Source organism: Gordonia sihwensis NBRC 108236 (assembly GCF_000333035.1).
In the GTDB taxonomy this organism is placed as follows: Bacteria; Actinomycetota; Actinomycetes; order Mycobacteriales; family Mycobacteriaceae; genus Gordonia; species Gordonia sihwensis.
The window spans coordinates 1-57,671 of record NZ_BANU01000016.1 but is presented as its reverse complement, the minus strand read 5'-3'; the positions used below and the strand labels follow the sequence as shown (position 1 = coordinate 57,671).

The following is a 57,671-nucleotide window of genomic DNA, read 5'->3' as shown; positions in this document are numbered from 1 at the left end:
AGGGACGCCGACAGATTCCACGGCTTCTCGGGGGCGAGCGTCTCCGCGGACCGATCGCCGGGCGAGTTCTCCAGGAGCCGGCCCTGCAGCGTGCTGCCGGTCGGGGTGAACGTCCATGTCGAGGCGTGAAGGTCCTTGTGCCAGAAGCCCGTTCGGCCATTGCTCCGGCCTTCCACCCGGAGCTCGCGCTTCTCGGGGCCAGGACCGGTGGAGATCACGGTGATCGCGGAGGTGATCTCGCCGGGAATCTTGGGCTGGCGTGTCCAGTCGGGTGCGGGGAGCTGGACCGCGGCGGTCGACCGATCGAAGGCCTCGACCGTCAGGTTGGTGGCGCTGGGCTTCCCGGTCTGCGGGTCCCAGCTGTAGCGGAAGAACACCGAATCCGATCCGGAAGAGTCGAAATCAAAAGTGCGCGTGAACATGTCGCCGTACCGGTTGACGACGAAGGTGGTGGATCCGGCGGCCGAGAGGGCCACGGACTGAAACCGGCCGCCGAGCGGGCTGCCGATCTCGTAGCTGTCGTCGTTGGGCAGCCACGGATCGGCGTAGGTGATCCGGCTGCCGTCGCCGGTGAGCGCCGGGATCATCGTCATCTTCGCCTGACCGGAGGGGTGGACGCGGCCGGCGATATCCAGGTACGCCCGGTTGTCCGACGGCGAGGTCACGCTGAGCGCCCAGCCGCCGCGGCGGTCGTCCGGCAGCTTGCGGCCGGGCCCCGTCCACAGCATGGCGCCCCACGCGGAGGTCCAGTTCCACAGCAGAGGGGACTGGGTCACGTTGTCCATGGTGTAGATCCAGCCTTCTCGATCCACGCCGACCAGTTCGTCGTCGTCCAGTGAGATCGCGACGAGCCGTCCGCGCAGGCAGGACGGCAGGGGGACCGTCCGCCAGCGGCTGTCCGCTGCTGACCGCGGGGGACGCGGCCGGGTCACCAGCGTGCCGGCGTCGGTGAGTGCGAACTCCCAGAATCGATTGAACTGAGTCTTCTCGGTCCGCAGGTCCACGCGTGACGGCGCCTGCTTGCCCGTGTACTCGGCGAAGGTCGTCAGTCCGGTGCGATCACCGGTGGACGGAACGCCCGGCGGAATCTGTGCGGTGCCGAAGGGAACACACGACGCCGGTCCGGCGTGCGCGGCCGGGGCGCCGGACAGTGGCAGAACGATCGTCATGACGATGCCGGAGAGCGCCGTCGCCAGACGGATTCGGGAGAGTCGGTTCCGGGGTCGGGTCATGAATCCGGACTATATCGGGCGCGTCCCGGGCGGTGTCCGCTTCGGCCCATCGGGCCGGCACCGATTATGCGGTGCGCGAATCCCGCCAGCGCACCAGTTCCCGGACCGCCGTCAGGTCGTAGTCGGGTCCGCCGGTGGCGACCGTGAGGAGGGTGACGCCCTCGGCCGTGATGTCGTCGGCGAACCGAAGCATGGCGCCGACGTCGCCGTCGAAGCGGACCTCCGCCGACCGCTCGATCTCGGCCGGATCGCGTCCCACGTCGGCGCAGTGCCGAGCCAGGACACCAGACTTGTGGCGATAGGACTCGACGTCGACGAACCCGTGCCAGAGATCGGCGTGTTCGGCGATGAGCCGCAGTGTCTTCTTCTCGCCGCTGCCGCCGATCAGCAGCGGAATATGGCGCGTGGGTGCGGGATTCAGCTTCGCGAGCCGTTCGGTGAGTCGCGGCAGGGAGGCACCGAGGGCGTCGAGTCGGCTGCCCTTGGTGCCGAAGTCGTATCCGTACTCGGTGTAGTCGCGCTGGAACCAGCCGCTGCCGATGCCGAGGATGAGACGACCGCCGCTGATGTGGTCGACGGTGCGCGCCATGTCGGCCAGCAGCTCCGGATTCCGGTAGCTGTTACAGGTGACGAGAGCGCCGAGCTCGACGCGGGAGGTCTGCTCGGCCCAGGCGCCGAGCATGGTCCAGCATTCGAAGTGGGCGCCGTCGGGGTCGCCCGACAGCGGGAAGAAGTGGTCCCAGTTGAAGACGATGTCGACTCCCGCGTCTTCGGCACGCATCACTGCGTCCCGGATGAGGGAGTACTCCGGTGAGTGCTGGGGCTGGAGCTGGACGCCGATTCGGATGGGGTGACTCATGGCTCCAGTGTGCCGTGCGGTCCGCCGCGGCGCCGGTTCTTGCCGCGCGCGCAAGCCGCGTCGCGGCGTGGCCGGTGATTGTGGGAGCGTCGAGGAGTGAGTGAACATCAGCACGACCACGATCAGCAGCAGGCTCCCCGTCATCCCGTCTCCGCGGCCGAGTGGGACGAACTCTACGAGTCGTCGGACCGGCTGTGGACCACCAACGTGAACCCCGCGCTCATCGCGGAAGTCGGTGATCTGCCTGCCGGTTCGGCATTCGACCTCGGGTGCGGCGAAGGCGCCGACGCCCGGTGGCTCGCCGACCACGGCTGGACGGTGGTGGGAGCAGACATCTCCACCGTGGCTCTCAAGCGTGCGGCCGCGACTGATTCACGTGAAACAATCACCTGGCTGCCGTTCGACGTCACCGCAGATCAGTTCGACCGCACGTACGACCTGGTGGCCCTGAGCTATTTCCACATCGCGAGCGACGACGTCGCGGTCCTGCAGAAGATCGCCGATGCCGTGGGGCCCGGCGGCACGCTGCTCGTGGTGATGCACGACCCCGAGGGGATGCGCGCGCACGGGCGGAGCCCGGACGGGTTCCTCTGGCCCCGCGACATGGTACGTCTGCTGGGCGAGGGCTGGGAAGTGGTGACCGACGAGGCGCGCGACCGCGGCATCCCGGCGGGCGGCGGCCATCATGTGCGGGATGTGGTCCTCCGTATGCGCCGGGTCTGAGCTTTCCGCCGGTCGGTGGTGCCGCGGCTGGGAGATGTCGGACCCCGGTGAGACCCTCGCGGTATGAGAGTGGACGCGGGCACACGCAAGCAGGCATCGATCCTGCACGCCGACCTCGACTCCTTCTACGCGTCCGTGGAGCAGCGCGACGACCCGTCACTGCGCGGCCGTCCGGTGCTGGTCGGTGGCGGGGTGGTGGTGGCGGCGAGCTACGAGGCCAAGGCGATGGGTGTCCGCTCGCCGATGGCCGGTCGTGAAGCCCGAGCGCTCTGTCCTCGCGCGGTGATGGTGCACCCTCGGTTCGAGGCGTACACCGAGGCCAGCCGCGCGGTCTTCGCTATCTTCTCCGACTTCTCGCCGTTTATCGAGGGCATCTCCGTGGACGAGGCCTTCCTCGACGTCGGCGGCATGCACGCGATCGCCGGATCGCCCGTTCAGCTCGCGGCACGGCTGCGGGAGCGGGTGCGCCGCGAGGTGGGCCTGCCCATCACTGTCGGGGTCGCGAGCACCAAGTTCGTGGCCAAGGTGGCGAGCGCGGTGGGCAAGCCGGACGGTCTGCTCGAGGTCCCCGCGGGAGGCGAACTCGACTTCCTTCACCCGTTGCCCGTGCGACGGCTGTGGGGCGTGGGCGCCAAGACCGAGCAACGCCTGGCCGAGGCCGGGATCGAGACCGTGGGCCAGATCGCGTCGCTGGGCGAGGAACGGCTGTCGATGCTCCTGGGTCGCGGCCCGGGCAGGCACCTGTACGCACTGTCGATGGCTCGCGATCCACGGCGCGTTCAGACAGGCAGACGCAGACGTTCCATCGGGGCTCAACGGGCGCTGGGTCGTCGGTGGCGGTCGGAGGCGGATATAGAAGCAACACTCGTCGCGATCGTCGACGGCCTGGGCCGCCGTCTCCGGTCGGCGCAGCGGCTCGTGCGAACGGTGGTGCTGCGTCTGCGCTTCCACGACTTCGAGCGAGTGACGCGGTCGCGGACGCTATCCGAACCGACCGACCGCACCGATATCGTTCTCGCGGTGGCGCGGGGTCTGCTCGACGAGGCGATGCCGCTGATTCGTGAGCGCGGCTGCACGCTGATCGGGCTGTCGCTGACCAACCTCGCCGATCACGGCGCCGTTCAGCTCGCGTTACCGCTCGACGGCGCCGACCACGCCGGCGACCTCGACCTGGCCATCGACTCGCTGCGGTCGAGATTCGGGAAGGGTGCGGTGACGCGGGGAGTGCTAGTGGGTCGTCCACATCTGCCCGAGAGCCCGATGCTGCCGGATTGACGGCGCCCCGGTCTGGGGGTCACGGTCTGATGGGTTCACGGAATCAAGACCACTTTGCCGCCGGCGTGCCCGGCGGCCACCAGCCGCAGCGCCTCGACCGCACGATCGAGCGGGAAGGTGCGCGCGATCGGCACCGTCAGCTCGCCGGCCGCGAGCAGATCGAGGAGTTCGCCGCGCACACCGTCCCGGAACGCCGCGCTGGCGGGGTCGGCGCCCGAGAGCGCGTCGAAGCCGTACTCGCGCGCGGCTTCGCGGTCGACGACGGTGAGGATCCGATCGCGATCGGCCACCAGTTCCAGTGACGCGGCCGTCGCCTCTGGGCCTCCGGCCGCGTCGAGCGCTGCGACCACCGGACCGGGTGCGGCGTCGCGGACGCGCCGAGCCAGTTCGGGACCGTAGGTCACCGGAATACCGCCGAACCGTGCGACCGCGTCCGACCGACCGGGACCGGCCGTGCCGACGACGGTGACCCCGGCTCGACGCGCCAATTGCAGGAAGACGGCGCCGACTGCGCCCGAGGCGCCGTGCAGGAGCACCGTCTCGCCGGACACCGCACCGGACCGCGACAGCAGCTCGGCCGCCGTGCACCCCGCGAGAAGCAGCCCCGCGGCCTGGTCGTCGGGCACCGCATCCGCCAGGACGAAGGCCTTCTCGGCGGGGATGGTGATCGCCGACGCGTAGCCGCCGTGCACGCGGAAGGCCGCGACGCGATCGCCCACCGACACCGCCCCGGACCCGGCGCGGGTCCGCGGTCCCATGGCGGTCACCACCCCCGCGATCTCGTAGCCGATCGGCAGCGGCAGGAGAGCGGGGTCGGAGGCCCTGAGCGTGTGCTTGAGGTCGGCGGGATTCACTCCGGCGGCCGTGACGCGGACGGTGAGCTGTCCGGGGCCGGGAGCTGCGGGTTCGCAGGCGACGGCCCGGAAGTCGTCGAGCCCGCCGAAGCCGTCCGCCACCCACCTGATGCCCGTCATGACGTGCAGCCTACTGCGCACATTATGGTGACCTGCATGACAAGCAATGTTGACGCGTCCAACCCCGATCTGGTCACAGTGGACGTGCCCACCCACTGGTACAACCTCGCCGCGGAGCTCGACGAGCCGATTCCGCCGCACCTGCACCCCGGAACCAAGGAACCGGTCGGGCCCGACGATCTGGCCGCGCTCTTCCCCGCCGGTCTGATCGCCCAGGAGGTCTCCACCGAGGCCTACATCGAGATCCCTGAGCCGGTTCGTGAGATCTACCAGATGTGGCGGCCGTCGCCGCTGTTCCGCGCCCGCAGATTCGAGGAGGCGCTGAACACGAAGGCGCGGATCTACGTCAAGTACGAGGGCGTCAGCCCGGTCGGCAGCCACAAGACGAACTCGGCTGTCGCGCAGGCGTATTACAACAGCATCGACGGGGTCAAGAAGCTCACCACCGAGACCGGCGCAGGTCAGTGGGGCAGCGCTCTCTCGTTCGCGGGCGCGCAGTTCGGTCTCGACGTGGAGGTGTGGCAGGTGCGGGCGTCGTACGACTCCAAGCCGTACCGGGGCTTTCTCATCCGCACCTACGGCGGCACGCTGCACCCGAGTCCCTCCGACCTCACCGAGGCCGGACGCGCGATGCTGGCGAAGGACCCCGACACCACCGGCAGCCTCGGCATGGCGGTGTCGGAGGCGGTGGAGGTGGCGGCCGCGAATGATGACACCCGCTACGCGCTCGGCAGCGTGCTGAACCACGTCGTGCTGCACCAGAGCGTGATCGGCCTCGAGGCCGTCGACCAGCTGAACGCGGTGGAGCCCGGCGGCGCCGACGTCGTCTTCGGTTGCGCGGGCGGCGGATCGAACCTCGCGGGCCTGTCCTTCCCGTTCCTGCGCGAGAAGCTGCACGGCCGTTCCGATCCGCGGATCGTCGCGGCCGAGCCGTCGGCCTGTCCGTCTCTGACTCAGGGTGAGTACCGCTACGACCACGGCGACGTCGCGGGCCTCACGCCGCTGCTGAAGATGCACACGCTCGGTATGGACTTCGTCCCGGACCCCATCCACGCCGGCGGTCTGCGCTATCACGGCATGGCGCCCGCGCTCAGCCACACGGTGGAGCTGGGTCTGGTGGAGGGCGTCGCGATCGACCAGCGCGCCGCCTTCAGCGCGGGCATCACGTTTGCGCGCACCCAGGGCATCGTGCCCGCCCCGGAGTCGACCCACGCCATCGCCGCGTGCGCCGAGCACGTGGCGAACAGCGACAAGGAGGAGGTCGTCGTGATCGGGCTCTCCGGGCACGGTCAGCTCGATCTGCCCGCCTACGCGGAGTTCTTGAACGGCTCCTTCTGACGGCTGTCGGGCCCGCCGGTTCCGGATCCGGACGGGCGGGCCCGATGCGGTCCGTGCGCGTCCCGACTCCTGCGGTTCGACGAATGCTGAGACAATCGGGACGGTAGTACTGAGAGTGGTGGAATTGCCGGGTCGCCGCACGGCGCGACCGGGAGACAGAGAAGGAACTTCATGGTCGAAACAGGACAGCGTCTGGCGCAGATCGGCGTCACCGGGCTCGCGGTGATGGGCTCCAACATCGCCCGCAACTTCGCGCGGCACGGGCACACCGTCGCGCTGCACAACCGCAGCATCGCGAAGACCGATGCGCTCATCGAGGCGCACGGCGACGAGGGCGATTTCATCCGCACGGAGACCATGGAGGAGTTCGTCGGCGCGCTCGAGCGGCCGCGCCGCGTCCTCATCATGGTCAAGGCCGGCGACCCGACCGACGCCGTGATCGAAGAACTCGCGAACCTGATGGAGCCCGGCGACATCATCATCGACGGTGGTAACTCGCTGTACACCGACACGATCCGCCGCGAGGCGGCGATGGCCGCGCGGAACCTGAACTTCGTCGGCGCGGGCATCTCCGGCGGCGAGGAGGGCGCTCTCAACGGTCCCTCGATCATGCCCGGCGGACCCGCCGAGTCGTACGAGTCGCTCGGTCCGCTGCTGGAATCGATCTCGGCGCACGTCGACGGCGTCCCGTGCTGCACGCACATCGGTCCCGACGGTTCGGGCCACTTCGTCAAGATGGTGCACAACGGCATCGAGTACGCCGACATGCAGCTCATCGGCGAGGCGTACGACCTCATGCGCAACGTGCTCGGCATGGAGGTCGCCGAGATCGCCGACGTATTCCGCGAATGGAACACCGGCACCCTCGACAGCTACCTGATCGAGATCACCGCCGAGGTGCTGTCGCAGGTGGACGCCGAGACCGGCAAGCCGCTCGTCGACGTGATCGTCGACGCCGCGGGCCAGAAGGGCACCGGCCGCTGGACGGTGAAGTCGGCACTCGACCTCGGCATCCCGACCACCGGCATCGCCGAAGCCGTCTTCGCGCGCGCCCTCTCGAGTTCGACGTCCCAGCGCGAGAGCGCGCGAGGGCTCGTCGCGGGCACCACCGGCGCGCAGGCCCCGGCCGACAAGGCGGCTTTCGTCGAAGACATCCGGAAGGCGCTGTACGCGTCGAAGGTCGTGGCGTACTCGCAGGGCTTCGACCAGATCGCGGCGGGAAGCGCCGAGTACGGCTGGAGCGTGGATCCGGGCAAGCTCGCCACCATCTGGCGTGGAGGATGCATCATCCGGGCCAAGTTCCTGGACCGCATCCGGGAGGCCTACGCCGAGAATCCGGAGCTTCCCGCGCTGCTGCTGGCTCCGTACTTCCGCGACGCGGTCGAGGACTCGGTGGAGAGCTGGCGGCGGGTCATCGTCACCGCGACTGCGATGGGTGTCCCGGTGCCGGCCTTCGCGTCGTCGCTGTCGTACTACGACGCGCTGCGGGCCGAGCGGCTGCCGGCCGCTCTGACCCAGGGGCTGCGGGATTACTTCGGTGCGCACACCTACCTGCGCGTCGACAAGCCCGGCTCGTTCCACACGCTCTGGAGCGGTGATCGCAGCGAGGTCGAGGCGTAGCGCTTCCAAGATCAGTCACTAGACGGGCCTTCGAGGGCAATGTTCCCTCGAAGGCCCGTCTGCGTCCTGAACTTGGCACAGCGGTCTCGGTATGCGTGCTGCCGGTGCGCTATGCCCACATCCCGTTCGTTGTCTCAGACCGCCCACAAGCGATCCTGCGCATCAACGGTGGACAGGTCATCGCGACAGCTTCGCCTTCCGGCGGATCACCGGGGCGCCGATCCCAGCTCGTTCTTGCGGTTTTCGAATCGCTGCGCTTGCCTCGACCACCGAAGGGGACCGGGTTGTGACTGCGGCCGAAGTACTGTTTAAGCTGGACATATGTCGAAAGTGCTGAGCTCGTTGCCGAAGGGAGAGCGCGTCGGAATCGCGTTCTCGGGTGGTCTGGACACCTCCGTCGCCGTTGCATGGATGCGCGAAAAGGGCGCTATCCCTTGCACTTACACCGCCGACCTCGGCCAGGCCGATGAGCCGGACATCGCTTCGGTGCCCGGCCGCGCGGGTCAGTACGGTGCGGAGATCTCGCGCCTGGTGGACTGCCGCGCCGCGCTCGTGGAGGAGGGCCTCGTCGCACTGCAGTGCGGTGCCTTCCACATCCGCACCTCCGGCAAGACGTACTTCAACACCACGCCGCTCGGCCGCGTGGTGACCGGAATGCTCCTGGTCCGCGCCATGAAGGAGGACGGCGTCGACATCTGGGGCGACGGCTCCACCTACAAGGGCAACGACATCGAGCGGTTCTACCGCTACGGACTGATGGCGAACCCGAACCTGCGGATCTACAAGCCGTGGCTCGACACCCAGTTCGTGGAGGAGCTCGGCGGCCGCCACGAGATGAGCCAGTGGCTGACCGAACGCGATCTGCCGTACCGCGACTCCCAGGAGAAGGCGTACTCCACCGACGCCAACATCTGGGGCGCCACCCACGAGGCCAAGACCCTCGAGCACCTCGACCACGGTCTCGACGTGGTGGAGCCGATCATGGGCGTCGCCGCATGGCGGGACGACGTCGAGGTCGCCACCGAGGACGTCTCCATCCGATACGAGCAGGGCCGCCCGGTCGCCATCAACGGCGAGGTCTTCGACGACGCCGTCGCTCTCGTCCTGAAGGCCAACGAGATCGGCGGCCGCCACGGGCTGGGCGTCTCGGATCAGATCGAGAACCGCATCATCGAGGCCAAGTCGCGCGGTATCTACGAGGCACCGGGCATGGCACTGCTGCACATCGGCTACGAGCGTTTGGTGAACGCGATCCACAACGAGGACACGGTCGCGAACTACCACAACGAGGGCCGTCGCCTGGGTCGCCTCATGTACGAGGGCCGGTGGATGGACTCGCAGGCGCTCATGCTGCGTGAGTCGCTGGTGCGCTGGGTGGGCTCGGCCATCACCGGCGAGGTGACCGTCCGACTGCGCCGCGGCGACGACTACCACTTCCTCAACACCACCGGACCCGGCCTTTCGTACCACCCGGACAAGCTGTCGATGGAGCGCGTCGGCGACGCCGCGTTCGGTCCGTCCGACCGCATCGGCCAGCTCACCATGCGCAACCTCGACATCGCCGATTCGCGTGCGCGCCTGGAGCAGTACGCGCAGCTCGGCATCGTCGGTGGCGCGACCGCAGACCTGGTCGGCGAGCTGTCCGCGGGCGGTGCGCAGGCGATCGCCGGCGGCCAGCCGGAGGACGCGGCATCCGAGTCGCTCGACCGCGCGGCGATCGATTCCGGCGTCGACTAGCGCTCATGGCCGCCAAACGGATCGGGATCGTCGAAGATCACGAGTCGATGGTGCTGGGGGTCCGGGCGATGCTCGACGGCCACGTCGGCCTGTCGCTGATGGCGTCGTCGGACACCGTCGAAGGGCTGCTCGCGCAGCAGGTCTGCCTGGACCTGGTGCTGCTGGATCTGCGGCTGGCCGACGGGTCGTCGCCGACGGCCAACATCGAGGCCTTGCACGACGCGGGTCTATCGGTCCTTGTCTACACCGGTGCGGAGAACCCGTACCTGGTCCGTCTGGCGGCGAAGGCGGGGGTGCTCGGCATCGTGCGTAAATCCGCCCGGGTGGAGCGGGTCGTCGAGGCGATCGCCACGGCTGCGGAGGGCAACCCGGTCATCACCACCGAGTGGGCGGCGGCCGTCGACGGCGACCCCGACCTCGATGCCACCGGCCTGAGTCCTCGGCAGCAGGAGGTGCTCTCGCTGTACGCCTCGGGGGAGAAGGCCGACCGGGTGGGGCGCATGCTGGGGTTGTCGACGGAGACGGTCAACGACTACGTCGCGCGGATCCGGGCGAAGTACGCCGCAGCCGGTCGGCCCGCAGGCACCAAGGTGGATCTCTATCAGCGGGCCGTCGAGGACGGACTGCTGCCGATCCCCGAGCGCGACCAGTGAGCGGCGCCGTCAGATACGCCGCTCCCGAGCGGCGGCACGACAACCTGGACCGGATCAGGCGGATGTTCGCGTTGTTCGCGGCGGTCGGTTACGTGGGGTACTTGATCCTCCTGTTGCCGGCGATCCTCCAGCTCGCACCGCTGATGAGCTCCTGGTGGACGCCGGCGATGTGCGCGATCGTCTTCGTCCCCGGCCTGACGCTGGGAGTGACCGCTCTGATCGGCGTGCCGCGCTGGACGCGGGCGACGGCGGCCGTCGCCGCCCTCAGCTTCTTCGTCGCGGTCCTCACCTGGCCGATCGCCTGGGACGGCACCACCGTCCCGGCCGGCGACGGCGTATGGCTGGCGGCGTTTCCCGGGCTCGCCAGCATCGCCGCGGTGCTGGCGTGGCCGGCCTGGGCGGCCTTTGCGCACATGGTGTTCGGCTGCGTCTGCGTGCAGCTCATCAACTTCGTGATCCGCGGCGAAGTGGATCCGGGACAGCTCGCTCCCGAGATCGCCTTCGCAATCATGTTCTGCAGCTTATTCGTCGGTGCGGCCGTGATGGCGCTGCGCACCGGGAGGATTCTGGACGAGACCACCGATCGTGCCCATGCGGCGGCCGCGACCGCCGCAGCCGAGCGGGCCCGCGACACCGAACGCGAACGCTTCGACGCGCTGATTCACGACAGCGTGATGTCCACCCTGCTGACCGCCTCCCGGGGCGGGGCGCAGGAGCACGTGCCGCGGCTGGCGGCCGCCACCCTCGCCGAACTCGACGAGATCCGTTCGGGACTGCCCACCGACCGTCCGTTCGGCCTCGAGGCCGCCGTGGTGCACCTGCGTGCGACCACTACCGAGGCAGACCCGAGGGCGGAGTTCGCCGTCGACGCACCCGCTGCCGATTCTGATGCCGCACAGGCGGAGCTGCCGAGCGAGGCGGTGCGTGCGGTGAGCGCGGCACTGGCCGAAGCCCTGCGCAACAGTCGCCGACACGCCGGGGCCGATGCGCGGTGCACCGTGCGTGGCCGAGTGGACGCCGATTCGATCAGGATCGCGGCGACCGACGACGGCGTCGGTTTCGACCCGGGTGCGGTATCGGCCCATCGACTCGGCATCGCGGTCAGCATCCGGGCCCGGATGGACCGGGTCCCGGGAGGTTCGACCGCCATCGAGTCGTCGCCCGGCGCCGGAACCACCGTCCGACTGGGATGGACACGCTGATGGAGCAACTTCCGGCCGGCGGTGATATCGGTGATCTGATGGGCCTGCGGACCGCCGCCGCGAAGGCGCTCGTGGCGGTCTTCATCGGAACGTTTGCGCTGGTGGGAGTGATGACGCGCCCCGCAGGGAGCGGGGTGGCCGGATGGCTGGCGGAGATCGTCGCCTGGGGGGTGACGAGCGCTGCGGCAGTCGCACTGATCCAGGTGCCGGGAGATCCGTTACGGCGGTCGGTGACGGCAGTCGTCGCCGCCGCCGGCCCGGTGGCCACGGTGTCGGTGCTGCTGGTGGTCGACGATCCGGGGGTGCGCATCCTGACCTTCTGGCCTTTGTCGGCGACAACGGCGCTGTGCACCTACCTCTGTGTACGCGGCCGCACAGGCGTCGCGTGGCTCTCGATGCTGGTGGCGATCGGCGCGACCGCACTGTGGGCCGTCGGCATCGGCGAAGGCGCCGGGTACGGGATCTCGATCTCGCTGATCAACCTGGCGCCGCTTGTGATGTCGTCCTTCTTCGCCATCACGATCCGGCCGGCGGCGCGCGAGATCTTTCTGATGCAGGGGGCCGGCACCGAGGCCGCGGCTGCGGAGGCCGCGCGGCGCGCGGTCCTCGACGAACGCGACCGGCAACTCGGCCGACTCGACGACCAAGCGCGCCCCTTGCTCGAGCGGCTCGTCGACGCGGCGCCGCTCTCGGCGGACGAACGCGATGAGTGCAGTCTGGTCGAGGCGCGGTTGCGTGATTCGCTGCGGGCGCCGACATTCGACGTCCGCAGTGTTGCCGACGCGGCGCGGCAGGCACGACGTCGAGGGGTGGAGGTGATCTTGCTCGACGATCACGGGCTCGTCGGTGCGGACGATGACGTCCGCGAGCGGGTGATCGGCGGTGCCGTCACCGCGCTCGCCGCGGCTCGTGCGGGGACCGTCACGATTCGCATCCTGCCGCCGCGGCGTCGCGTGGTGGCGACTGTTCTGCAGGTCGCCGGCGACGTCGTCGTCCGCGAGGAGTACGACGGCGAAGGTCGTCTGGTCGGCAGCGACTGACCCCGGGAGCAGGCCTGACCTCTGTCGCCTCTTAGGAGGACAGAGGAATTGGGGTCTTTCTCGTGCGCCGATGTCGCCATACCGTCCGAAGGGAAGGCATGGCGGCGGGACATCGGCGAGGAGGCGAGGAGAATGACGGGCTCCGGGGCAGTGGCGCGGCAGTCGGGGACAGGCCAGTCGGTCGGGGTGTGGAGTGAGAATCCGTGGCAGCGGGAAGTGCTCATGGTGTGGATGAATCGGTTCGGGTATCCGGTGGTCGCTGTCGACACGGCCGGACTCCTGGCGGGGGCGACGCGCGTCGTGGTGGTCGGAGCCGGCGATCGTCTCGCGCTGCGTCGGTTCGGCCGCTCAATGGCCGGACGCGTCATCGTCGTCGGCGGTACGGTCGAGAAGGCCGATATCCGCTCCGGCGTTCATCATGTCACTGAAGGCCCAGACATCGACCACCGTCTTAACCTCCTGCTGACCAGAGCGCTGGGCCCGACGTCCGGCCGGACTCCGATGTCGGCGCGGGAACGGGAGATCCTGACCACGTATGTGATGGGTGCGACCGTCGAGGAGACCGCGACCCGGCATTTCGTCGCCGCCAGCACGGTTCGCACTCACTATCGGCGCGTCTCGGCCAGGTACGACGACGCCGGGCTGCCGGTGGCGAACAAGACCCACCTGTTGTTGCGGATGGTCGCCGACGGTTGGATTCAGCTCGACGGCGTGCTTCCCGAATCGGAGCCGACGACGTCCGCGATCGAGGTGGCGTGAGGGGCGGGCCTCGGCTTGGAGTGAAGAGCCGACGGGCTCGATGACCGACGGGCGGCGTCAGGCACCCCCGCGACTAGCGGCGTCTCACTCTTCGACCACCGACGCCGCCGGACTCCGTTCGACCGACCCCGGGCGCAGTGCGCTCGCGGCGAGCGGGAACAGGAGCACCGACAGCACGCCGGCGCCGACGAGGACCGCTGCCTGCGTGCCGGTCAAGACGTCTTGGCGGACACCGATGTCGGTGGCGACCGCGATGATCGGAAGGCCGGTGGCGCCGTAGAGCCCGGTGGCGATTCGCTCGCGGCGGCCGGCGCCCTCGGGTGCGGCGAGCATCGAGGGCAGCCCGCGGACCAGGAGCAGAGCCACCAGGACGACGGGGATCCAGGCGAAGGCGAGCGGATGATCGAGCAGCGACTGCAGATCGAACTTCACACCCGTGTAGACGAAGAAGATCGGGACGAGGAAGCCGAACGCGACGGCGTCGATCTTGGCCTCCACCGACCGCTGCGTCTGTTCGTCGGCATCTCGGATGAGGAGCTTCCAGACGATCCCCGCGGTGAATGCGCCCAGCAGCATGTCGATGCCGAGCTGGACGGTCAGGAAGATCATCACGGCCAGAATGGCCAGCACGGTGCGGACGGCGAACTGCGCCGACGTGTGCAGGGTCGATTCGACGAAGGCGTGCAGGCGGCGATGAGAGGTGCGGCGCGCCCGGATCACGGCGGCCGCCGCGATGACGCCGAAGACCAAGAGCACCACGCTCGCCGTACCGAACGAGCGGCCGCCGAGGAATAGCGAGATGGCGATGATCGGCCCGAACTCGCCCGCGGCGCCGATCGCTCCGACGGCGACGCCGAACGGTGTGGCGAGGTCACCGGAGTCGCGGAGGATCGGCAGCAAGGTTCCCAGAGCCGTCGACGCCAGACTGATCCCGATGATCACCGCGCCCAATCCGGGTGAGACAGCGAAGCCCGCCGCGATCCCGACCGCGATGCTGATCAGCCAGCCGAGCCAGGCGCGCCGAGCCGTGCGTCCGCGAACCGCCGACCGGGTGATCTCGGTTCCTGCGATGAAGAACAGCAGGTTGACACCGAAGTCGGAGAGCCGGCCGAACAGTTCCGATTCACCGACCCAGCCCAGCAGCGCGGGGCCGGCCACGATGCCGAGGCCGAGTTCGAAGACGACCACCGGAACCGCTGCCCAACGAGAGACGGATCTCGCCAGGAGCGGCGCTGCGAAGACCAGGAGGGGAACGACGAGCACGGTGGTCGCGGTGGGGCTCACCGGCTGATTCTAGAACGCGGTGACACGCGCGGGAGACGGTGCGGCGTCTGCGGTGGTCTCAGATGTGGACACCTTCGGTGTGGTTCCGTCGGCGGTACACGATGCTGGTCGCCAGGGAGGCGAGGATCAGCACCAGGCCGATGAGACCGGTCACCGTCTCGGGGACCTCGGTGCCGAGTGAGTACAGCAGAAGCAGCGCCAGCGCGCCGATCGCCCAGTGGGCGCCGTGTTCGAGGAAGACGTACTCAGACAGGGTTCCCCGGTGAACGAGGTAGATCGTCAGCGACCGCACGAACATCGCGCCGATGAGGCCCAGACCCAGAGCGATGATGATCGGGTCCGCCGTGATGGCGAAGGCCCCGATCACGCCGTCGAACGAGAACGACGCGTCCAGCACCTCCAGATAGAGGAACAGGAAGAAGCCCGCGCGCCCCGTCGCCTTGGCGAGTGCGGTCGGGCCGTCCCCCGACTCGGTCTCGATGTGGAAGAGACGGCCGAGCCCGTTGACCACGATGTAGGTGATCACGCCGAGGACGCCGGCAACCATCACCGTCGATGTATCGTGGTCCGGCGCGACGAGCGTGGCCGCCAGCACCAAGATCGTCAACGCCACCACCACCGGTGCCTCGCGGAGCCGGCCGATGCGCAGCAGGGGCCGCTCGATCCACGACAGCCAGGTGAGCTCCTTGTCCTCGAACAGGAACCCGAGGAACAGCATCAGGAGGAACATTCCGCCGAACGAGGCGATCTGCGGGTGCGCCGCGGTCACGATGCTCTCGTAGGTCGGCGAGCCGTCCGTCGGCGGGTTGAGCGCGAGGTGAAGCGCGTCGACCGGGTCGAGGCCCGCGGTGAGCCAGACGATCCCCAGCGGGAAGGCCAGGCGCATGCCGAACACGGCGATGATGACACCGATCGTGAGGAACATCCGCTGCCAGAAGTCGCTCATCCGCTGCAGGACCGTGGCATTGATGACGGCGTTGTCGAAGGAGAGCGAGACCTCCAGCACACCCAGGACCAGGGTGAGCAGTACGGCCGTCGAACCGCCGTACAGGAACGCGGCGACCAGCGCCGCGATCGAGACGACGAACGACATCCCGAAGATGCGAAGCGTCACGCGGGGATCCCAACCTTCATGACAGGCAACGGTACCCGGGCGAGGCGTCGCTGGCGCTTCCCGGAGGCGAGCCGGCCAGGCCGTGGGGAAACGGGAACTGACTGACAGTTCGAGTCAGGAGGCACTCATGAAACTTGCGGCACTCAGTCCAGCAATCGGGCTCGGACACGCGATGGCATGCATGGTAAGAAATTAATTGCTTTGGCCGACGCAATCTTCCGAGCTTTCAAAATATGCTTGTCTGACACCGAAGAAGGAGAATTGAGAATGGCTCAGTGCAACTGCAGTTGTGCATACTGCAAAGAGGCTAATGTGAACGACCGGAGCGTGCATCAGTGCAAGAACTTGCCGCGCTGTTCGGTTGCGTCCAAGAGCTGACGACCATGGCAGAGACTGGATCATCGTCGCGGTCAGGCGATTTCACGGAACCGCACAGATGCCGGAGTTGCAGCCGAGCTTTCTGGGGTAAGCGGTCGTGGAACCGGGTCACGGTGAACTGTCCGCACTGCGGCGCGGGGAACTGACGAATCGGAAGAATGGGCGGGTGTCGACCGAATGGTCTACACCCGCCCATTTTACCTGGCAGTTGGATTGAACGTCTGACCCCAGAAATGGGACACGCGGTTCGGTCCACCAGAAACGGTTACTCGCAATGGACGACTGACACGGTCTGGGATGGCCGAATACCATCGACCGCGTATCTGATTTACCGGATTCTCCATGCGAACCGGAAGTCGTATCTCGAATTTGAGGAGAATTTCCTGATGGCAGTCAGTGTTGACTTCTATGCCGTGCTCGAGATCGCGCGCGATGCCGACGATGACACCATCAATGCGGCTTTGAAATCGAAACTGCGGTTGTGGCGCAAAGCGACGAACTCTCCGGACCTCAGTACTCGGCAGGAGGCGGAGACGTGGATGGCGCGGCTTCGTGAGGCCAGCGACACGCTGCTCGATCCGCAGCGCCGCGCGGCCTATGACCGCGAACTGCAGACCGCCGGCGTCGCGCAGCCGCAGACGCAGCAGGCGGCGGGCGAGGGCACGGACTGGGTGGCTCGGGCGCGGGAGGAGCTCGGCCGAGGCGATTACCACTCTGCGGCGTACTCGGCTCGCGAGGCCACTCACTCGATCGGCAACAGCGCGGAGTCGTGGGGTCTCCGCTCTCGCGCCAATGCCGGTCTGGGAAACCTTCAGGACGCTCTGTACGAGGCACGCCAGGCGACCACCATCGAGGCCAACAACCCGGAGTACCACTTCCAGCTGGGCATGATCTTCGAGAAGTTGGCGCAGTTCCAGGATGCGATCAACGCATACCAAGTGTCGATGCAGCTGGATCCTTCCGCGCCGCAGTACATGGTGGCGGTCGCCAACGTCATGTCCGACAACGGGCAGCTCGACGATGCGCTCGACTTCATCCGGCAGCACCTGCAGCGCTTCCAGGGCGCGCAGATCGTCTTCGACTACTACGCAACCCTCCTCGCACTCAAGGCGGAGAGCATCCCGCGATACAACGGGCGCGGTCAGTACATGATCACGTCGAAGTCCGAGATCGAGCAGATGCGACCGTTGATCGCCGAGGCGATGGCGCACAACCGAGATCCGGAGATGGCGAAGGAACTGGACAAGATCAGCCGCTTCCTCGATACCAGCGAGGAGCAGGTCTTCAGCGTCCCCGGCGACGGATGGGGTCAGAAGGCGCTGATCCTCGCCTCCCCGATCCTGTGCATCGTCATCGGCGCGATCATCGGCCTCACGGTGATCGGTGTGCTCCTCGCTGTCGCGGCCGGTGCGGGCATCTACTTCACCTGCTGGGTGCCGCGATACAAGGCCAACGACCGTGACGACCTGCGCAAGGGCTACCTGCAGGGATACATCGGCTGACCTGGCCGGCTGGGTACCGACTGCGACGAAAGGTTCATGGACATGGGTAGAGCCGTTGGAATCGACCTCGGGACGACGTACTCCGCGGTGGCAGCCATCGAGGCTGGGGCGCCGGAGGTGATCCGGAACGACGACGGCGACTACACGACGCCGTCGGTGCTGTACTTCGACGGCGAGGAGGTCTCCCTCGGCGTCTGCGCTGAGAACATGCGGGCGAAGGCGGAAGGCGATGTGGCGTCGCTCATAAAGCGCCAGATGGGCAACACCGACTTCGTCTTCGTTCCGGACAGCAACGACAACGAGTACCGCGCGGAGGACCTGTCCGCTCTGATCCTCACCAAGTTGGTCGCCAGCGCCGAGAACGTCCTGGGCGAGGAGATCACCGACGTGGTCATCACGGTGCCCGCGTACTTCGAGGACGAACACCGCAACGCGACGCGGACGGCCGCGGAGATCGCCGGCCTCACCGTGCTGCAGTTGATCAACGAGCCGACCGCAGCGGCTCTGAGCTTCGGAGTCGGTTCGGGATTCTCCGGAACCCTCCTCGTCTACGACCTCGGCGGCGGCACTTTCGACGTCACGGTGCTGCGCTGCCAGAACAATGACTTCACCGTCCTGGCCTCGCTCGGCGACCGCAACCTCGGTGGTTTCGACTTCAACAACGCCCTGTTCGGTGTGGTGAACGAGAAGTTCAAGGAGCAGACCGGTCAGCCGATTCCCACCGACCAGTATCTGCAGGTCATGGATGCCGTCGAAGACACCAAGCGCCGGTTGTCGCAGGCGGAGAAGGCGACCGTCTTCATCTCGGCCCTGGGTCAGAACGTGAAAGTTCAGGTGACACGGCAGGAGTTCGAGTCGGCGGCGTCGTTCCTGCTCAAGACGACGGAGTTCCTGGTCGACGAATCGGTCGAGACGGCGGGGGTCTCGTACTCGGCGATCGACAAGGTCCTTCTGGTCGGCGGATCCACTCGTATGCCGATGGTCCAGAATCTGGTGGAACGGTTGACCGGTCAGACTCCGGACAAGTCGGTCCACCCGGATCAGGCGGTGGCGCTCGGTGCGGCGATCGTCGCCGACAAGGTGTCGGCGGACAGGGCCGGAGCGGCGCCGGACATGCCGGCCGGTGGCAGCATCGACTTCTCAGATGTCATCTCGCAAGGTGTCGGGGTGCTGGCGCTCAACGCCGCCTCACAGCTTGCCTACACCCAGTTGATCCCGCCGCAGACGTCCATTCCGGCTCAGGCGGAGCATGATTTCGGCCTACCCGTCGAGAATCAGCAGGAGATCAGGCTGCAGATCGTGTCGCATGACGTCGACGGGGTGCTTGAAGCGCAGGTCAAGAGTCTCGGTGAGAGCATGCTGAAGGTTCCGCCGGGCCGTGCAGCGGGCAGTGGCGTGCGGGTGATCTTCTCGGCGGACATCGACGGGATCATTCACGTCCAGGTCATCGATCTGACCGAAGGGATCAACCTCGGCGAGATGGAAGTGAAGCGTCCCGGCGAGATGGATCCCAAGCGGATGGCGCAAGCGCGCGAGTTGGTCGCGTCCGCGCAGTTCACATGATCGGAGAACCGGTGGATCAGACGCTCGCCGATGTCTCGAAGCGGCTCGACGACCTCACGGAGCTCTTCCGGAGACGGCTCCTCAACGACAACCGTGGCCAGGAGTTGCTCGGGGAGCTGCGGGCCAAGTCGGCGCTCGACGAGACCCTGCTGGTAGGGCGAGTGCTCCGGCCCGTCGCCACCCGGCTGATGAATGTCATCGACCGTGTCGACAACTGGGACGGTGAGGCGGACCCGCTCGCAGAGTCCGTTCGAGACGAGGTGATCCAGATCCTGGAGGACTTCGGGGTCGAGCAGATCGGCGTCGACGGAGATGTCGACCCGCGGAGACATCGCATCGAGTCGGTCGTTGTCGCCGACGCCCCCGAAGGCGCTATCACCGGACGCACCGTCCGCGGTTTCGAACTGGACGGTCGCGTGCTGCGCCCGGCGGGCGTGGTCGTGGCCGCGGGACCGAGGGCTCCTGGACAGAACGGCGCGGCGGATGACTAGTGGCGGTACCGGCCGTGACGATCAGCAGGACGCTCGTCGCCGCCTCACCGACGCGATGGCCGCGACGATGGCCGAGGCCGGCGGCCTCACAGCCGAAGCCGGCAGGCTCCTCGGGGAGATCGACATCGCGCTGTCGATCACGCGGACAACGCTCGACGACGAGCTGGCGGCGCAGCGGCGGCGACTCCGGCGCGAGAAGGAAGAGGCGGAGGCGAAGCTGCAGGCTGATGCCGTGCGGCGGACGCGGGCTGTTGGGGCGGCGCTGCGGGCCGCAGCCGAGGAACTCGCGCCCGGTGCGGCCGGTGCCGGATGGGCTGCGCGGGCGCTGAGCGTGCCGCAGCCGGCGCGGGCGGTACCGTCGGCGGTCCGGGTCGGCACCCTCCCGGGTGGTGCGCCGGCGCTTCTTCCGTTGATCGGCGTCTCGGGGTGGGTCGTCGGTGGCAGCGGTGCCGAGCAGTTGATCGCGGACACCGTGCTCAGACTGGCGCTGTCGGCGCCGCCGGAGTCCCTGCGGGTCTCGGTGTTCGATCCCAGGCTCCGTGGGATCCTCGGCTTCACGTCGTTGTTCCGCGACACCGATCCGATCGGGTACCCGCCCGCGATCCAGACCGAGGACGGGTTGCGGAGGCTGTTGTCCGGGCTCATCGACAGAATCGGCCGGGCTGCGGAGACGATGAGCACGGCGGGTGCGGCCGATCATCGGGACCTGCCGCTGTCGCAGGCGGGGCGTCTCGAACTCGCGGTCCTGCTCGACGCACCGAGCGGAGTCACCGAGACCGCCGCTGACGATCTCAATAGGATCGTCGAATCGGCGGCCGGGCGCGGCGTGTTTCTGCTGATCGCGAGCCCGGGGTACGTCGATGGCCCGATCCGCGTGGGTGATCGGGCACAGGTCGACGTCGACCGCGGGCTGGTCCGGGTCGACGCGGCCGGCGAGATCCGGTCGGATTCGTTCGCGGCCGTGCCCGGATTGTCGGTTCGGGCTGATCCGTCGCCCACCCCAGCGGCGCGGAACAACTTGATCCACGCGAGGGCCGAAGCGATCGAGGCCGCGGCGCAGGGGACGATGACCTTGGAGGCGGTCCTCGCCGAGATCGATGCCGGATGGTCCGATCGCGGCGACGACGGGCTATCGGGCATCTTCGCGAGAATGCCCGGCGGACTCGGCGGCCTGGAACTCCGGAGTGCGAATCCGCCCGCGCCGAACGCGCTCATCGGCGGCGCCGTCGGCACGGGAAAGTCGAACCTGCTGCTCTGCTTGATCTATGGTCTCGCGAGCCGGTACTCGCCGCGGGACGTTCGTTTTCACCTGTTGGATTTCAAAGAGGGCGTCGAGTTCGCGCGGCTCGCACCGACCGGCGACGAGACCTGGTTGCCGCACGTCGACTCCCTCGGCCTGGAGAGCGATCGAGCGTACGGCGTGGCGGTTTTGGAGCATCTCGCCTCCGAGTTCGACCGCAGGGCGGACGCTTTCAAGTCGGCGGGCGCGTCTTCGCTCGCGGACTATCGGGCGCTGACAGGTCGGGACATGCCGCGGCTGGTGTTGGTGGCCGACGAGTTTCAGGTGCTCTTCGAACCGGACGACGATGTCGCGCAACGAGCGGTGCAGCTGATCGAACACCTCGCTCGGAAGGGCCGCGCCTACGGGGTCCACCTGGTGCTCGCATCGCAGACGCTGTCTGGTATTCAAGCGCTCGCGCTCAAGCGTGACGCCATCTTCGGTCAGTTCCACAACCGGATCTCGCTGCGGAACACCGAACACGAGTCGGAGACGATCCTCGGTGCGGGGAACCTCGCCGCGGGAGATCTGCACGGGCGTGGTCAGGCGGTGTTCAACGATGATCTCGGACATCTGGCGGCCAATCGGATCGGTTCGGTGGTGTGGGCCGATCCCGCCTACCTGGACCGGCTGCAGACGGAACTGTTCAGCCGGGCGATGGCGGATGGCTTCACTCCCCGGCGTCCCAGCACCTTCGTGAGTTCCGCCTACGCCGAGTGGATCCCAGCTGACGATCGAGAGATCGCCACGGTCGGAGTCCCGATCAGCGTCGGTGGAACCGCGCAGGGATTCTCGCTGAAGCGCGGCCGACTCGGCAACGTCGCGCTGATCGGCGACGACCTCGACCGCACCAGGGCGGTGCTGTCGTCGATCCACGCATCCATTCGCGCGTCCGATCTCGCCTCCGCGCAGTGGACCGTCATCGACAGCTCGGGCGTTGGGCTCGATGACGTCGGTCCGTGGGCGAACGAAGCGGGAATCCAGCGGATCTCAGCGGAAGAGGCGGATAGCTTCCTGCGTACCCTGACAGCGCGGACGGCGGTGCCGAGCAGCCGCATCGAGCGGGTGATCATCCTCGACGACCCCGACGACATCGCGTCGCTGGTCGATTCAGACGAATACCCGCGTCCGATCGAGGCGGTGGAGCGCTTCATCAAGCGATCGATTGCCTGCGGCATGCTCTTCGTGATCAGGTTCCGCTCGATGAGCTCATACGACGCGAGGACGGCGGGCGAACTTCGCGACGGCTTCCGGACGATCGTCCTGACCGAACCGGGATCGCAGACCGACCTGCTGGCGCCGGGCACCGGGCGCATGGACTTCAGCGGACCGCGCGTCGTCGTCGTCGACAGGAGCAGCGGTCGGCAGGATCTGTTGGTTCCGTTCGATCCGGCTGCGTTGCCGCAGAACGGTATCGAGAAGACGGAGGTGAGCATCCCGATATGACGGACACGGCATGGGACCGGTATCTGGGGGCGGTGAACGATCTCGCGGCGATCGACGGAGAGCTGATCGACGAGCGGCGGAGGTCGGATCACCTCTTCCAGGAACGGGAACGGAACGTGGCGGTGGAGGCTGCAGACCGCGAACAGTGCCTTGCCGGGCTCGACGGGCGGCGCGACGCACTGTCCGAGCAGCTGGATGCGGCGGCGCGGACGATCGGGCTCGATCGGGTGCCGGCCGCGGCCGTTCCACAGCAGGCCAGACACGCGCACGTGGTGCTGGCCGACCTCGAACTCGTCGTCGGCCGCCTCCAGAAGCACGCGTCGGTCGTGGAGGGGTACGAGCGCGCGAAGAAGCGAATCGCGCGAGACGAGGCCGACCGGGCGGCGCGACGTGAAGAACTCACGGCGAAACAGGCCGAGCGCGAGCGAAAGCTCGCCGAGGCACGGGAACGTGCGGTCGACGAGCGTAGACGGCACGAGCCGACCCGCGTGGCGAAGCCGGTGGCCACCGATCCGCTGCCCGCACCGCCGGCACCGAGCCGTACGGGTGCGATCGTGGCGGGCGCGGTCGGGACGCTCATCGTTCTCATCATCGTGCTGGTCCTGATTCTTTAGAGACAATGGAGGCTTCATGAGTGAAGTACAGGCTGAACGACAGGCGGTCATGCAGGCGGTTTCGACGTTGCAGCAGTTAGAACGGCTGATTCGCAGCCAGCACGGGGAAGTCCGGAACCTGTCGAGCGAGGTCCGCAGGGTCGCCGGTTCGACCTCGACCAAGGCCGACGACCGGATGGTCAATGCTCTGCAGGCCAGTTCGGTGAGCCTGGATGCATTGCAGCAGCGCATCGCCGCTGCGATGCGGCAGGCCGAAGACATCGCCAGGAGGCTCTGATGTCGAAACACGAGGAACTCACCCGCCAGGTGAAACAGCTGGCACGGAAGTCGGAGGACGCGAATCGGCAGGCCGCCGGTCTGAAGCAGTCCCTGAACCGCAACATCAGACAGGTTCATGCGGTCCTCGGCCGCGGCGGTTCTGGGCCGATCGGACAACTCTCGTACGCGCTCGATCAGGCGAACCAGGACATCGACAGGCTGTCAGTGAACCTGCACAACACCAAGAAGGCCGCCGAAGAGTTTGCGCGGCACCTCGAATCGCTGAACTGAGGGGCGAGATTCACGTCGCGAAGCCATCTCCGCACGCCGCGGATCCGGGATCCTGTCCGCTCCTTCACGATCGCCGCAGTCCAGACCGGACAAGTCCGCGCAGGTCGCACATAGACCCCAGAGGAAGGAATCGAACACCGTCACCGTAGTACCCGACGGCCCGGAAGACGACGAAGGCCCGGCACTCCGAGGGGGAGTGCCGGGCCTTCGATTCGTCAGTACCGACGTCCTACTCGGCGCCGATGATGAACGCCTCGAGCTGCGCGCGCGCCTTGTCGTCGGCGATCTGCTCGGGCGGGCTCTTCATCAGGTAGGCCGAGGCCGGGAGGATCGGGCCGCCGAGGCCGCGGTCCTTGGCGATCTTGGCGGCACGGACGGCGTCGATGATGATGCCTGCCGAGTTGGGGGAGTCCCAGACCTCGAGCTTGTACTCCAGGTTCAGCGGCACGTCGCCGAAGGCACGGCCCTCGAGACGGACGTAGGCCCACTTGCGGTCGTCGAGCCACTGGACGTAGTCCGACGGGCCGATGTGCACGTTCTTGTCGTAGACCTTGCCGGCGAGCGGGCCGTCGAGGATCGAGGTGACGGCCTGCGTCTTGCTGACCTTCTTCGACTCCAGACGCTCACGCTCGAGCATGTTCTTGAAGTCCATGTTGCCGCCGACGTTCAGCTGGTAGGTGCGGTCGAGCTCCACACCGCGATCCTCGAACAGCTTCGCCATGACGCGGTGGGTGATGGTCGCGCCGACCTGGCTCTTGATGTCGTCGCCGACGATCGGGACGCCCGCGGCGCGGAACTTCTCGGCCCACTCGGGGTCGGAGGCGATGAACACGGGCAGGGCGTTGACGAAGGCCACGCCGGCGTCGATGGCGCACTGAGCGTAGAACTTGTCGGCCTGCTCGGAACCGACCGGCAGGTAGCTGACCAGGACGTCGACGTCGTTGTCCTTGAGGGCCTTCACGATGTCGACGCCTTCGCCGTCGGCCTCGGTGATGGTCTCGCGGTAGTACTTGCCGAGACCGTCGAGGGTGTGGCCGCGCTGGACGGTCACGTTCAACGGCGGGACGTCGGCGATCTTGATGGTGTTGTTCTCGCTGTTGACGATCGCCTCGGAGAGGTCGAAGCCGACCTTCTTGGCGTCGACGTCGAAAGCGGCGACGAACTCGACGTCACGGACGTGGTAATCGCCGAACTTGACGTGCATCAGACCGGGGACGGTCGCGTTCTCATCGGCGTCGCGGTAGTACTGAACGCCCTGAACCAAGGATGAGGCGCAGTTACCCACGCCAACGATGGCCACGCGCACTTTGTTGGTTTCACCCATGGTCGGGATCTCCTTCTTGTTGCAGCGGTACGGCGGAATGCTGTGCCGCCGAGTTCTTTCCTACTTCGTCCTGCGTCGTCGTCTCCGACGACGAGGAACGAAAATCCGGGGTGCCGACAGACCCGGAGGCCTCGTCGGCGATCAATTTGTTGAGCCACTGGACCTCGCGCTCGGAGGTCTCCAGGCTGAGCTCGTGCATCTGGCGCGTGTAGTGATCGTTCGAGCGCGTCGCACGGCCGAGCAGATCGCGCAGACCCTCGCGGCGTTCCTCGACCTGCCTGCGGCGGCCCTCGAGGATGCGCATGCGAGCCACCGCGGGCGTCCTGCTGAAGAAGGCCAGGTGCACACCGAAGCCGTCGTCGGTGTAGTTCTGCGGGCCGGTGTCCGCGACCAACTCGGTGAAGCGCGACTCGCCCGCCGGAGTGAGCCGGTACACGCGGCGTGCCCGGCGGACCTTGGTTCCCGTGGAGGTCTCGGGCTCGTCTTCGGCGATCAGCCCGTCGGCCTGCATGCGGCGCAGGGTCGGATACAGCGAGCCGTACGAGAACGCGCGGAACGCGCCGAGCAGCCCGGTGAGCCGCTTGCGCAGTTCGTACCCGTGCATGGGCGATTCGAGCAGCAGGCCGAGAATCGCCATTTCGAGCATGACTCGGCCCCCTTTCGATGCGTTATCGCGCCTTGATGCAGCATCTAATGTATCGCATCGATATAACTCGCAGTGAAGTTGCGAGTACGGCAGCGGCTTGATCTGCATCACAGGGCAGTCGTGGCGGGCTCGCGTCTAGGCTTGGGAACGTGCACCGGCAGATCGTGGACTACGCACTCGCGCGACGCGAGTGCCTAGCGCGTGTGCGGACGGGCCGCACGGCTCTGTCCCAGGTGTGCGACGCCGACCCCTACCTCTTGCGGGCGGCCAAGTTCCACGGAAAGCCGACCGACGAGGTCTGTCCCGTGTGCCGGAAAGAGCAGGTCACGGTGGTGTCCTGGGTGTTCGGAGAGCACCTCGGACACATCCACGGCTCGGCTCGTTCGGCGGGCGAGATCGAGGCCCTCGACGGGAGCGCCGGCGCCTTCACGGTTCACGTCGTCGAAGTCTGCCGAACCTGCCGGTGGAACTATCTCGTGCAGTCGTACGTTGCCGGATTGCCCGAGGGCGCCGGTCGACGGCGTCGCCGGGTCGCCAAGTGATGTGACCGGAGTTGGCGCAGCCGCAGCCATACGTCACAGTTGAGAGTGTTAGTTTCGTCCGCGCAACAGCGCAGAGAAGTGGGTGAGCGATGACCAGCGGTAAAGGTGCTGCGACGTCGGAGAAATCGACGGCGGTGAAGGCCACGGCGTGGACGCTGGGCATTCTTGCCGGAGCAGTGCCGCTGGTCGCCGTCTTCCTGGTGGTGGCCTTCCTGTTCACCTACTTGACGGTGGACGTGCCGTCGCCGGGCGACATCAAGCAGAACCAGGTCGCCACCATCACCGACAGCAAGGGCGGGACGATCGCCAAGATCGTGCCACCCGAGGGCAACCGGACCGACGTCAAGTACGAGGACATCCCGCAGTCCATGGTCGACGCGGTGAAGGCCGCCGAGGACCGAGACTTCGACTCGAACGCGGGTTTCTCGACCTCCGGCTTCACCCGGGCCGTGCTGGGCAAGGCCTTCGGCAAGTCCGGTGCGGGCGGCGGCTCCACCATCACCCAGCAGTACGTGAAGAACGCGATCGTCGGTGACGAGGTCAGCTACAAGCGCAAGTTCAAAGAACTCGCGATCGCCACCAAGATGTCCCGCCAGTGGTCCAAGGAAGAGATCATGGCGGCGTATCTGAACACCATCTACTTCGGCCGCGGCGCCTACGGCGTCGACGCCGCCGCGCGCGCGTACTTCAACAAGCCGCTCAAGAAACTCACCCCGTCGGAGTCGGCGCTGCTCGCGGGCATCATCCGCGGTCCGTCGATCTACGATCCCGCGGTGAACCCGGATCTGGCGGTCAGCCGCTGGAACTACGTGCTCGACGGCATGGTCTCGATCGGCGCACTCAGCAAGTCTGACCGCGACGCGCAGAAGTTCCCGAAGGTCGCGAAGGTCAAGGACCAGACGGCCGAGGCCAACGAAGGACCCAACGGCCTGATCAAGCGGCAGGTGCTGGCCGAACTCGAGAAGCTCGGCATCACCGAGCAGCAGGTGCAGACCTCCGGTCTGAAGATCACCACCTCGATCGATCCGAAGGTGCAGAAGGCGCTGGTCTCCGCCGCGCGCAACAAGCTCGACGGCGAGCCGAAGAACCTGCGCACCGCGTCGGTGTCCATCGATCCCGCGACCGGCGGCATCCAGGGCTACTACGGCGGCGAGGACGGACAGGGCTGGGACTACGCCTCGGCCGGCCTGCAGACCGGTTCGATCTTCAAGGTCTTCGCGCTGGTCGCGGCCCTGGAGCAGGACATCCCGCTCTCGAAGTACTACAGCTCGGCGCCGTACGAGGCGCCCGGCGGCCTGGTGGTCCAGAACTCCGACGGCGAGAGCTGCGGCAGCTGCAACCTGGCCACCGCGCTGAAGATGTCGCTGAACACCGTCTACTACCGGCTCATGATGGACCTGAACGGTCAGGCCGACGCGGTCGCCGACACGGCGCACCGGCTCGGCATCGCCGAGAGCTTCGGCGACATCCAGCACACCCTGCAGGAGAAGAACGGCCACAGTGAAGGCGGCGTGGTCCTGGGCCAGTACCCGTCCCGCGTGCTCGACATGGCCTCGGCCTACGCGACGCTCGCCGCGTCGGGCATCCACCGCGACCCGTTCTTCGTCCAGAAGGTCGAGACCTCGACCGGCGACGTGCTCTTCGAACGCCAGAAGGACAAGGGCAAGCGCGTGGTCTCGGAGGCCGTCGCGGACAACGTGACCTCGGCGATGATGCCGATCGCGGCCTACTCCAACGGCAACTCGCTGTACGACTCGACCTACGGGCCGCGGCCGTCGGCGGCCAAGACCGGTACCGCCCAGCTCGGCGACACGGGATACAACAAGGACGCGTGGATGGCCGGCTACACGCCGCAGCTGTCGACGGCCACCTGGGTCGGCACGGACAAGGGCGCGCCGCTGCGCAACTACTCCGGATCGTCGATCTACGGCAGCGGACTGCCCGCTCAGATCTGGAAGGCCTCGATGGACGCCGCCCTGGAGGGCGAGCCGATCGAGCAGTTCCCGACCCCCGAGGCGGTCGGCGGACAGGCGGGCGTCCCGTATGAGCCGCCGCCCACCACCTACACCCCGACCGAGACTCAGACCACCCGCGAGCGTCCTCGACTTCCGCGTCTGCCCGGGCAGAACGAGAACGGCGACGTGGTGATCGCTCCGGGCGTCACGATCCCGATCGGCGGCGGTGACGATGAGTCGCCCACCCAGGAGCCGGGCACCGGCGGTGACGACGGAACCGGAACAGGTCCGGGCAACGGAACCGGCAACGGCAACGGGACCGCGAACAACAATCGCGGCCGCAATCCGACCGATCAGCAACTCGCTCCAGCAGCACCGGTGCCCGCGACGTAGTGACGCAGCAGCCGACGTGGGACTCGCCGGAACCGCTCGCAGATGATCTGCGGGTGGAGACCGAGCGTGTGGTGCCGTCGTGGTCGAGCCCCCAGTTGGCGGCGGCCAGCGACTCGATCGGCGGGCCTGTCGGACTGCACGCCGCCGTCGGTCGCAGTCGGACCTGGACGCCGGTGCGGGTGGTCCTCCTGCTCGCCCTGGTGGGGCTGTCGATCAGCTGGTTCGGCAAAGCCGGCTGCATCCAGCAGGCGCCCGTCCGGGACGCACCCGGTCAGGTGCGTCTGAACTGGGACAACCAGCGGCAGTTCGTCGGCCTGTGCTACTCCGATCTGGTCGCGTCGTACGAGCAGGACAAGCTGACTCCCGCCGACCTGGCCAAGGGCGCCTTCCCGTACCGCACCCACTGGACGCAGAGCGACGGCGACGGCGCCCAGACCAAGGCTTATCTCGCCGAGCCGGCGCTGACTGGGCTGTTCATGTACGTCAGCGCCCAGGCCGCGCGGGGCTGGGGCCTGTTGGCCGACACCCTGGGGCTGCCGAAGACGCTCGACGTGGTGAACTACTTCAACATCAGCGCTGTGCTGCTGTCGCTGTTCTGGCTGCTCGCGGTGTGGGCCACGATGATGACCGACCGCCGCCGACTGTGGCTCGGCGCGCTGATGGCGCTCTCGCCCCTGCTGTTCTTCCACGCCTTCACCTCGACCGACGTCATCGCCATCGCGATGGTCGCCGTGGCGATGCTGTGCTGGACGCGCGGCCGCCCCGGCTGTACGGGTGTCTTCGCCGGCCTCGGCGCGGCCGCGGCGGTGTATCCGCTTCTGCTTCTGCCCGCGATCGCGGTCCTGTGCGTCCGGCAGCGAGAGCTCCGCAGGCTGGCGGTCGTCGTCGGAGCGGCGGCGGCGAGTTGGCTGGCGATCAATCTGCCGCTGATGATCCTGTACCCGACGGGATGGAGCCAGGCTTTCCGTGTCTGGCGCGACCGCGGCGTGGAACCGGACACCCTGTACCGCCTGATATCGATGGCGACCGGATGGAACCCGTCGACGGCCCTGCTCAACGGCATCGTCCTGCTGCTGCTGATCGCCGTGGTCGCCGCCGTCGCATACATCGGGCTGCGCGCGAGCGGCGAACCGACCCTGGCGCAGCTGATGTTCCTGCTGGTGGCCGGCTTCCTGCTGTTCGGAAAGGAATGGACACCGCAGTCGTCGCTGTGGCTGGTCCCGCTCGCCGTGCTGGCGGTCCCGTACCCGAGCGCGGTGCTGGCGTGGATGACCTTCGACGCGCTCGTCTGGATTCCGCGGATGGGCCTGTTCCTGGACCCGAGCCGCAAATGGCTTCCGCCGGACGTCTTCTACGCCGTCAACACGCTTCGCGGTGCGGTTCTGGTCGGCTTGTGCGCGGTGGTCGTGTGGCAGCTGCTCCGCGTCGACGACGACGAACCCTCATCGTCCCGGCTGATGCGTTCGCCGGTCGCAGGCGAAGCCGCGACCGGGTCACCGAGCGTCTGATCGAGCTCCGAGCCGCGCCGCGAGCAGATCCCGCGAGGCCGGCCAGTCGTCGTCGACGATCGCGAACTGGGCGGTGGTCCGCCATCCGCCGCGGAATCGGCGGTGCTTTCCCAGCTCGCCCTCCGGAACCGCGCCGAGTCTGGTGATCGCGGCGCGCGAACGGGCGTTCTCGGCGTGGGTGTGCCACACGATCCGCACCGCGTCGCACACGGTGAACGCGTACTCGCAGAGCAGGAGTTTGGCCGCCGGATTGACCGCGGTTCCCATCGCCGCGGGGCCGTAATAGGTGTAGCCGATCGCGAGGGACCGGTTCGCGGAGTCGACGTCGTAGAAGCTCGTGGTGCCGACGAGCCGTCCCTGCGCGTCGAGGACGGCGAACGGTATGCGCCGCGGATCCGAGAGCGCCGCGGTGATCCAGGCCGCGGCAGCTGCCGTGTCGCGCGGCAGGTCGCCGGTCCATTTGTACAGTTCGGGATCGCCGGCAACCCTGCCGAGCGCTTCGGCGTCCGCGGGCACGAGCGGTCGAAGGGTCACGTGCCGGTTGGCCAGCGTCGGCGCGCCGAGCCAGCTGCGGGCGCCGGCCGCATCGGCGACGGCGAGTCGGGTGAGCGGTCCCTTCGGCGGCACACCGCCGGTCAGATACGAGGCGAGCGGCTCGCGGGGCCGGGCTCTGACGAACACGAAGATGAGCGCCACGAGCAGGACGGCGTGGGTCCAGACGCCGAAGTTGACTCCGGCGAGGACCCAGGCGCGTGTGGTCGCCGAGTAGTTCATCAGGAGGTGGAAGATCGTCAGATCGAGGGCCGCGTCGGCCACCAGGTACAGCGCGATCAGCCACCAGCGGACCCGCTGCAGCACGAAGAACGGGAGGATCCAGAGGGTGTACTGCGGCGAGTGAACCTTGTGGAAGACCATGAATCCGGCGAGCATCGCGGCGCTGACGCCCAGCCACGGGAACACGCCGTCGCGCCGATAGACGCGCCACCCGAGCCAGCAGGCGAGGGCGAACGAGCCGATGATCAGCAGGGGTGACGCGACGTCGACGATGCTGTTGTAGGTCGAGGTCTCACCGCCGGTCAGGAAACGCAGCCCCCAGTACCAGATCGAGTTGGTGGAGAGATTCGCCTCGCGCTTGCTCTGGAAGTCGATTGCGGCCTTCCATCCCTCGTAGCCGGCGATCATGAACGGGACCTGCGTCACCGCGACCGTCACCACGGCCGACAGCGCCACATAGGCCGCACCGGCCCAGTCGAGCCCCCGCGGCCTGCGATCGGTCTTCTCTCCACGGGTGAGGACGTAGAGCATCAACGGCAGAACGAAGAGTCCGGGATAGATCTTCAGGGAGAACCCCACCCCGAGCGGGATCGCCGCCACGATCGCTGTGGTCCGCACCGACCAGCGTCGCAGGCCGGTCGCGGGATCCGCGGAGCCGCCCCAGGCCATGACGGCCACACCGGCTACCGCGGCGCAGACCACCGGGAGTTCCCAGTTGTGCAGGGCGTAGAGCATCAGCGGCGGGGTCGCGGCCCAGAGCAGCACCCACCAGCGCGTCATCAGCGCCAGGAGGATCGTCGTGATGAAGGCGAAGGGCAACAGAATGACGAGGCTGTGCCAGAGGAACTCGCGGTCGGTGTGGGCGCCGAGCGAACTGAACCACATGATCAGTCCCGACAGCACCGGGTACTCGACGACGCCGCCGAACAGTTCGCCGCTCGGCGTGATCCCGCCGTGGATGTACGGGAAGACGTGGTCGGCCAGGCCGCGGCCGTGCCACATCGTCATCAGATCCGAGTAGCAGGGGACGACGTCGTACGGGCTGCCGTAGAGCCATTCGCGTTTGGCGCCCGACGTCGGGGTGGTGCAGCGCACCTTCGTCGCATAAGAGGCCGCGGCCGACGCGGCGGTGAACAGCATCGCGGTCACGAGGATCACGGCGGTCTCACCGAAGTGAAGCCGCTTGGCGGCGAAGGCATTGCGGGCCGATGGCATGCGATGAGCCTAGTGCAGCCCGGTGACGTCCGCCGGTGCGGCCCGGCGGTGATTTCGCAGGTCAGTCCGCTCTCATGTATCTTTGACAGGTTGCCGACGCAGGCGACCCTCCTGCCACGGACCGTCCGTGGCCGAAAGCCCATAGGAGGTGATGTGGTCTTATGCGTCATTACGAACTGATGGTGATCCTCGATCCGAGCCTGGACGAGCGCACCGTCGCCCCATCCCTGGATACCTTCCTCAACGTTGTTCGCAACGAAGGCGGCAAGGTGGACGACGTCGAGATCTGGGGCAAGCGCCGCCTGGCCTACGAGATCGCGAAGCACAACGAGGGCATCTACGCCGTCGTTCAGCTGAACGCGACTCCGGCGACCGTGAGCGAGCTCGATCGTCAGCTGAAGCTGAACGAGTCGGTGCTCCGCACCAAGGTCCTGCGCAAGTAATCCACAGCCTGCGGAGCACGCTGACATTGTCGGTGCCCGCCTCTAGGGTGGTGTCAACCACTTCACAGGGCGCGCCAGTCAGCGTTCTTCGACACGATTAGGGGAGTCTCATGACGGACACGGTCATCACGGTCGTCGGAAATCTGACCGCCGATCCGGAACTGCGGTTCACCGCTTCCGGTGCGCCGGTCGCCAATTTCACGGTGGCCTCCACTCCGCGGACGTTCGACCGTCAGACGAACGAGTGGAAAGACGGCGAAGCGCTGTTCCTCCGCTGCAGCATCTGGCGCGACGCCGCCGAGAACGTGACCGAGTCCCTCACCAAGGGCACCCGAGTGATCGTGCAGGGCAAGCTCAAGCAGCGGTCGTACGAGACCCGTGAAGGGGAACGTCGCACCGTCGTCGAGCTCGAAGTGGATGAGATCGGTCCCTCGCTCCGTTACGCGACCGCCAAGGTCAACCGCACCCAGCGTGGTGGCGGCAACTACGGCGGTGGCGGCGGATACGGCGGCAATCAGGGTGGCGGAAACGCAGGCGGTGGCTTCGGCGCACCGCAGGGCGGACGCCCCCAGCAGGCCGCGAGCCAGCCGGCCGACGACCCGTGGGGCAGTGCGCCCGCAGCGGGCGGCGGCTTCGGTGGCGGGGACGACGAACCACCTTTCTGATTCCGGGCCGCCACCCGGAGACCATTGACTGGAGCAATACATGGCAAAGCAAAAGGGCCGCAAGCCCCGCGTGGAGAAGGTCACGAAGGCCAAGGCCTGCACCTTCTGCAAGGACAAGAAGACCGTCATCGACTACAAGGACACCGCGCTGCTGCGTCGTTTCCTCTCTGACCGCGGCAAGATCCGTTCGCGTCGCGTCACCGGCAACTGCGTGCAGCACCAGCGCGATGTCGCTGTGGCCGTGAAGAACTCGCGTGAGGTGGCGTTGCTGCCGTTCACGTCGACCGGACGCTGAGCGGGAAAGGACAGAAGACAATGAAGCTGATCCTGACCGCATCGGTTGAGAATCTGGGCGAGGCCGGTGACACCGTCGAGGTGCGTGACGGCTACGGCCGCAACTACCTGCTGCCTCGCGGACTGGCGATCGTCGCCACCCGCGGTGCGCTGAAGCAGGTCGAGGGCATCCGCCGCTCGCAGGAGGCTCGCGCGGTGCGCGACCTCGACCACGCCAACGAGATCAAGCAGGCTCTCGAGGGCCTCGACAACGTCTCGCTGACCGTCAAGACCCACGACTCGGGCAAGCTGTTCGGCTCCGTCTCGGCGTCGGACGTCGCGGGCGCCATCCGCGCTGCGGGCGGCCCCGTCGTCGACAAGCGCAGCCTGGAGCTGCCGAAGGGCCACATCAAGGCTCTGGGCGAGTACCCCGTCGTCGTCAAGCTGCACCCGAAGGTGGAGGCCAAGCTGAGCCTCGCCGTCGTCAGCTGACGTAGAGCATCGAAGGAGGCCGGTCACCCCACGGGGTGGCCGGCCTCTGACGTCGGTCCGGTGCGCCGCTCGCATCCGACACCGTCGTCACCGACGTGCGGGTTGCGGGTGACGTTTCGGGTTCGCGGAGTGCGCGGTATCGCCGGCGGGGTACAGGAACCGATGGCCGGCGCGGCTGAGGAGGAATCCGCGATTCCAGTTCCGGCATGCGACGACCCCGGCACGAGGCGCCGCGCAGGTGACGTTCGCGACCGTGATCCGGCTGCCTACCGGGAGCACGCGGGGCCGGTAGCCGCTCACCGGGCCCAGCTGGAACGACGTTCCCTTGCGCACCCAGTACGGACCCTGGCTCTCGCCGCTGACCGCCACGCCGATCGTCCCGGGCGGCGCGGTGGCGGGGCGTCCCCGGCAGGCCATCGCATTCGCCTGCGGACCGATCTGGCAGCGCCAGCCGCCCGCGGTGAAGTAGTGGCGTCCGTTGTCGACGTAGGCCACCGAGCGGTAGTCGTCGGCGTTCACCGAGCGGTACGGCGAGAAGTCGAAGTCCGACGCCCGCGGTGCCGCGTGTGCGATCGCGGGGACCGACGCGGCCAGCAGCGCGATCACGGCGACGACAGTCGCCCGGATGCTCGCTCGCGCAGGATGGGACACACGCACGTTTCCCATTTGAGCACGACAGCCCGTCCGGCGCGCGGAATCGGGCGGATCGCACCGGGTGCGCGACCGCGGATTCGGGTGCACGGTGGATCACCTGAAGTGCTGCTGGACGGTGTTTCGGCGTGGCGCAAGCCGACACGCCGGTGATTCCGCAGCCGGGTTCTGTGGATTTCGTCAACAAGCTCTGACCTGGGGTTACGACGTGAATTCCACGACATTTCCCCACCTGCTCCACAGGGTTGTGCACATGTCTTCCTGCAACGTCCACAGTTGTCCACACGGGCTCCACAGCCCTGTCCACAGGGGGTGGTTGGCAGCATCGCGCCCCTGGCCCTAACCTTTCTGAAGTGTTCGGTTTCCCTTGCGGAAATCACCGGTTGTCGTTGCTGTACCAGGGGGTGTGTGAGTGGCTATTGAGGCCGACCTCGGGCGCGAGCCCGATCTCCCGCCAGAACCTCCGACGGAGGAGTTCGGACGACAGCCACCGCAGGATCAGCAGGCCGAGCAGTCGGTTCTGGGCGGCATGATGCTGTCGAAGGACGCGATCGCCGACGTGCTCGAACGGATCCGTCCCGGCGACTTCTACAAGCCCGCTCACCAGGCCGTGTACGACGCGATCCTCGAGTTGTACGGCCGCGGCGAACCCGCCGACGCCGTCACCGTCGCCGCCGAGTTGGAGCGCAAGGGCGAACTGCGCAAGGTCGGCGGCGCGCCGTACCTGCACACGCTGATCTCGACAGTCCCCACCGCGGCGAACGCCGGCTACTACGCCGAGATCGTCGGCGAGAAGTCGATTCTGCGCAGGCTCGTGGAGGCGGGTACCCGCATCGTGCAGTACGGCTACGCCGGGGCCGACGGCCAGGACGTGGCCGAGGTGGTCGACCGAGCGCAGGCGGAGATCTACGAGGTCACCGAGCGTCGCACCACCGAGGATTACGTGCCGCTGGAGGAACTGCTCCAGCCCACGCTCGACGAGCTCGATTCGATCGCGTCGCGGGGCGGACTGTCGTTGGGCGTGCCCACCGGTTTCGCCGACCTCGACAAGCTGACGAACGGTCTTCATCCCGGTCAGATGATCATCGTGGCGGCGCGTCCGGGCGTCGGCAAGGCGCTGGCGCTCGACACGCCGCTGCCGACTCCGAGCGGGTGGACCACGATGGGCCGGGTCGCGAAGGGTGACCTGCTCCTGGGGGCCGACGGTCGTCCGACCACCGTCGTCGCCGCGACAGAGGTGATGACCCGCCGGCCCTGCTATGCGGTGGAGTTCGACGACGGCGGTGTGATCGTCGCCGATGAACAGCATCAGTGGGCCGTGGAGGTCGACGGCGAGGACCGGCTGCTGACCACCGAACAGCTCCAGATCTACGGCGGCCGCGCCAGCATCGCCAACGCTGCGCCGCTCGAACTGCCGTACCGCCCGCTGGCCTACGGCCCGTACACCGTCGGCGCGCTGGCCGGAATGGCGTATGACGACCCGGAGATCGGCGCGCGGATCGAGGCCGAGGGTCCGGTCGACGTCATGACGTTGATGACGGATCTGGGCGGCCGCATCCCGCACGAGTACCTGCGCGGTTCGGTGCCGCAGCGGCGCGCGCTGCTGGCGGGCATCCTGGACTCCCGCGCGCGTGTGGACGACGACGGCTGGATCACCGTGCCCGCGGCCACCAACCACATGTCTTCCGTGGTCGGGGATCTCGCCGCCGGCCTCGGCTACACCTTCCGCCGGGCCAGCAGCGGCTGGATCCGGCTCAACGCGCCCGACGACGTGTTCACCGTCTTCGAGAAGGCCCAGCGACACAAGGAACTGCGCAGCAGCGTGCGGGCGCGGCGGGTGGTGTCGGTGCGCTCGGTGCCGAGTGTCCCGGTGCGGTGCGTCGAAGTCGACAACATGAGCCACCTGTACCTGGCGGGTGAGGCGATGGTGCCGACTCACAACTCCACCCTCGCCATGGACTGGCTCCGTTCGGCGTCGATTCATCACGGGCTCACCTCGGCCATGTTCTCGCTGGAGATGAGCAAGACGGAGATTGTCATGCGACTGCTGTCGGCCGAGGCGAAGGTGAAGCTCGGCGACATGCGGTCGGGCAACATGAGCGACGACGACTGGAGCCGGCTGGCGCGCCGCATGGGCGAGATCACCGAGGCGCCGCTGTTCATCGACGACTCGCCGAACCTCACCATGATGGAGATCCGGGCCAAGGCCCGACGGCTGAAGCAGAAGCACGATCTCAAGCTCGTCGTCATCGACTACATGCAGCTGATGACGTCGGGCAAGAAGGTCGAATCACGTCAGCAAGAGGTCTCGGAGTTCTCGCGATCGATCAAGCTGCTCGCCAAGGAGCTCGAGGTGCCGGTGGTGGCGATCAGCCAGCTGAACCGTGGCCCCGAACAGCGGACCGACAAGCGTCCCCAGGTCTCCGACCTGCGCGAATCGGGATCGCTGGAGCAGGATGCCGACATGGTCATCCTGCTGCACCGTCCCGACTCGACCGAACGCGACGACCCGCGCGCGGGTGAAGCGGACATCATCGTCGGTAAGCACCGCAACGGTCCCACTGCGACGATCACGGTGGCGCACCAGTTGCACCTGTCTCGGTTCGTCGACATGGCGCGGGGCTGAGCTGTCGAGATGCAGCGAAGATTAGCAAGGTGGTCCCGCTTGTTTAACAAGCCTGATCACGGCGTAAGAATCGCCCTGACTAGGGCAAACATGGTCAGGCGAGCGTTGCCCGTAGCCCGCGTTTCGGTATGATTTCCTGCTAATTTTGCCGGGGAATCTATTCCTGGAAATCGCCGAGTGCGCGGGTGAAACCGGGCGACGAAGGGGCTGAAGTGACCGGCGGCTGGCGGCAGGCTATCGGCGATTGGCTTGTGGGATGAGCTCGTCTAATTCGCAGATGACGTTGGTGCTGGTTTTGGGGATGTGCTCGGCGGATTCGACGCTTGCTCGGTGACTCCGTGACCGGGCTTGGTCAGCGGAAGGGTTGCGAGGTGCTTCTGGAGCCGCTTCGACATCGGCATGAACGTGACGAAGGTCAGGCTTCCCGAGACAACCGCGCCTACCAGCGGCACGACCTTGGCTGCGCTCTTGGCGAAGACCTGCTTGGTCATCTGAATGCCCAGGAGCCCTGCAACCTTCTTGACCACCGGATATATCGCACCCTTGGTGAGAGCCTTCTGCGGCAGCTTCCTGGCCACTTCACTTGCGATCAACTTCGAGACTTGCGCCACGCCGGCCTGGGCCGCGTTCACGCCAAACATCACGCCGATGAACAGCGTGAGCATGCTTTCGGTCGCGGAGTCCATTCCGTCGGCGCTGTCGTCGAAGAGCTCCGGCCAGCTGTAGATGTAGGCGAGCTTCTGGACGACGCGAAGAAGGTGCCCATAGTACTGCGCGATATCAGCCGGGACCGTGCCGATCGCTGCGAGGCCTCCAGGGATGCCGGCTGCCGTGGAAAGTGTCGTCACCTTGCCGGTCTCGAACTTGATCACGCTGTTGGCGATCTTGTCGATCACTTGAGGTGTTACGCCTGCTTCGGCCGGTGTTGTGGCGATAGCGAGTTTGATCTGCTCGTCGGTGCAGTATCGCTTCAGCTCTCTGCGGAGGAAGGCCTCCCGGTTGATCTGCACACCCGGCAGCTGAGCCGATGCCTGCAGCGTCTGCTCGAACTTCGTCGACGGAGCGACCTGATTGCCTTTGGCCATGGGAGCAACCTATCGCAGCCTTCCGACACGGACCGCTGATGGGGCGAAGGAGACGTCGGCCTATCACCCGAAATGCCTCGCTGACCGATTGTCGACTTGCTCCCTTAGTAGCCCTTCGACCTCGATTTCTTGCTAGATTTGGTGCTAATTCCTGCGGAAGCGGAGGTGTCACTTGACCGAGAGTTCCCGCGCGGCGGTGACGTGGCGGTTCCGATTCGCTGGCGACAAGGTGTCCCGCGTGTTGAACTGGCGGTCCGACGGTCCGCCGGATCTCGCACGTGTAGTTCCGATTCGCAAGCCTCGATCCTCGGAACGTCACCGGCACATACCTGTCACTGCGTATTCACTGACCATGCGCGACCACCTAGAACTCGAGTCGGGCCTCGAGCATGACCTCTTGCGACGCCTGGACCGGCTCAACGATATCGTCGCGCTGATACCGCAACCGTGTCAGCTGAAGCGGGGCGGATCGTCCTCGGCGAAAAACACGCCCGACTTACTCAGCCTTGACGACACCGGGGCGGTAACGCTCTGGAATGCACGCCTGCCGCACAAGATGGACGACAAATTCAAGCTTCAGGTCGCAATGGTCGAGGCCGCCTGCGCGAATGTGGGATGGCGTCACGAGGTATTCAACGGACTCGACCGCGTAGAACGCCTAAACCTTCTGTGGCTGCACGGCTACCGCCGAAGGCCTTCCTGGTATGACCAGGTGGCTGGCGAGATCGGGAAGGAAGCAAGTAACGACGCCGCGACTCTGGGCTCCCTATTTCGTCTGGATACCGGAAACGGGGAGGCCATCGCCGTGGTCTGGCACATGGTCTGGTCCGGTGAGCTGGATACCAACCTCTCGAAGCGATTGACGATGGAAACGCCAGTGCGCGCGGGACTGGTGGCGTAGTGGACACAAGTCGCACAGTGGTTGAGGTCGGTGGCCGACTTCTGACTGAGTGGGGAACCGGTCTGGTGACAGCGGTATCAGCGGCCGGCGTAGACCTCCGCACCAGCGTCGGCGATTCCTTGCACGTCGATTGGCCCGAACTCGCAGAGGTGCGAGTCGTGGTCGATGGCGATGTAGCGCCAATCAGACCGGCGCTCCGCCCGTACTGGGATGGCCTGTCTGAGGAAACGCGCCGAGCCGCCCTCGACAAACTTGAAATCGTGCATGAGATACTGACCGGCTACCGGGACGGTCACGCCGAACTCGCGCGCGATGGCGAACCGCGCCCACCCTTCGGCGAAGGCTTCGGCGTCTCCGAGGCGGCGCGCTGTCGCGCGATGGCGGTCGCGTTGCAGCAAGAAGCTGTGGGAGATCGTGCCCTACAACGCCGCATCGCGAACGGTGAGATCAAGCGATCGGCTCCGGTCGACAGCACCATCCGCAACTGGGTGCGTGCATGGAAACGCGACGGACTACTCGGGCTCCTCGATGCCAGATCCCTGCGTCGCGAACAGACGTGGGAGCGAATCGATGAGCGCTATCGGACTGTTGCTGAGTTGGTCTTCGCCACCCTGGACGGAGATCGGGCGGACGCCAACATCAGCGAGCTTGATCGGCGGATCAAGGTTGAGCTCAAGCGTGCAGGGCACGTGGATGTCTCCACGCCGCAGCGTCTGACGGCAGAGTATCTCGCGCACCTCAAACGGGGCGCGGGCGCAACAACCCGCACCCAGAGAAGCCGGTCGCTACAGCGCGTGTCGGGCAAAGAGCACTTCCCCGCAATCAGGCCTGGGCAAATAGTCGCCATCGACGCCACGAGGGCGGACAACCTCGTATACGACCCGCTTCTCGGGCGACCCTTCAGCGTCGAAATCCTCACTGCAATCGACGTCGCCACCAGAGTGGTCCTCGCACTGCGCGTGGTGCCGAAGAGCGCCGATGGAATCGATGCCGGGCTACTTCTCTACGACATCTGCCGCCCGTTCTCGATGATGGTGGAGGGCACCACCATCAGTCACTGGCGCTGGGCCGGTTTGCCCCAAGTCGTCGACGCTTCTGATGTCGCGGTCAACGTTGGGCGCAGAAGTGTTGCACCCGATTTCACTACGCTTCAAGGAGAGCACCACATCCCTGGCGTCATGCCGGACGCGATCCGCGCCGACCACGGTTCGATCTTCGTGTCCGATCACTTCCGCGCGATTCTGCGCGACTTCGGGATTGACTTGTTGCTCAGTCGCGGGAAGAAGCCAACGGACAACCCCCACGTTGAACGCTGGCACGAGACGCTACAACGGGCCGTTCAACAGCTCCCCGGCTACAAAGGTCGCAATACCTCGGAGCGCGGTCGATTGGTCGCCGAGGAGGCATTGGTCACGGCCGCCGAACTGGAAGAACACCTTCGGCGATTCGTCGCCTTGGACTACCACCGGTCGTGGCACACAGGCTTGGTTATCGGTGGTGAGCCCACCGCTCGCACCAGTCCTTTGGAGCTCTGGGACATCATGCTCGACGTCACCGGCCGTATCGACGTACCGCAGCGTGCAGACATGATCTATCAGATGCTTCCGGTCAAGTGGGGCACAGTCGGAGTCGCAGGTGTCGAGTTTGCTGAGATGGTCTACGACGGCAAGCTGCTCGATGATTTTCGGAATGTCGCACGGGGCCAGTTCAGGGACGACGACAACAAGGTTCCCTTTCTTGTCGACCCGCACGACTTGTCGAGCATCTGGTTCCCGCACCCCGAGACCGGCCGTGTACGCCCCGTTGCGTGGCGAGGATCTTTCTTCACTGACGCGCCGATGACCGATACGATCGTTCAGGCTGTTAGGCGGCGCGTCCGCGAACGCGGCGGCAACCACATTCTGAGTCGGGGCTCAGCGCAGCGGCAGATCCTCGACGAGCTCACGGAACTCACCTCTGGGCCCGTTCCAACTGACTGGACTGCCAAACTGTCAGCCGCGCACCGCAGAGTTGAACAATCGCGCAAAGACCACGAAGAAGCTCAGGCAGCCCAAGGTGCAACCCGCGACGAAGCCACTCAGTCGGGCGGCAACGAAGCACGCACCAAGACGCCCCATACCGATTCACCCCAGGACGACGTTCCCTTGGACATCCTCGACGTCCCGTGGCCGACGATGCGGGCCGACTCCTGATGGACTCTCTCGCTTGGCATTTGGCTTGCACCAAAACGGAGTTGCCAGAACCACCTCTGTACACGTCGGCTGGTTGGGACAGGATGACATCCGAGGACCGCTCGCGGGCGGTCGATGCGCTGCGTCAATGGATGAATGGACTCTACGTCGAAACGGCCGAGACCCGCGCAGTCGCAGACCGACTCACTGAGATCGTGCAGGAGAATTCTGAAACGGGCCCCGGTGCGAAGGCAATAGCGTCGGTCACAGGCGCAAGCACGCTCGGGAAGAGCACGGCGGTCCGCCGCTGGGCCACAAGGAAATACGTGGAATGGATCGTAGGCGCACCGAAAGGCCCTGCAGAACTGCCCACGTGGAACCCTCAGCCAACGATCGACGCAGACCTATGCCCCGTCGTTTGGGTCAACCTGCAATCTGGCTCGATGGTCAAAGGATTCAACTCCCAAGTCCTTGACTTCTTCCGCTTATCCGCCAGCGGCGCCGCCCACCAGACGTCAACCGCCGCGGTCAGGGCATTGGCACGCCACGGCGTGCGCACCCTTCTCATCGACGACTTCCATCTACTGCGTACCAACTGGAAGGGCGGCCGGGAGGTCCTCGATCACGTGAAGTACATGAACACCGAGCTCGGCGAATTCAACGCCAGCTTAATTCTGGTTGGGACAGACCTCGAATCCAGTGAAGCCATGAGCGATGCCCAGCTTATCGGCCGCCTCCAGCCAATGAGCTTCAGTCCTTACGGAATCGAGACTTCGGAGGAGCAACACGCGTGGCAGCAACTGCTCTACGGGCTGGAAGGTTATCTCCTTCCGCATCTCCCTCGGGCAAGCGAAGGGCTTCTCACTTCACAGCTCGCGGGGCCCATCTGGAAGCGATCTCAGGGCTACGTCGGTGACGCGACACGCCTCCTCCGCATTGCGACACTTGCAGCGATCGCCGACGGCACGCACACGATCAACCCAGAACACCTGAAGGAAGTCCGCCTCAGTAAACGAGCGCACGCAGCAGAGGCGGAAATCGATCTTCGGCGCCGCAGCAAGCAGAGCAGGGTGTGATGTCACCGGCAGACAACGGAAGGGGGCTATCCATGCGAGAGCCTCGTATCGGCTATCTGCCTGCTCGACCGATTCCAGCCGACGATGAATCGCTGGAGTCCTTCGTATTGCGCGCGGCGACGGCGAATTGCACCACCGTCACCAAGATCCTTGGTCGAAGTCAGTTATCGCGATCAGCGTCTGACTACGAGCCGATTCTGCGGCACCTGGCCACGCTGACGCGCCAGCCATTCTCGCGCATTTCGGCGATGACCCTTGATGACTGCCATAGTCGAGTGCTCGCGAAGGAAGGCTGGCTGGCAAGTGAGTGGGGTCAGCATTGCCGTTGCGCCCCAAACGGAGTGGCACGGCGAGAGTGGGCTTTGGCTCTGTCTCCGGTCTGCTTCTACTGCGGGCACCTCATCGGGATGCCCGGTAGTGGCACTGCGCAGTTGACCAGAGTTCCCAATCGGATTCTGTCGGTCTGCAAGGAGGTCTCGTCCGCTGCACACAGATCTACGACTGACTTCGATGCACTCGACCGACTTGAGTGTCTCCGTGCGGAACTACCCTCGGTGGCTCGTCGGCTCAGTCGAGGATCTGCACACTGGATCCCAGCTGATGCTCAGTTGGTGACCACTGCGACGGCAGATCTTGCGACGAGTCACGAGTCCGAGGAAGAGCTACCGCGATCTCCTGCCGTTCGTGCACTGGCCATCGCAATGGCCTGGGAAGAACAGCGAACGTGGCTGACACCACGAGTATCTCCACATCCACGTCCCACTCCTGTCCGACCAGAGAATTCTGAAATACCCGATTCGCAGGTCTTCACTCGACGGGTACTCCGCACAGGCGCGAAGACTGTCAAGACCATGCGGTTACCGAAGAGCTCAGTCCGCCATCCACGCGGCGAAGATCTGATGCGGCTGGCGCTTGGCCATACGCAATTGACGCTTGACCACATCCCAGGGATCTACCGGCAAGAAGGCGAACCGTTCGTGCTCGACCCCGCCCAGTGGTTGTGGCGTTCCAGAGTCGCGCTACTTCTCAGTCAATGTGTTCGGTTGCGCGATCATTGGAGCCTTGCCGACGAGCCGACCTACCGTCTGACGAAAGCTGGTAGCTACTCGATTTGCATAGGGGCGTGGCCGAAATGGACTCCGATCTTCCACCGCGAGAGCGACATTGCCCATGCGATGAATCTGGCGCGAGCTCTATGCCTCGACGAGCTCGTCAACTACCGTGAGCGCCGCGACGCGTTAAGACGGATTGAAGCCGCCCCGCCGGACCTGGTCGGCACCCTGCCCGCAGCCGCCCGGAACTTCGATGGCTGCGCCCGGCTCGCCGCATCTTGGATGTGGTTCGATGCAACCTGTGATAGCCCGCGTACATGGCCAGACGCCGAACACCTGAAAGCATTTGACGCTGCGCTCAACCCCGAAGGCCGTCTCATCCTCCGCAGTGCCGCCGAAGCGATCTGCGTCGCCGACGAAGATCTTGTGCGTCAGGTTGGGAGTGGAGACTTCGGTGTGGTGGATTCGGACCGAGTCTCAGAAGAGGACCGGACTCGTGTGGGCGCGTGACTTCCAGTCGCTCGCCCACTGCGGGCGCTACCAAACCGCGACGGCGATGGAGCCTCTGAGCTAATGCTCCCCGCTCGAGTTGCAATCGATCCACGCGAGTCGCTTGATTCGTACCTCGAGCGGATTGCACTTGTGAACGATCTGACGACCAAGAGTCTTGTCCGCATGCTCAAGGAGAACCGGGACGGATCGTCGGTCTCGACGGCTTTCATGCTGGTCCGGCCTAGCGATGAGCTCGTCGGCCGAATAGTGGATCTCACTGGGCTGGGGGCATCGGCCGTCGAGAATTCGACCTTGTTGCGTTACGACGGAGGCGCGCCACTCAACCTCGACGGCTTCGACCCGCTCGATCGGGCGAGCTACCGCGCCATCGTTTGCCAGGGGTGGTTCCCGCAGCATGGGACGCAACTATGCCCACTCTGCCTATCGCACGACGGAATCTGGCAGCTGTCGTGGAAGCTACCGGTGTCGACAGTGTGTCCCGACCACGGCGTCTACCTGGTCGCTGAGTGTTCAAGATGTAGCCGGCGCTTTCGAACGCGACACCACAGTCCGCTGCGTCCTCGGCTCGATGAACACCAGCCGTGCGGGAATCCGCTCGGATTCTCGGCTCCCTGCCGACACTCCATCCTGAGAGAGAAACCGACGGCTGCATCCGAAGGTGCAATTCGGACCGCAACACGGGTTACGGCCGCTATCCAAGGCGAAGAAACGAGCGTTCTCGATGGCGCTCTCGCGCCCCCCGCGTACCTCGCAGAAGTCCGAAACTTAACCACTCTTCTACTTCACCTCGCATCCCGGTCTCGCGCAAGGGGTTTCGTCGAATGGGCCGGAGATCTCCAAGCCGAAGCCGCTGGTCGCACAACTGAGCTTCGAGGGCCTCGGTGGGGTATTCAGCCGCCGACAAGTGCAGTCACCCGCGGTGAAGCACTGGCGGAGGCGGATGGGATTCTGTCCAGTCCGGAGAGTGCGGACGCCGTCGCACGGTTGGCCGAGTGGTTCGATCTGATCCCGGACGTCCCGGGCGGCCCGAGAGGATGGATCGTCAATCGCGCGGCAAAGAGTCCGGTGTTGAGCTGGCTGGTGGTCCAGGTGCTTTCAGCCCGCCGCCATGTCGGCCTGCAGATCGATCATCACGACGCGTTGATCGATCTGCCGCTGTCTGCGATCCCTCAACTCCTCGATGAGCACACCTACCGTCGTCATTTCGCTGGGATGCTGACAACGCAGGAAAGCACGGGGCGGCTGTACGCCTCCCTGTGTATTGCGCGCGCACAACGGCCAGGGTCGACGTGGTCCACTGCTGCAGCGAGTATCGAACTCGACCCGGACATTGGCAGACGGACATCGCGAGCGGCGAGCACGCGACTGGCCGCGAGTCCTTCAGAGATCGCGGCAGCCGCCAGCGCGGCAGCGAGGGAACTATCGCGTCGACGGGATTTTCGGGCGCTCGAGCGACGAGTCATCGAGCTCGCGAGTACGCCCGACACGTGGTTCACCGATTGGGCGCGGTCGGCGAGTCCGAGGAGGCGCGCGGCCGCACTCCCGTACGCGGTGACATGGATGTGGTGCGAGGTTGCTCAGGGGGGGTTGGACACCAGCCCGGCGTGGCCGCCGCCGGTGACCCGACAATCGAAGGCGGCTTATCGGGTGTTTCGTGACACGCTTCCGGAGGAGTTGGGGCGAGCATTGCGCGAACTCGCCGATGGGAACTCGAGGTGACGGGCGTCGGGCGGCACCTCAGCGAAGTCTTCGACAGCTTCTCAGCAAGCGTTCGAAGGCCTGGCAATGCCACTCGGCTTGGTCTCGTTGAATTCCTGGCGATGGCGAACCTGTCAGTATCGGCGGGTAGCGTTCGAGGGCTGGCAATGAGGAGGTCCACGCGTGCAGCTTGAAGAGTTGAAGCCCGGTCTGCGAGTCGAGGGTCTCATTCCCGCAGAGGTGATCACTGTCATCGCTGCTCAATGGCATGGCACGGACGCACTCGCACTCACTTACCAGAACGGCTCAGGTGGACTTGGCCAACAGGTTGTGTTCCGCAAGGACCAGGACAACCTCAGCGTCGCCACCAGCGGTAGCCGCGCGTTTGACGCCACCGCCAGCGACTTCAAGCTCGTCGCCGAGGCCCAACGTATCTCGCTGGCCGGCCTTTTCGATCCAATGCTGGCCGTCGCCACGAGCGACGTGCAGCCGCTGCCGCACCAGATTCGCGCGGTGTACGGCGAACTCCTACCGCGGACCCCGCTTCGGTTCCTTCTCGCCGACGACCCCGGTGCCGGCAAGACGATCATGGCCGGCCTCTACATCAAGGAGCTGCTGCTCCGCGACGACGTCAAGCAGTGCCTGATCATCGCTCCCGGTGGACTGGTCGAGCAGTGGCAGGACGAACTGTTCTTCAAGTTTGGGCTGCGGTTCGACCTGCTGACCAACCAGCTCATCGATGCCAACATCAACCTCAACGTCTTCGAAACGAACCCACTCGTGATCGCACGCATGGATCAGCTCTCCCGCAACGAGGCACTCCAGGCCCAACTGAAGGAGACGGAGTGGGATCTGATCATCGTCGACGAGGCACACAGAATGGGAGCGCACTACTTCGGCGGGAAGCTGGAGAAGACCAAACGCTTCCTGCTGGGGGAGCTGCTCGGCCAAATTACCCGCCACCTCCTGCTGATGACCGCGACTCCACACTCGGGCAAGGAAGAGGACTTTCAGCTCTTCCTCACTTTGCTCGACCGCGATCGGTTCGAGGGCAAGCAGAAGAAGTCTGTCGACGTCACCGGAATCATGCGGCGCATGGTCAAGGAAGACCTGCTGACGTTCGAAGGTAAGAAGCTCTTCCCTGAACGCATCGCCGAAACTGTGCCCTACGAGTTGACCGAGCGGGAGAAGGGCCTCTACGAGGACGTCACTCGCTACGTCCGCGAGGGCATGAACCGTGCCGACAGGCTTGGCGGCAAGCGTAAGAACACTGTCGGATTCGCCCTGACTGTCCTTCAGCGCAGACTCGCCTCCAGCCCTGAGGCGATCTACAAGAGCCTCGTCCGCCGCACCGAACGGCTGGAGCGCAAGAAGACCGAGATCCTCAACGGCACCTACAAGGAACCCGACGACGTCATCGGCTCGGGCGACTTCGACGAAGATGAATACAACGCCGAAGAACTGGAGCAGCTTGAGGAAGACGTGATGGACGCGGCCACCGCCGCCCAGACCGTCGAGGAGCTCAACGCAGAACTTGTCGAACTCGCCGATCTGATTGCGACCGCCAAGAAGGTCCGCGAGGCTGGCACCGACCGCAAGTGGACCGAACTCTCCACGATCCTCCAGGACAATGCGCTGGTCACCGATTCGAACGGTTGGCCACGGAAGTTCATCATCTTCACCGAGCACCGCGACACCCTTGACTATCTCCAGTCCAAGATCGGCTCTTTGCTCGGCAAGCCCGACTCGGTCAAGGCGATCCACGGTGGCGTCCGCAGAGGTGAGCGGCGCGTGATCACCGAGGAGTTCACCAAGAACCGCGACGTCCAAATCCTCATCGCAACCGACGCCGCTGGAGAGGGGCTTAACCTTCAGGCCGCGCACCTGATGGTCAACTACGACCTGCCGTGGAACCCCAACCGCATCGAGCAACGCTTCGGCCGCATCCACCGCATCGGCCAAGAAGAGGTCTGCCGACTCTGGAACCTCGTAGCCTCCAACACCCGCGAGGGTGAAGTCTTCACCCGCCTGCTGGAGAAGCTCGACCAGATGCGTCAGACATACGGTGGCAAAGTCTTCGACGTCCTCGGCGAGGCGTTCACCGAGACCCCGCTGCGCAACCTCCTGCTCGATGCCATCCAGCACGGCGAGCGCCCCGACGTCAAGGCTAAAATGCATGAGGTCATCGACGCGTCGGTCGGGGATGGACTCAAGGATCTCCTCGACGAACGGGCATTGGCGTCGGAGAACCTGGCCGAGGCCGACCTGCATGCACTGCGCGCGGCAATGGACGAAGCACGCGCCCGCCGCCTTCAACCGCACTACATCGAGATGGCATTCAAGGCCGCCTTCGCCCGCCTCGGCGGCCGCATCGTGAGGCGCGAACAGGGTCGCTACGAGATCGCGAACGTGCCCCAGCAAATACGCGCCGCAGGCACAGGGCCGATCGCAACCAAGTACGACCGAGTCACGTTCGATCTTGGCAAGGTCCACGCCGACGAACTCAGCCGCGCCGACCTTCTCGCCCCGGATCATCCGCTGCACGACGCGGTCATGGACGAGTCCGTGCGACAGTTCGGTGGTTCCCTCAACCGAGGCACGATCTTGGTTTCCTCGACGCTGGAGGAGACACACCTGCTCGTCGGCGTGATCGAAGAGGTCGCCGACGCGACCGGAGAGTCCGTCGCACGCCGCTTCGGCTACGCATACGTCGACAGCTTCGGCACCGTGACGCCTGCCGGCCCCGCGCCCTACCTGGACTGCGTGGCGGCACCCGAGAACGCTGTCACCGATACAGCCCGCACCCTCCCGTGGCTGGCAGGTGCTGAAGACAAAACCACGAGCTGGATTATCGCCAACCAACTCCCCGACTACCTCGACGACGTTCAGCCGAGGCGCCTCGCGGAGTTGAGTAAGGCACGTGACCTGGTCATCAAGCGGCTCGAAGGTGAACGCGACCGCCTCATCCTCGATGCCGCCGTCGCGGCGGAAAAGGAACGCGCCGGTGAGAAACCGAAAGAATCATCGGAGAGCCTGAATCGTAAAGCCGTCGAACTCGACGCCCGTCTACGCAAGAGGCTCGCACTGCTTGACCACCAGCAGCTTATGTCGACCAAGCCACCACGCATCGTCACCGCAGCACTGGTGCTCCCCGTCGGGATACTGGAGACCGACCTACCCGCGACCGCGCCCATCCACGCGAAGGAGACCAAAGAGGTCGAACGCCGCGGTGTCGACTTGGTGATGGCCCGTGAACGTGAACTCGGACGCAAGCCCGTCGAGCAGGCCTTCAACAATCCCGGTTTCGACATCCTCTCCACAGACGCCAAAGGCGACACCTACCGCATCGAGGTCAAAGCGCGTATCGAAGGAGCGACCGACTTCTTCGTCACCCACAACGAGGTGATGGTTGGTAAGAACGCCGCCCCGCGTTACCGCCTCGCTCTCGTCCGCGTCGACCCGCGTGGCGCCCAGCACGACGAGGTCCGCTACCTCGACAACCCATTCGCCACCACCGACCTCGGTGACTTCAACGCCACCGGCATCCGAGGCGATTGGTCCAAGCAGTGGGCAAAAGGGAAGGCGCCGTTTTGATGGCATCCAAGTCCTCCCGAAAACGGCGGAACAAGAAGCGCCGCCAGGACGCTACTAAAGCCGGGCACGCCGACCAACACGTTCAGGTAGTGCTGGAGCGCGCCTTCGATACTGCTGGGTTGCTTTCAGACGTCTCGAAAGCGACCGACCCTGCAGCGGAGGTTGAGCGGCGCATCGATGATGCGGCGACGCAGTTCGTCGAGGGGTTCGCTGGCTACGACCCTCTGGGAACGCTTGAGGCCATTCGCATGATGACGTTGCCGTTCGCCCCGGCGGGCGTCTCGCCGCCCGCCAGCGCGCAGAGCGGCCCCGCTGTCGCAGAGGTCTTGGCCGTTGTGCTCCGGTGTGCGGAGTCAGAGATGGATTCCGGTGTCGAACCCAAGCGGGTCGATCAAGACTGAATCGCCCCGGGTTTGTCAGAGGCTCGCAAGTGCCGCGTCGGCGGGTACCGGTGCGGGGTGGTTGTGATGATAGGTGTCCTCGAGCTCGATGGGCGGGATCATGCCGATCTCGCCGTGCAATCGCCGGTGATTGAACCAGTCGATGTATTCCGCGGTCGCGATCTCGAGGTCGTCGATATTCTTCCAGGGCCCGCGGTTGCGGACCAGCTCGGCCTTGAACAGCGAGTTGAAGGCCTCGGCCAGGGCATTGTCGTATGAGTCGCCGGTGGAACCGACCGAGGCGGCCGCGCCAGCCTCGGCAAGACGCTCGGTGTAGCGGATGGCGACGTATTGAACGCCCTTGTCGCTGTGGTGCGTGAGCCCGGTGACCGACTGGCCTGCGCGATCGCGGGTCCAGATGCCCATCTCCAACGCGTCCAGCGCAAGGTCGGTCCGTAGCGACTTCGAGAGCTGCCAGCCGACCACGCGGCGAGAGAACACGTCGATGACGAACGCGGCATACACCCAGCCGACGAAGGTGCGGCAGTAGGTGATGTCCGCGACCCACAACTGGTTCGGAGCGGTTGCAGTGAAGTCGCGATCGACCAGGTCAGGCCGACTATCCGGGCCGCGACCGGAGATCGTGGTGCGCGGGCCCTTGGCTCGGCTAATCCCTCGTAACCCCGCAACGCGCATGAGCCGCTCGACCGTGCAGCGCGCGACGACGACGCCCTCGCGACGCAGTTGGGCGTGGACCTTCTTCGCCCCGTAGACGCCAAAGTTCGCCGAGTGGACGCGGTGGATCTCGATCAGCAGTTCCTCGTCGCGCAGTGCTCGCTTCGAGGGTGGTCGGGTCTTGAACGCGTAGTACGTGCTCGGCGCGATCTGCGTGCCCGCTGCGGTCAGCGTCCGACAGATCGGCTCGACGCCGAACTCATGCTTGTACTGGTCGATGTATTCCACGATCAACGCTGTGGGCGGTCGAGCTCCGCCGCGAAAAAAGCCGAGGCCGACCTCAGGATCGAGTTCGCCCTGCGTAGCTCACGCACTTCCTTCTCCAGCTCGACCAGGCGCTGGGACTCGCTGGTCGTGGTCCCGGGACGGTGCCCCTCGTCGACCTCGGCCTGCACAACCCAGTTCCTCAAAGTCTCGGGATTGATCCCCAGTTGCTCGCCCACACGGCGGAACGTGCCCGACCTCGTCGATGGATCGCGCCGTGACTGAACAGCCATCCTCGTGACTCTCTCCCGAAGCTCGTCGGGGTACTTCCTCGGTGCTGCCATGCTCCTCATCCTCCCGTGGATTCAGAGCCTCCACCAGACCCGGGGCGATTCACCCTTCAGCAGTACCCACCCCAGCCCTGCCGCCAAGCCCCGAATTGATCTACCAACCCTTCGCCGAAGGTACCCCGGAGGCGGGCACCGTGGCGCCGACCTTCCTGCCGGGTCGGGGTGTCGAACAGGTGAATTGCACGACTAGCCCGGCGGACACTCCTCGACTTTCGCTATTATCAGTAGCACTTCGTGCGAACCAAGATCGCCAGGCGCCCGAGAGCAGTCTCGGGGATGGGAGTGTGGGTGCGGTGATGGCGGCCAGGCGCGGCGCGGGTCCTCGGTCCAAGGACGTGATGGATGACAAAGACCCGCGTTTGGTTCGTTCACGCAACCGGTTGGTTGATGCGGCATCTGCCCTGTTGAAGACCGGCGGGGTTGATGCGGTCACGGTCGGGGCGGTCTCCCGGATGTCGCGGGTGGCTCGAACGACGTTTTACCGGCATTTCGACGGCACCACCGATTTGTTGGCTGCGGCGTTCGAACGATTGTTGCCCCACGCCGACGTCCCTGACGCGCACGGACCAATCCGCGACAGTTTGGTGCGGTTGGTCCGTGCTCAGGCTGCGTTGATCGAGCAGGCGCCACTGCAATTGACCGCCTTGGCGTGGCTGGCGATGGTGCCGGAGGAGCCCGGGGAGCAGCAGAACACCCTCGCGCCGCTGCGCGCTCGTGTCATCGCGCAGTACCGGGAACCGTTCGATCAGGTGTTGCAGAGCGCCGCCGCCCAGAAGGAACTCGACGAGTTCGATCCCGGCGTGGCCATCACCCAGCTCGTGGGCCCGCTGGTCTTCGCGCGGCTGTCCGGCCTTCGCTCGATGAGTGGCGCGGACTGCGAACAGCTTGTCGACGACTTTCTCGCCGCCCACCGCCGCTGATCCGATAGTCCCGCGTCGCCGAACAATACATTCCTTTCGCTACATGCTGTAGCGTAGTGATACCGATTGATTCATTTGTCGAAGGGTGTGCGATGCCAACGCAGCGATGGATGCGTGAGCAGTGGTGAAGCTTCGGCGATCGACCGGTCGCGGTGAGTACAGCCGGTCGCTGGGGCAGGTGGGACGCTTCGTCTTGTCGCACAAAGCGCTGGTAGCGGGCGTCTGGGTGGCTGTTGCCGTGGTGTTGGCTGTGCTGTTTCCCCAGTTGGAAACAGTTGTGCGCCAGCAATCGGTGGACCCAATTCCTAAGGGCGTGCCGTCGTTTCAGGCGCTCGATCGCATGGGCGAGGCGTTCGACGAAAAGGGCGCGAAGACCACGGTGTTCGTGGCAATGGAAGATCCGGCCGGACTCACCGAGCCCGCCCGCCAACGCTATGACGACCTCGTGGTCCGGCTCCGCGCCGACCGCGATGATGTGCAGGCCGTACGCGACCTGCTCGCCGACCCGATCACTGCCCGACAAGCGCTCAGCGAAGACGGCAAAGCCTGGTACTTGCCCGTCGGGGTCAGCGGCAGCCTCGGCGGGCCGACGGCGGCCCACGCTGTGGAATCGATCCGCGAGACCGCAGCAGAGGTCTTTACCGGCACCAGCACGACAGTCCACGTGACCGGACCAACAGCGACCTTCAGCGACCAAATCGTCACCGCTGAAAAGGATCTGGTGGTCATCACCATCGCCACCGTCGTGCTGATCGCCATAATCTTGCTGATCGTCTATCGGTCGGTGTTCACTGCGTTGCTACCGCTTCTGGTCATCGGTATCAGTCTCGCCGTAGCCCGCGGAGTCATGTCTGCGTTAGGCGAACTGGGCATGCCAGTCTCGCAATTCACCGTTGCGTTCATGACCGTCATCTTGCTCGGCGCCGGTGTGGACTATTCGGTCTTTGTGATCAGCAGATACCACGAAAGGCTGCGCCAAGGCGCCGCCGCGTCCGACGCTCTCATCGATGCCACCGCCACCATCGGACGGGTGATCCTTGCGTCGGCAAGCACTGTTGCTCTCGCGTTCTTAGCCATGGTCTTCGGGCAGCTCAGCGTCTTCGCCACCCTCGGCCCCGCCTGCGCAGTGGCGATCCTCATCGGATTCCTCGCCACCGTCACGTTGTTGCCGCCAGTGCTGCTGTGGGCTGCGCGATGGGGGTGGGGTGCCCCGCGCAAAGACCTCACGCGGCGCTACTGGAACCGCATCGCGGTCCTCGTCGTACGCCGCCCGGCGCCGTTGCTGGCCGTCAGCCTCGTCGGATTGACGATCCTGAGCGTCACCGCGCTGGGCATTCAGATCACCTACGACGACCGAGACGGTCAACCCACAACCACCGACAGCAACGAAGGTTACGCACTGCTCAACCGGCACTTCCCGCAAGACATCACCATCGCGGAATTTGTCGTCGTGGATTCGCCCACCGATCTGAGAACAACCAACGGACTTGCCGACCTTGATCAGATGGCAGCTCGGATTGCGCAGATCCCCGGCGTCACCCGTGTGGTCGGTGTCACTCGCCCGACCGGAGCCAAACTCGAACAAGCCCAACTCTCCTGGCAGAACGGGCAGATCGGCGATCGGGTGGCCGGCTCAGTGGGTGAGGGCCAAGCCCGCAAAGGTGACCTCGAACAATTGCGTTCTGGTGCAGACCAACTCGCCGACGGCCTCGAACAACTCGACATACAGATCCGCACCAATCTCACCCCACTGGCTGGCATTCTTAACCAAGTCACCACCATCGGGGCCGAAATAGGTCAATACCAACCACTTCTACAAACACTGACCGCCGCCGCACCCCAACTCGACCAAGCCGCGCAGAACGCCCCTCAGCTAGCAGCCCTGGCCGAACAGTCATCAGCCGCCATAGCCACAATCACCTCAGTGCTCCCGTTACTGGATAACTCAGCGCTGTGCACTCAACTACCCCAATGCAGCACCCTGCGCCAACAAGCCCGCGATCTCGCCGCACTCCGCGACAGCGGGTTCTTCACCCAGATCACGACACTGTCCACCCAGCTCGCGCAGATGGACACCCCCCTCACCGCGGTCACCAACCAACTCAACGCCACCGTCGCCACCCTCGAGACCACGCTGGGAACCATCGGGGCCCAAGACCTGCCAACCAAACTCGCCCAACTGCAGACCGGGGTCTCCCAACTCGCCGCCGGCTCGCGAACACTCGCCGAAGGCGTATCTGCACTCGTCGACAGCAACCTTCAACAACTCGCCGGCATGGCCACGCTCGCCGCCCAACTACAGACCACCGCGCGCGAAACCCGCGGCTCGGACTCGGCCACCGGCTTCTACTTACCCAAAGATGCTTTCGCTGACCAGCAATTCGCCGACGTTGCGCGCCAATTCATCTCCCCGGACGGACACACCGTGCGCTACGCCGTCCAGACAAGCTTCGACCCCTACAGCGCGGACGCCATGCGCCTGGCCAGCACCATCGCCACCGTCGCCAACGACGCAAAACCCAACACCACCCTGACCGACTCCACCGTCTCCGTCGCCGGCTTCCCCGCTATCAACGCCGACCTGCAACGACTGCTCACCAACGACTTCCGCCTCCTGGCCCTGGCCACCCTGGCCATCGTCGGCATCATCCTGATCATCCTGCTGCGCTCACTGGTCGCACCCATCTACCTACTCGGCACCGTCGTACTCAACTACACCGCAGCATTGGGCATAGGCGTCCTGATCTTTCAGCACATACTCCACACCGACATCGCTTGGCCTGTGCCCCTATTAGCGTTCATCGTCCTGGTAGCCGTCGGCGCCGACTACAACATGCTGCTGGTCTCACGATTGCGCGAAGAATCACATCACAACGTCCGAGTCGGAGTGCTCCGCACCGTCACCAACACCGGCTCAGTTATCACCTCAGCAGGCCTCATCTTCGCCGCCAGCATGTTCGGCCTCATCGCCGGTTCCATCGGCATCATGACCCAAGTCGGACTCATCATCGGCGTAGGCCTTCTCATCGACACCTTCATCGTCCGCACCATCGTGGTACCAGCCATCGCCACACTCCTCGGCAACGCAAGCTGGTGGCCCCAAAAGCCAACGACCCCTCCCACCCAACGCCGCCACCGACCCCACCCCGCAAAGCAAACATAAAGCCGGGGGACTGCTGCACGACCAGGTGACAGTTTCGGTGTCATGCCGCTGAGGCGGCTGTGTTGATGATCGTCTCGTATTCGATCGGGGTCAACCGGCCGAGGCGGGCCTGACGACGGCGTCGGTGGTAGGTCCGTTCGATCCAGGTGACGATCGCGATCCGCAACTGCTCGCGGGTGCTCCAGCGGTGCCGGTCCAGGACGTCCTTCTGGAGGAGCGCGAAGAACGATTCCATCGCTGCGTTGTCGCCGGCGGCACCGACTCTGCCCATGGACCCAACCAGGCCGTGTCGGTTGAGCGCGGACACGAACTTCCGCGACCGGAATTGAGAGCCCCTGTCCGAATGGACAATACAACCCGAAACATCGTCCTCTCGGCGGGCAACAGCGTTGTCCAGAGCGGTCACGGCGAGACGGGACTTCATCCTGGAGTCGATGCTGTAGCCGACGATCCGCCCCGAGCAGGCGTCTTTGATCGCGCAGAGGTAGAGCTTGCCCTCGTCGGTCCAATGCTCGGTGATATCAGTGAGCCACACTTGGTCCGGTGTGTCGGCGGTGAAGTCGCGTTCGACCAGGTCGTCGTGCACAGGCGGGCCCGGCTTCTTACCGTTCTTCCCACGTTTCTTGCCGAAGCTCGACCACCACTGGTTGGCCGAGCAGATCCGCCATGCCGTCCGCCCGCTCATCGGCTGACCAGCAGCTTCGGCTTCATCGGCGAGGAAGCGGTACCCGAATTCCGGGTCATCACGATGCGCGTCGAACAGGGCGTTCGCCCGCTCCGCTTCGACCCAGTCTGCCGCGGTGACCGCGTCCCTGAGCCACCGGTAGTAGGGCTGTCTGGAGAGCTTGAGTACCCGGCACGTCACCGTGACGGGGATTCCGTCGGCGGCGAGCTCTTTCACGAGCGGGTAGAGCCTTTTCCCGGAAGGTTCGCCTGCGACAGATATGCCGCAGCCCGTCGCAGGACCTCGTTCTCCTGCTCCAACAACCGATTCCGCTTCCGAAGCTCTCTCAGTTCGGCAGATTCGGTCGACGTTGTTCCAGGCTTGTGTCCGTCGTCGATGGCGACGCGGCGCATCCACTTGGCCAGGGTCATCTCATGGATCCCGAAGTCTTTCGCGACCTGCGCGAGTGTCACGCCAGGTTCACGGTCTCGGGCTACCCGGACCACATCGTCGCGGAACTCCTGCGGATAAGGCTTAGGCACGATAGTCATCCTTCCAGGCCCACCCTCGGGCAAGCCAGATCAGATGTCACCTATACGTGCAGCAGTCCCGTTAGCCCGCTTCAATTCAGTGTTCTCGCGTCTGAGTCGCTTGAGTTCGGCCGATTCCTCAGTCGTTGTTCCCGGCCGCTGGCCAGCATCGACCTCGGCCCGACGACACCACTTGCGGACCGTTTCTGGCGTACCTATCCCGAGTAGCTCAGCGACCTTGCCCATCGCTGCCCACTCCGAGTCATCCTCAGCCCGAATCTCAGCGACCATCCGGATCGCCCGCTCACGCATCTCGGCCGGGTACCTCTTCGTCCCACTTCCTGACATGACTCCATCCTTCCCAACGAACAGAGTCTCCGGACACGCCGGGGCGATTCACGATGAGGATGGGCGCCGGCTGGTGGTGCGTAACGGCTACCACAACCCGCGGGAGGTGATGACCGCCGCCGGTGCGGTTCCGGTGCGGGCACCAAGGGTCAACGACAAACGGGTCGACCCTGAAACTGGTGAACGCCAACGGTTCTCGTCGGGGATCATCCCGGCCTGGGCACGTAAAAGCCCCGAGGTCAGCGCGGTGTTGCCGCTGCTGTACCTGCACGGGTTGTCGTCGGGAGATTTTGGGCCGGCGCTGGAGCAGTTTCTTGGCTCGGGTGCGGGGTTATCGGCGGCCACGATCACTCGACTGGCCAGCCAGTGGCAGAAGGAAGCGGCCGCCTTCGACGACCGCGACATCACCAGCGATTATGTCTACCTCTGGGTCGACGGCATCCACCTCAAAGTCCGGCTCGAGCAGGAGAAGCTGTGTCTGCTGGTGATGATCGGCGTGCGTGCCGACGGCCGTAAAGAGCTCGTCGCCCTGGCCGATGGGTACCGCGAATCCACCGAATCATGGGCCGATCTATTGCGGTCGTGCCGACGCCGCGGCATGGCGGCCCCGAACCTGGCCGTCGGGGACGGGGCGCTGGGGTTCTGGGCTGCGCTGCGCGAGGTGTTCCCGGACACCCGAGAGCAGCGGTGCTGGTTTCATAAACAGGGCAATGTGCTTGCCGCACTGCCCAAGTCGGCCCATCCGAATGCGATCAAAGCGATGCAGGAGATCTACAACGCCGAGGACATCGGCTACGCCCGTAAGGCCATCGCCGCCTTCGAGAAGACCTACGGGGCGAAGTATCCCAAAGCGGTCGCCAAGATCGTCGACGACGCTGATGTGCTGCTGGAGTTCTACCACTACCCGGCCGAGCACTGGACCCACCTGCGCACGACCAACCCGATCGAGTTGACCTTCGCCACCGTGCGGTTACGGACCAAGGTGACCAAGGGACCCGGCTCCCGAGCCGCGGGACTGGCGATGGCCTACAAGCTCATCGAAGCCGCACAAGTGAAATGGCGAGCCGTCAACGTGAAGCGCCCTGGGTTTCGTTCCGTGGTTACACGGTCGCGGGCGCGGTCGTCGTGGTGTGAGTGTAGGTCGCTCC

At 65.8% G+C, this 57,671-nt stretch carries 44 protein-coding genes, 4 pseudogenes and 1 other annotated feature (1 of these 49 running past the window's edge); of the genes and pseudogenes, 35 read left to right on the top strand and 13 right to left on the bottom strand.

Annotation, left to right across the window (positions count from 1 at the left end; genetic code table 11):
• Together GSI01S_RS11480 and GSI01S_RS11475 are read right to left on the bottom strand one after the other, a co-directional pair.
• Positions 1–1,232: the 5' portion of a hypothetical protein gene (locus GSI01S_RS11480; RefSeq protein WP_006896727.1), read on the bottom strand. The gene continues 421 nt to the left of window position 1, outside the view; only the first 1,232 of its 1,653 coding nucleotides appear in the window; the start codon lies at positions 1,230–1,232; the stop codon falls past the left edge of the window.
• 64 nt (positions 1,233–1,296) lie between these two features.
• Entirely contained in the window at positions 1,297–2,091 is a 795-nt protein-coding gene (locus tag GSI01S_RS11475) for an LLM class F420-dependent oxidoreductase (protein WP_006896726.1), read from the bottom strand.
• A 96-nt stretch (positions 2,092–2,187) separates the two neighbouring features.
• On the opposite strand from GSI01S_RS11475, the gene GSI01S_RS11470 reads away from it, so the two are divergent.
• Together GSI01S_RS11470 and dinB are read left to right on the top strand one after the other, a co-directional pair.
• Positions 2,188–2,814 carry a class I SAM-dependent methyltransferase gene (locus GSI01S_RS11470; RefSeq protein WP_006896725.1) on the top strand — a complete coding sequence of 209 codons (627 nt, stop codon included), beginning with the start codon at positions 2,188–2,190 and terminating at the stop codon, positions 2,812–2,814.
• 63 nt (positions 2,815–2,877) lie between these two features.
• The gene (gene dinB, locus GSI01S_RS11465) at positions 2,878–4,089 is read left to right on the top strand and encodes a DNA polymerase IV (protein WP_006896724.1); all 1,212 of its coding nucleotides are present in this window, start codon (positions 2,878–2,880) and stop codon (positions 4,087–4,089) included.
• A gap of 35 nt (positions 4,090–4,124) precedes the next feature.
• Here the strand turns inward: dinB and GSI01S_RS11460 are convergent, their stop codons facing one another.
• On the bottom strand, positions 4,125–5,063 hold the full coding sequence (locus tag GSI01S_RS11460) for a quinone oxidoreductase family protein (RefSeq protein ID WP_006896723.1): 939 nt from the start codon (positions 5,061–5,063) through the stop codon (positions 4,125–4,127).
• Between the two features lie 36 nt (positions 5,064–5,099).
• Here GSI01S_RS11460 and GSI01S_RS11455 point away from each other — a divergent pair, with 36 nt between their 5' ends.
• The 7 genes from GSI01S_RS11455 to GSI01S_RS19550 all read left to right on the top strand — a co-directional run bounded on the left by GSI01S_RS11455 (position 5,100) and on the right by GSI01S_RS19550 (position 13,412).
• A complete protein-coding gene (locus tag GSI01S_RS11455) occupies positions 5,100–6,401 on the top strand; it encodes a TrpB-like pyridoxal phosphate-dependent enzyme (RefSeq protein ID WP_006896722.1) in 1,302 nt (433 codons plus the stop codon).
• 171 nt (positions 6,402–6,572) lie between these two features.
• The gene (gnd, locus tag GSI01S_RS11450) at positions 6,573–8,021 is read left to right on the top strand and encodes an NADP-dependent phosphogluconate dehydrogenase (protein WP_006896721.1); all 1,449 of its coding nucleotides are present in this window, start codon (positions 6,573–6,575) and stop codon (positions 8,019–8,021) included.
• A 321-nt stretch (positions 8,022–8,342) separates the two neighbouring features.
• On the top strand, positions 8,343–9,758 hold the full coding sequence (argG, locus tag GSI01S_RS11445; RefSeq protein WP_006896720.1) for an argininosuccinate synthase: 1,416 nt from the start codon (positions 8,343–8,345) through the stop codon (positions 9,756–9,758).
• 5 nt (positions 9,759–9,763) lie between these two features.
• On the top strand, positions 9,764–10,411 hold the full coding sequence (locus GSI01S_RS11440; RefSeq protein ID WP_006896719.1) for a response regulator transcription factor: 648 nt from the start codon (positions 9,764–9,766) through the stop codon (positions 10,409–10,411).
• Positions 10,408–11,613, top strand: a complete 1,206-nt coding sequence (locus GSI01S_RS11435) for a sensor histidine kinase (protein WP_006896718.1) — start codon at positions 10,408–10,410, stop codon at positions 11,611–11,613. Before GSI01S_RS11440 ends, GSI01S_RS11435 begins: the two co-directional genes overlap by 4 nt.
• Positions 11,613–12,653 (top strand): DUF8320 family protein, encoded by a 1,041-nt coding sequence (locus GSI01S_RS11430; RefSeq protein ID WP_006896717.1) that lies wholly within the window; start codon positions 11,613–11,615, stop codon positions 12,651–12,653. Before GSI01S_RS11435 ends, GSI01S_RS11430 begins: the two co-directional genes overlap by 1 nt.
• Before the next feature lie 132 nt (positions 12,654–12,785).
• A complete protein-coding gene (locus GSI01S_RS19550) occupies positions 12,786–13,412 on the top strand; it encodes a helix-turn-helix transcriptional regulator (RefSeq protein WP_006896716.1) in 627 nt (208 codons plus the stop codon).
• An 84-nt stretch (positions 13,413–13,496) separates the two neighbouring features.
• On the opposite strand, the gene GSI01S_RS11420 is transcribed toward GSI01S_RS19550, so the two are convergent.
• On the bottom strand, positions 13,497–14,696 hold the full coding sequence (locus GSI01S_RS11420) for a cation:proton antiporter (protein WP_006896715.1): 1,200 nt from the start codon (positions 14,694–14,696) through the stop codon (positions 13,497–13,499).
• Between the two features lie 58 nt (positions 14,697–14,754).
• Positions 14,755–15,810 carry a DUF475 domain-containing protein gene (locus GSI01S_RS11415; RefSeq protein WP_006896714.1) on the bottom strand — a complete coding sequence of 352 codons (1,056 nt, stop codon included), beginning with the start codon at positions 15,808–15,810 and terminating at the stop codon, positions 14,755–14,757.
• 764 nt (positions 15,811–16,574) lie between these two features.
• Here GSI01S_RS11415 and GSI01S_RS11410 point away from each other — a divergent pair.
• From GSI01S_RS11410 to GSI01S_RS11380, 7 genes are read left to right on the top strand one after another with little or no spacing between them, the layout of a single operon-like run.
• A complete protein-coding gene (locus tag GSI01S_RS11410; protein WP_006896713.1) occupies positions 16,575–17,690 on the top strand; it encodes a DnaJ domain-containing protein in 1,116 nt (371 codons plus the stop codon).
• A gap of 42 nt (positions 17,691–17,732) precedes the next feature.
• The gene (locus tag GSI01S_RS11405; protein WP_039867584.1) at positions 17,733–19,253 is read left to right on the top strand and encodes an Hsp70 family protein; all 1,521 of its coding nucleotides are present in this window, start codon (positions 17,733–17,735) and stop codon (positions 19,251–19,253) included.
• An 11-nt stretch (positions 19,254–19,264) separates the two neighbouring features.
• The gene (locus tag GSI01S_RS19545) at positions 19,265–19,744 is read left to right on the top strand and encodes a nucleotide exchange factor GrpE (RefSeq protein WP_006896711.1); all 480 of its coding nucleotides are present in this window, start codon (positions 19,265–19,267) and stop codon (positions 19,742–19,744) included.
• The gene (locus GSI01S_RS19540; RefSeq protein ID WP_006896710.1) at positions 19,737–22,469 is read left to right on the top strand and encodes an FtsK/SpoIIIE domain-containing protein; all 2,733 of its coding nucleotides are present in this window, start codon (positions 19,737–19,739) and stop codon (positions 22,467–22,469) included. Before GSI01S_RS19545 ends, GSI01S_RS19540 begins: the two co-directional genes overlap by 8 nt.
• Complete coding sequence (locus GSI01S_RS11390) at positions 22,466–23,083, top strand: hypothetical protein (protein WP_006896709.1); 618 nt, start codon at positions 22,466–22,468, stop codon at positions 23,081–23,083. The genes GSI01S_RS19540 and GSI01S_RS11390 overlap by 4 nt, the downstream gene beginning before the upstream one ends.
• A 16-nt stretch (positions 23,084–23,099) precedes the next feature.
• Positions 23,100–23,360 (top strand): hypothetical protein, encoded by a 261-nt coding sequence (locus GSI01S_RS11385; protein WP_006896708.1) that lies wholly within the window; start codon positions 23,100–23,102, stop codon positions 23,358–23,360.
• The gene (locus tag GSI01S_RS11380; RefSeq protein WP_006896707.1) at positions 23,360–23,632 is read left to right on the top strand and encodes a hypothetical protein; all 273 of its coding nucleotides are present in this window, start codon (positions 23,360–23,362) and stop codon (positions 23,630–23,632) included. Before GSI01S_RS11385 ends, GSI01S_RS11380 begins: the two co-directional genes overlap by 1 nt.
• A 229-nt stretch (positions 23,633–23,861) precedes the next feature.
• Here GSI01S_RS11380 and GSI01S_RS11375 read toward each other — a convergent pair whose 3' ends face one another.
• Together GSI01S_RS11375 and GSI01S_RS11370 are read right to left on the bottom strand one after the other, a co-directional pair.
• Entirely contained in the window at positions 23,862–24,956 is a 1,095-nt protein-coding gene (locus GSI01S_RS11375; RefSeq protein WP_006896706.1) for an inositol-3-phosphate synthase, read from the bottom strand.
• Positions 24,949–25,602, bottom strand: a complete 654-nt coding sequence (locus GSI01S_RS11370; protein WP_006896705.1) for a PadR family transcriptional regulator — start codon at positions 25,600–25,602, stop codon at positions 24,949–24,951. Before GSI01S_RS11370 ends, GSI01S_RS11375 begins: the two co-directional genes overlap by 8 nt.
• Before the next feature lie 149 nt (positions 25,603–25,751).
• Between GSI01S_RS11370 and GSI01S_RS11365 the strand changes: the two genes are divergently transcribed.
• The 3 genes from GSI01S_RS11365 to GSI01S_RS11355 all read left to right on the top strand — a co-directional run bounded on the left by GSI01S_RS11365 (position 25,752) and on the right by GSI01S_RS11355 (position 30,000).
• A complete protein-coding gene (locus tag GSI01S_RS11365; RefSeq protein ID WP_006896704.1) occupies positions 25,752–26,144 on the top strand; it encodes a DUF5318 family protein in 393 nt (130 codons plus the stop codon).
• 89 nt (positions 26,145–26,233) lie between these two features.
• Positions 26,234–28,492, top strand: coding sequence for a transglycosylase domain-containing protein (locus tag GSI01S_RS11360; protein ID WP_006896703.1), 2,259 nt, complete (start codon positions 26,234–26,236; stop codon positions 28,490–28,492).
• Positions 28,492–30,000: a glycosyltransferase family 87 protein gene (locus tag GSI01S_RS11355; protein WP_006896702.1), complete on the top strand. Its 1,509-nt coding sequence runs from the start codon at positions 28,492–28,494 to the stop codon at positions 29,998–30,000. Before GSI01S_RS11360 ends, GSI01S_RS11355 begins: the two co-directional genes overlap by 1 nt.
• On the opposite strand, the gene GSI01S_RS11350 is transcribed toward GSI01S_RS11355, so the two are convergent.
• A complete protein-coding gene (locus GSI01S_RS11350) occupies positions 29,986–31,989 on the bottom strand; it encodes a GNAT family N-acetyltransferase (protein WP_006896701.1) in 2,004 nt (667 codons plus the stop codon). The genes GSI01S_RS11355 and GSI01S_RS11350 overlap by 15 nt on opposite strands.
• 161 nt (positions 31,990–32,150) lie before the next feature.
• Between GSI01S_RS11350 and rpsF the strand changes: the two genes are divergently transcribed.
• The 4 genes from rpsF (at position 32,151) to rplI (ending at position 33,862) form a co-directional block, all read left to right on the top strand.
• Positions 32,151–32,432 (top strand): 30S ribosomal protein S6, encoded by a 282-nt coding sequence (gene rpsF, locus GSI01S_RS11345; RefSeq protein ID WP_006896700.1) that lies wholly within the window; start codon positions 32,151–32,153, stop codon positions 32,430–32,432.
• Between the two features lie 110 nt (positions 32,433–32,542).
• Positions 32,543–33,097: a single-stranded DNA-binding protein gene (locus GSI01S_RS11340; RefSeq protein WP_006896699.1), complete on the top strand. Its 555-nt coding sequence runs from the start codon at positions 32,543–32,545 to the stop codon at positions 33,095–33,097.
• Positions 33,098–33,137: 40 nt separating this feature from the next.
• The gene (rpsR, locus tag GSI01S_RS11335) at positions 33,138–33,392 is read left to right on the top strand and encodes a 30S ribosomal protein S18 (RefSeq protein WP_006896698.1); all 255 of its coding nucleotides are present in this window, start codon (positions 33,138–33,140) and stop codon (positions 33,390–33,392) included.
• A 20-nt stretch (positions 33,393–33,412) separates the two neighbouring features.
• On the top strand, positions 33,413–33,862 hold the full coding sequence (gene rplI / locus GSI01S_RS11330; protein ID WP_006896697.1) for a 50S ribosomal protein L9: 450 nt from the start codon (positions 33,413–33,415) through the stop codon (positions 33,860–33,862).
• An 87-nt stretch (positions 33,863–33,949) separates the two neighbouring features.
• Here rplI and GSI01S_RS11325 read toward each other — a convergent pair whose 3' ends face one another.
• Positions 33,950–34,528, bottom strand: coding sequence for a hypothetical protein (locus GSI01S_RS11325; RefSeq protein WP_051999650.1), 579 nt, complete (start codon positions 34,526–34,528; stop codon positions 33,950–33,952).
• Between the two features lie 397 nt (positions 34,529–34,925).
• On the opposite strand from GSI01S_RS11325, the gene dnaB reads away from it, so the two are divergent.
• Positions 34,926–37,139, top strand: a complete 2,214-nt coding sequence (gene dnaB / locus GSI01S_RS11320; RefSeq protein WP_006896695.1) for a replicative DNA helicase — start codon at positions 34,926–34,928, stop codon at positions 37,137–37,139.
• Positions 37,140–37,405: 266 nt separating this feature from the next.
• Here dnaB and GSI01S_RS11315 read toward each other — a convergent pair whose 3' ends face one another.
• Positions 37,406–38,224 (bottom strand): hypothetical protein, encoded by an 819-nt coding sequence (locus GSI01S_RS11315; RefSeq protein ID WP_006896694.1) that lies wholly within the window; start codon positions 38,222–38,224, stop codon positions 37,406–37,408.
• A gap of 196 nt (positions 38,225–38,420) precedes the next feature.
• Between GSI01S_RS11315 and GSI01S_RS11310 the strand changes: the two genes are divergently transcribed.
• From GSI01S_RS11310 to GSI01S_RS11285, 8 genes and pseudogenes are all read left to right on the top strand, one after another.
• On the top strand, positions 38,421–39,125 hold the full coding sequence (locus tag GSI01S_RS11310; RefSeq protein WP_306302654.1) for a TnsA-like heteromeric transposase endonuclease subunit: 705 nt from the start codon (positions 38,421–38,423) through the stop codon (positions 39,123–39,125).
• Positions 39,126–39,283: 158 nt separating this feature from the next.
• Positions 39,284–41,317, top strand: coding sequence for a transposase (locus tag GSI01S_RS11300; RefSeq protein WP_223291302.1), 2,034 nt, complete (start codon positions 39,284–39,286; stop codon positions 41,315–41,317).
• Between the two features lie 83 nt (positions 41,318–41,400).
• Positions 41,401–42,372, top strand: a complete 972-nt coding sequence (locus tag GSI01S_RS11295; RefSeq protein ID WP_223259049.1) for a TniB family NTP-binding protein — start codon at positions 41,401–41,403, stop codon at positions 42,370–42,372.
• Positions 42,372–42,743: pseudogene (locus GSI01S_RS20510) on the top strand (TniQ family protein); the annotation flags it as partial. The gene GSI01S_RS11295 and the pseudogene GSI01S_RS20510, both read left to right, overlap by 1 nt.
• Before the next feature lie 480 nt (positions 42,744–43,223).
• Complete coding sequence (locus tag GSI01S_RS20505) at positions 43,224–43,934, top strand: hypothetical protein (RefSeq protein ID WP_223291355.1); 711 nt, start codon at positions 43,224–43,226, stop codon at positions 43,932–43,934.
• Positions 43,935–43,997: 63 nt separating this feature from the next.
• Positions 43,998–44,375, top strand: a pseudogene (locus tag GSI01S_RS20500) (TniQ family protein); the annotation flags it as partial.
• Between the two features lie 1,443 nt (positions 44,376–45,818).
• Complete coding sequence (locus GSI01S_RS11290) at positions 45,819–49,229, top strand: helicase-related protein (RefSeq protein WP_006896687.1); 3,411 nt, start codon at positions 45,819–45,821, stop codon at positions 49,227–49,229.
• Positions 49,229–49,630 carry a hypothetical protein gene (locus GSI01S_RS11285; RefSeq protein ID WP_006896686.1) on the top strand — a complete coding sequence of 134 codons (402 nt, stop codon included), beginning with the start codon at positions 49,229–49,231 and terminating at the stop codon, positions 49,628–49,630. Before GSI01S_RS11290 ends, GSI01S_RS11285 begins: the two co-directional genes overlap by 1 nt.
• A 15-nt stretch (positions 49,631–49,645) precedes the next feature.
• Here the strand turns inward: GSI01S_RS11285 and GSI01S_RS11280 are convergent.
• Positions 49,646–50,892 (bottom strand): IS3 family transposase gene (locus tag GSI01S_RS11280; protein ID WP_223291304.1). Its coding sequence is split into 2 segments (ribosomal slippage): positions 49,646–50,607 and positions 50,607–50,892, totalling 1,248 coding nucleotides; the frame shifts between segments, so codons are not numbered across the junction.
• Positions 50,486–50,614 (bottom strand) — a sequence feature (AL1L pseudoknot). Its footprint overlaps the gene before it by 129 nt.
• Positions 50,893–51,236: 344 nt before the next feature.
• On the opposite strand from GSI01S_RS11280, the gene GSI01S_RS11270 reads away from it, so the two are divergent.
• Complete coding sequence (locus GSI01S_RS11270; RefSeq protein WP_020173037.1) at positions 51,237–51,818, top strand: TetR/AcrR family transcriptional regulator; 582 nt, start codon at positions 51,237–51,239, stop codon at positions 51,816–51,818.
• 121 nt (positions 51,819–51,939) lie between these two features.
• Positions 51,940–54,981 carry an MMPL/RND family transporter gene (locus GSI01S_RS11265; protein ID WP_006896682.1) on the top strand — a complete coding sequence of 1,014 codons (3,042 nt, stop codon included), beginning with the start codon at positions 51,940–51,942 and terminating at the stop codon, positions 54,979–54,981.
• 40 nt (positions 54,982–55,021) lie between these two features.
• On the opposite strand, the gene GSI01S_RS11260 is transcribed toward GSI01S_RS11265, so the two are convergent.
• Both GSI01S_RS11260 and GSI01S_RS20405 read right to left on the bottom strand, forming a co-directional pair.
• A protein-coding gene (locus GSI01S_RS11260; protein WP_371308121.1) for an IS3 family transposase occupies positions 55,022–56,187 on the bottom strand; the annotation gives its coding sequence in 2 pieces (ribosomal slippage) (positions 55,022–55,900 and positions 55,903–56,187; 1,164 coding nt in all).
• 69 nt (positions 56,188–56,256) lie between these two features.
• Positions 56,257–56,523 (bottom strand): annotated as a pseudogene (locus GSI01S_RS20405) (transposase); the annotation flags it as partial.
• Between the two features lie 52 nt (positions 56,524–56,575).
• On the opposite strand from GSI01S_RS20405, the pseudogene GSI01S_RS11250 reads away from it, so the two are divergent.
• Positions 56,576–57,595, top strand: a pseudogene (locus GSI01S_RS11250) (IS256 family transposase); the annotation flags it as partial.
• Between the last annotated feature and the right edge of the window lie 76 nt (positions 57,596–57,671).

What these genes read in the sequence shown, in the direction of transcription:
- argG (WP_006896720.1), top strand. Translation starts at nt 8,343, where the DNA reads ATGTCGAAAGTGCTGAGCTCGTTGCCGAAGGGAGAGCGCGTCGGAATC.
- dinB (WP_006896724.1), top strand. Translation starts at nt 2,878, where the DNA reads ATGAGAGTGGACGCGGGCACACGCAAGCAGGCATCGATCCTGCACGCC.
- rpsF (WP_006896700.1), top strand. Translation starts at nt 32,151, where the DNA reads ATGCGTCATTACGAACTGATGGTGATCCTCGATCCGAGCCTGGACGAG.
- GSI01S_RS11385 (WP_006896708.1), top strand. Translation starts at nt 23,100, where the DNA reads ATGAGTGAAGTACAGGCTGAACGACAGGCGGTCATGCAGGCGGTTTCG.
- GSI01S_RS11370 (WP_006896705.1), bottom strand. Translation starts at nt 25,602, where the DNA reads ATGCTCGAAATGGCGATTCTCGGCCTGCTGCTCGAATCGCCCATGCAC.
- GSI01S_RS11295 (WP_223259049.1), top strand. Translation starts at nt 41,401, where the DNA reads ATGACATCCGAGGACCGCTCGCGGGCGGTCGATGCGCTGCGTCAATGG.
- gnd (WP_006896721.1), top strand. Translation starts at nt 6,573, where the DNA reads ATGGTCGAAACAGGACAGCGTCTGGCGCAGATCGGCGTCACCGGGCTC.
- rplI (WP_006896697.1), top strand. Translation starts at nt 33,413, where the DNA reads ATGAAGCTGATCCTGACCGCATCGGTTGAGAATCTGGGCGAGGCCGGT.
- GSI01S_RS19540 (WP_006896710.1), top strand. Translation starts at nt 19,737, where the DNA reads ATGACTAGTGGCGGTACCGGCCGTGACGATCAGCAGGACGCTCGTCGC.
- GSI01S_RS11360 (WP_006896703.1), top strand. Translation starts at nt 26,234, where the DNA reads ATGACCAGCGGTAAAGGTGCTGCGACGTCGGAGAAATCGACGGCGGTG.
- rpsR (WP_006896698.1), top strand. Translation starts at nt 33,138, where the DNA reads ATGGCAAAGCAAAAGGGCCGCAAGCCCCGCGTGGAGAAGGTCACGAAG.
- GSI01S_RS11430 (WP_006896717.1), top strand. Translation starts at nt 11,613, where the DNA reads ATGGAGCAACTTCCGGCCGGCGGTGATATCGGTGATCTGATGGGCCTG.
- GSI01S_RS11340 (WP_006896699.1), top strand. Translation starts at nt 32,543, where the DNA reads ATGACGGACACGGTCATCACGGTCGTCGGAAATCTGACCGCCGATCCG.
- GSI01S_RS11455 (WP_006896722.1), top strand. Translation starts at nt 5,100, where the DNA reads ATGACAAGCAATGTTGACGCGTCCAACCCCGATCTGGTCACAGTGGAC.
- GSI01S_RS11460 (WP_006896723.1), bottom strand. Translation starts at nt 5,063, where the DNA reads ATGACGGGCATCAGGTGGGTGGCGGACGGCTTCGGCGGGCTCGACGAC.
- GSI01S_RS11380 (WP_006896707.1), top strand. Translation starts at nt 23,360, where the DNA reads ATGTCGAAACACGAGGAACTCACCCGCCAGGTGAAACAGCTGGCACGG.
- GSI01S_RS11350 (WP_006896701.1), bottom strand. Translation starts at nt 31,989, where the DNA reads ATGCCATCGGCCCGCAATGCCTTCGCCGCCAAGCGGCTTCACTTCGGT.
- GSI01S_RS11270 (WP_020173037.1), top strand. Translation starts at nt 51,237, where the DNA reads ATGGATGACAAAGACCCGCGTTTGGTTCGTTCACGCAACCGGTTGGTT.
- GSI01S_RS19550 (WP_006896716.1), top strand. Translation starts at nt 12,786, where the DNA reads ATGACGGGCTCCGGGGCAGTGGCGCGGCAGTCGGGGACAGGCCAGTCG.
- GSI01S_RS11325 (WP_051999650.1), bottom strand. Translation starts at nt 34,528, where the DNA reads ATGGGAAACGTGCGTGTGTCCCATCCTGCGCGAGCGAGCATCCGGGCG.
- GSI01S_RS11375 (WP_006896706.1), bottom strand. Translation starts at nt 24,956, where the DNA reads ATGGGTGAAACCAACAAAGTGCGCGTGGCCATCGTTGGCGTGGGTAAC.
- GSI01S_RS11285 (WP_006896686.1), top strand. Translation starts at nt 49,229, where the DNA reads ATGGCATCCAAGTCCTCCCGAAAACGGCGGAACAAGAAGCGCCGCCAG.
- GSI01S_RS11315 (WP_006896694.1), bottom strand. Translation starts at nt 38,224, where the DNA reads ATGGCCAAAGGCAATCAGGTCGCTCCGTCGACGAAGTTCGAGCAGACG.
- GSI01S_RS11475 (WP_006896726.1), bottom strand. Translation starts at nt 2,091, where the DNA reads ATGAGTCACCCCATCCGAATCGGCGTCCAGCTCCAGCCCCAGCACTCA.
- GSI01S_RS20505 (WP_223291355.1), top strand. Translation starts at nt 43,224, where the DNA reads ATGCGGTTACCGAAGAGCTCAGTCCGCCATCCACGCGGCGAAGATCTG.
- GSI01S_RS11405 (WP_039867584.1), top strand. Translation starts at nt 17,733, where the DNA reads ATGGGTAGAGCCGTTGGAATCGACCTCGGGACGACGTACTCCGCGGTG.
- GSI01S_RS11440 (WP_006896719.1), top strand. Translation starts at nt 9,764, where the DNA reads ATGGCCGCCAAACGGATCGGGATCGTCGAAGATCACGAGTCGATGGTG.
- GSI01S_RS11390 (WP_006896709.1), top strand. Translation starts at nt 22,466, where the DNA reads ATGACGGACACGGCATGGGACCGGTATCTGGGGGCGGTGAACGATCTC.
- GSI01S_RS11410 (WP_006896713.1), top strand. Translation starts at nt 16,575, where the DNA reads ATGGCAGTCAGTGTTGACTTCTATGCCGTGCTCGAGATCGCGCGCGAT.